Below are 55,743 nucleotides of genomic sequence, written 5' to 3' on the forward strand. Positions count from 1 at the left end.
TAAAATGCAGAAGCATATCGAAAAAGCAGCAACAGAGATTAAAACAGGCCTGTTGTTTTTAATTAGCGATATCGTAAGGATAATTATTCTCATTATGATATCGGGCGTCCCGAAGAAATGCAATGTTTTTTACGCACTTATCCAGCCACATAGCCGTATATCACTATGCATATCGATAAAAAACCAATAAAGAGCCTCCTAATCAAATAACCCTATTTATTCTACCTCCCATCATGTGCAATAAATAATCATGCGCTACCCTTGATTGTCTATTTTTCATCCACAAGGCGTGCAGCAATAACGTTATCAAGGCTTTCACTTCCTTATCATTGAAATTGCCGCCACGCGGTGTCGGCGTATTCCGACATGCCTTTGCGCCAACGCCGCGAATGAAATCAGTCTGACCTCACCGCCTCATAAACCACCTTGCCGTCCACATAGGTGCGATAAATATTGCGATCGTCCCCCAGGGTCATCAGCACGAAGCCTTGTTCCGCCGACGTGGCGCTGTTGGCATGACGCAACTGCTGCAGCGGCGTGACCGCCGGATCGAGCACCACGAAATCCGCCTCTTTACCGACGTTGAAGTTGCCGATTTTGTCGTCCAGCGCCAGCGCGCGGGCGCCGCCCAGGGTGGCGTGGTAGAACGCTTCTACGGCGGAGAGCCGGTAATGCTGCAGCTGGCCGACCTTGTACGCCTCGCCTAACGTGCGCAGCATATTGAAGGTGGTGCCGGCCCCCACGTCGGTGCCGATACCGAGCTTCACCCGCTTGTGCCAGGCCTGCTGCAGGTCAAACAGCCCGCTGCCGAGAAACAGGTTGGAGGTGGGACAAAAGGCGATCGCCGAGCGGGTATCGCACAGGCAGTCCCACTCCTGCTCCTCCAGGTGCAGGCAGTGGGCGAACACGCTTTTATCGCCGGTCATGCCGTAGCGGTGGTAAACATCCAGATAGCTGCGGTGCTGCGGAAACAGCGCTTTTACCCAGGCCACTTCCTGCGGGTTCTCGCTCAGGTGCGTCTGCAGCCAAACGTCGGGATACTCTTCGCGCAGCCGCTGCACCTGCGCCAGCAGCGCCGGCGTACTGGTAGGCGCAAAGCGCGGCGTAATGGCGTAACCGAGGCGGCCTTTGCCGTGCCAGCGTTCAATCAGCTCACGCGTCTGGCGATAACTCTGCGCCGGCGTTTCCAGCAGCGCCTCCGGCGCATGGCGATCCATCATCACCTTGCCGGCGATCAGGCGCATGTTCAGCGCTGCCGCCTGGCTGAACAGCGCATCGACCGACTGTGGATGCACGGTGCCGAACACCAGCGCGGTGGTGGTGCCGTTACTCAGCAACTGCTGCAGAAAGAAGGCCGACATCGCCTCGGTGTGCTGCTCACAGTCATAACGGCTTTCGGTCGGGAAGGTGTAATTGTTTAACCAGTCCAGCAGCTGGTCGCCATAGGCGCCAATCATTTCGGTTTGCGGGTAGTGGATGTGGGTATCGATAAATCCCGGCACGATCAGCTTGTCGCGATATTCCGTGACCGTGAAGCCCGGCGGCAGCAGCGCCTCGCCCTGCTGCCAGCTGCCGAACCAGACGATGACGCCGTCGTTCAGCAGCAGCAAACCGTCGGGAACATGCCGCAGGCGTTCCTCAAGCTGTTGCGGCGCCTCCACACAGGCTGCGATATCAAAAAAATTGCCACGAATAGCCGTGGTGAATTGCAGTGCCATTATTTTCTTCCTTGTGACGACCGGCCAAGCTCACCCGCGAAATAACCTGCGCCGATGAAACAAGGCTTTTTTGCCCAAACGCAAAGACCGGATTAAGCATAGCAAGCCGCATGTCAACAGGCGGAGATAAAATACATTTTCAAATAAAAACAATTAATTAGTAATTAATCTAAAAGCATAGGCCGACGAAAGAGAATAAGACCCACGCTCAGCCTTCGCCGGCAGATTAATAGCAACCGTTTGCCTGCCAAAATAACATCGCGCCGCTGCACCTTGAATGGGCAGGCGAATATCTTCACGGCGCACGGCTTATTTCAACAGCGCGCCTGAGGATTGAATCTCGGCCTAAGGACAACGGTCAAACTTGAAACGATAACCATTCTCAATTATCATCCGCGCATCTTTTTGACCAGCAATGCGAAAACCATGTCCGCCACCGCTTCTGCCCCGCACGCCGCGCTGTCGCGCCTTTACGCCACCCATCATGCCTGGTTGCAGGGATGGCTGCACCGCCGGCTGGGCTGCGCGTTCGATGCGGACGATGTGGCGCAGGACACCTTTATGCGCCTGCTGAGAAGCGACGCCGCGGCGACCCTGCGCGAACCGAAAGACTTTCTGGTCACCGTCGCCAAACGGGTGATGGTCGATCTGTTCCGCCGCAGAACGCTGGAGCGCGCCTATCTGGAGATGCTGGCGCTGATCCCGGAAGGCTACGCCCCGTCGCCGGAGCAGCGCCAGAGCCTGCTGGACAGCCTGCAGCAGATCGACGCGATGCTCGACGGCCTGGGGCCGAAGGTAAAACAGGCCTTTCTGTTGTCGCAGCTCGAAGGTTTGGGCTATGTGGACATCGCCGCGCGCCTCGGCGTCTCGGTCAGCTCGGTTAAAAAATACATGGCCAAAGCCACCGAGCATTGCCTGCTGTTCAGCCTCGAAAACGACGTTTATTCATGAGCAACGCCATCACCCCCGAGCAGCGCCAGGCGCTGAAAATGGCCGCACACTGGTATGCGCTGCTGTGCGACGAGCACGTCACCGAACGCCAGCGCCAACAGTGGCAAGCCTGGCACCAGCAGCATGACGATCACCGCTGGGCCTGGCAGCGCGTCGAAGCGTTGCAGAGCCAGCTGCAGGGCGTGCCGGGCAAATTCAGCTATCGCGCGCTCGATCGCGCCGGCCGTCAATCGGCGATCGATCGCCGCACCCTGCTGAAAAGCCTGCTGTTATTGCTCGGCGTGGGCGGCGGCTTCCTTTACCAGTCGCCGTTCGGCCGGGAGCTACGCGCCGACTACCGCACCGCCACCGGCGAGATCAAACCCATTGTGTTAAGCGACGGCACCCAGCTGGTGCTGAACACCGCCAGCGCGGTGGACGTGCATTACGACGATCGTCAACGGCTGATCCGCTTGCACGCTGGGGAAATCAGCCTGATTACCGGACGCGACCCCCGGCCGCTGTGGGTGCAAAGCCCGCAGGGGGCGATGCGCGCGCTCGGCACCCGCTTTTTGGTGCGCGAGAGCGCTGGCGAGACGCGCCTGACGGTGCTGGAGCATGCGGTTGAAGCGCAGCTGGCGCAGGACGCGCGGCAAACGCGCCGGGTGAACGCCGGCGAACAGATTAGCTTCAGCGCCACGGCCTTCGGCGACAAGCAATCAGCTGCGGCGGAGGACGGCTGGCTGCGCGGCGTGCTGAGCGTCAGCCAGTGGCGGCTGGACCGGGTGATCGCCGAACTGGCGCGCTACCGGCGCGGCCACCTGAGCTGCGATCCGGCCGTCGCCGGCCTGCGCGTCAGCGGCAGTTTCCCGCTCAACGATACCGATCGCGCCCTCGTCCTGCTCAGCCAGACGCTGCCGGTTCGTCTGCAAAGCTTTACCCGCTATTGGCTGCAAATCGTCCCCGCCTGAATTTTTTTAAATAAAAATGATAAAAAATCGCATTCTTGATTGTCCCTTTTGCTTCGCTCATCCGACTCCCAGGAAAACACTGCAGCAATAAATAAAAAATGATTCAGGAGAAGGTATGAACAACGCTTGGGGAAAGGCCGCTCCGGCTTCGCTTTGGGGAAAACGGGCCACGCCGCTGGCCGTGGCCATTGGCCTGGTCTTCGCTGCACCGCAGATGGCGAGCGCCGCCAGCGCCGCTGCCGCCTACCACATTCCGGCCGGTGAGCTGGACGGCGCGCTGAACGCTTTCGCCGCGCGCGCCGGCATCGCGCTCTCGGTGGACGGCACGCTGACCGCCGGCAAACGTTCGCCGGGCCTGAACGGCAGCTACGGTGTCGACGACGGCCTGAACGCCCTGCTGGCGGGCAGCGGCCTGCAGGCTAAAACGCTCGGCAACAACGGTTACACGCTGGCCACACTGCCGCAGCCGCAGAAGGAAGAGGACATCACGGTAGTCGGTGACTGGCTGGCGGAAGGCCGTCAGGCAGACGTGTTCGAACACCCCGGCGCGCGCGACGTGGTGCGCCGCGAAGACTTCGTCAAAACCGGCACCACCACCGTGCGCGAAGCGTTGAACCGCGTGCCGGGCGTGGTGGCGCCGGAAAACAACGGCACCGGTAGCCACGATATGGCGCTGAACTTCGGCATACGCGGCCTCAACCCGCGCCTCGCCAGCCGCTCCACCGTGCTGATGGACGGCATTCCGGTGCCCTTCGCCCCTTACGGCCAGCCGCAGCTATCGCTGGCGCCGGTCTCGCTCGGTAATATGGACGCGATTGACGTGGTGCGCGGCGGCGGCGCGGTGCGCTACGGGCCGCAGAGCGTCGGCGGCGTGGTCAACTTCGTCACCCGCGCCATCCCGAAAACCTTCGGCATGACGGCCGGCATGCAGGGGCAACTCAGCCCGACCTCGCGCCAGGATCACCCGAAAGGCACCGGCAACCTGATGATCGGCGGCACCGCCGACAACGGCTTCGGCGCGGCGCTGCTCTACTCCGGCACCCGCGGCAGCGACTGGCGCGAGCACAGCTCGACCAAAATCGACGACGTGATGCTGAAAAGCCGTTACGCGCCGAACGAGGTGCACACCTTCAACAGCCTGCTGCAATACTACGAAGGCGAAGCTGAAATGCCGGGCGGCCTGAGCCGGGCGGACTACAACGCCAACCCGTTCCAGTCGACGCGCCCGTACGACAAGTTCTGGGGCCGCCGCCAGTTGGCGAACTTCGGCTACCAGTATCAGCCGGATCAGCAGCACAAGTTCGACGTGCAGAGCTTCTACACCTACACCCTGCGCAGCGGCTATCTGGATCAGGGCAAGAACCTGACGCTGTCGCCGCGCGAATACTGGGTGCGCGGCGTAGAACCGCGCTACAGCCAGAGCTTCCGCTGGGGCGACTCGGCGCACGAGGTCGGCGTCGGCTACCGTTACGTCAGCGAATCCACCCACGAGCTGCGCTACTACACTAAAGCCAGCACCGGCAGGCTGCCGTCCACCGCCAGCCCGTACGATCGCGACACCCAGTCAGGCACCGAGGCGCACGCGTTCTATATCGACGATCGCATCGACATCGGCGACTGGACCCTCACGCCGGGCATGCGTTACGAATACATCAAGTCGTATCAGAACAACTACATCAAGAACAACCGCCTCGACGTCAGCTATAACGCGCCGCTGCCGGCGTTGAACGTGATGTATCACCTGAATGAATACTGGAACCTGTACGCCAACACCGAAGGCTCCTTCGGCACCGTGCAGTACAGCCAGATGGGCAAAGCGGTCGACAGCGGCAAGATTGAACCGGAGAAGGCGCGCACCTGGGAGCTGGGCACCCGCTACGCCGGCGATGCGCTGACCGGCGAAATCGGGCTGTTCCTGATCAACTTCAACAACCAGTATGACTCCAACCAGGTGACCGACAGCGTGACCGCGCGCGGCAAAACCCGCCACGCCGGGCTGGAAGGCAGCCTGCGTTACGATCTGTCGCAGCTAACGCCGAAACTGGACGACCTGACTGCCTACGCCAGCTACGCCTACGTCAACGCCACCATCCGCGAAGACGGCGGCTACAAAGGCAACCAGGTGCCTTTCTCGCCGAAGCATAAAGGCACGCTGGGGCTGGACTACACGCCGGGCAACTGGGCGTTTAACCTTAACGGCGAGTTCCAGTCCAGCCAGTTCGCCGACAACGCCAACACCGTGGCGGAAAGCGCCGACGGCAGCACCGGCCGCATTCCCGGCTACATGCTGTGGGGCGTGCGCGCCGCCTATGATTTCGGCCCGGAAATGGCCGGCCTGAATCTGGGCGTCGGCGTGAAAAACCTGTTCAACCACGAGTATTTCACCCGCGCCTATGACGACAACAACAAGGGTCTGTACATCGGCCAGCCGCGCACGATTTATCTGCAAGGTTCGGTGAAGTTCTGATCCTCAACGGCGGGCGCGTTTAACCGTGCCCGCCGTCTTTCTCATCAACGTGACACCGTCACATAAAGCCGTTCCTCCGCGCCGCCGCAGCGGTGAAAAATAAGTCGCTTCTGCCGCCAATGCGCGTAATATCGACGATCCGCCCCGATTTATGGGCGCGGACTTTTTTGCCATTCTGGCCTGAAAAGCGAGGGAATAAGATGAATCATAATGACCTTTCTCAGTGCCGCGTTGACACCGACCGTTTGTTGATTGCCCCCTTTACCGCAGCAGACGCCGACGATGTTTACCAGGCGATCACCCCCACTCTGACGCGCTTTATGACCTTTGAGCCGGAGGCGTCGCCGGAAGATTTCGCCAACGTCTGGCAAGGCTGGCTGCCGTTGATGCGCGAGGGTGAAGAAGTGATCTTCGTCGCCCGCCGGCGCGAAGACCGGCAGTTCGTCGGCGTCGGCGGCGCGCATAATCTGCGCAGCCACACCCCGGAGCTGGGCATCTGGGTTAAAGAGAGCCTGCATGGCCAGGGCTACGGCCGCGAAATCGTGCAGGGCATCGCGCGCTGGGCCAGCGAGCGCTTTCAGCCGCCGCACTTTCTCTACCCGGTGGCCGAGCAGAATACCGCCAGCCGCCGCCTCGTCGAGTCGCTGGGCGGCGTGCTGGCCGGCCGTTGCGAGCGCATCAAGTATGACGCCGTGGTGTATCACCTGCCGCCTCAGCGCTAGTCAGCATCGGGCCGCCGGCCCGGTGTCATCTTTTTTGCTTTCCGCCGTGATAACCGCTGCCACTGCCTGCGGGTTTGTGCTAATGATAGAGGCATGTAGGGTAAAAACAGTTGAGGAACAGCAACATGATTATTTTTGTTACCGGCGCCACCTCCGGTTTCGGCGAGGCCATCGCGCGCCGTTTTATCCGTGAAGGCCACCAGGTGATCGCCGCCGGGCGCCGCCTTGAGCGTCTTGAAGCGCTGCAGGAAGAACTCGGCCAAGCGCTGCACATCGTGCGGCTCGACGTGCGCAATCGCGCCGCCATTCAACAGGCGATCGAAGCACTGCCGGCCGAGCTGCGCCAGATCGACGTGCTGGTGAACAACGCCGGGCTGGCGCTGGGGCTGGAGCCGGCGCACAAGGCCAACGCCGATGACTGGGAAACCATGATCGACACCAACGCCAAGGGGCTGGTGAACATGACGCGCGCGCTGTTGCCGGCCATGGTCGAGCGCAACGTCGGCCACGTGATCAACATCGGATCCACCGCCGCCAACTGGCCTTACGCCGGCGGCAACGTGTACGGCGCCACCAAGGCGTTCGTCAAACAGTTCAGCCTGGGCCTGCGCGCCGATCTGCACGGCACGCGCATTCGCGTAACCGATATCGAGCCGGGCCTGGTGGGCGGCACCGAGTTCTCCAACGTGCGCTTCAAGGGTGATGACGGCAAGGTCAACAAAACCTACGAAGGCGCCGATGCGCTGACGCCGGAAGACATCGCCGAGTCGGTGTTCTGGGTCGCGACGTTGCCGGCGCGCGTCAACATCAACACGCTGGAAATGATGCCGGTCAGCCAGTCCTTCGCCGGGCTGAACATCCACCGCGGCGCCTGAGCCGCGACGGCGGGAGGCGACTCCCGCCGCGTTTCCTCAGGCCGCGCGCCAGCCGGAAACGATAATCAGCATGCCCGCCAGCGCCACGCCGGCGCCGACCCAATCCAGCGCAGACAGCTTCACCCCGTCCACCACCCGCAGCCACAGCAGCGCCGTCGCCACATACACACCGCCGTAGGCCGCATAGACCCTCCCGCTGGCCGCCGGATGCAGCGTCAACAGCCAGACAAACAGCATCAGGCTTAATGCCGCCGGCAGCAGCAGCCAGGCGCTGCCCTGCTTCTTCAGCCATAGGTAAGGCAGGAAACAGCCGATAATTTCAGCCAGGGCGGTGGCGAAAAACAACAGCGTGGTTTTTAACATCGGTCGCAGTTTTCTCTCGGTAAAGTAAACGAATCGGCGCTTGGCTGGTGAATTCCAGGAGCGCGGTGGTATATTTATCACCACGCCTGCGGGCGAGGTAACGCCAGTGTCGCCATCATCAGGCGCACTCACTCATAAGGATGAAACGATGAAAACATTTTCGACCCAACGACTGCTGCGCGGGATGCTGCCGGTCGCCATGCTGGCCGTTATGGGCGCCTGGCAGGCGCCGGCGCTGGCCGCCACCTGCACGCAGGGCAGCACCTGCGTCACCGTCGATGGCAAAGGCAGCGGCGCGATGAGCACCGAAGAAGCGCGCCAGAGCAAAGAGCAGTGGAATGATACCAAATCCCTGCGCCACAAGGTTAACACCCGCGTCGAGAAAGAATTCGACAAGATCGATCGCGCGGCGGATGACGAAGACCGCTGCAACGACAGCAACAACGTCAACGCGTACTGGGAACCGGACACCCGTAAATGTCTGGATCGCCAGACCGGGCGTCGGATTAATCCTTAATCCGCCTGCGGCGGGCGGGCAAGCGTGAAACCCGGCCGCCGTTGCTGCTATCCTGTTACAGGAAGTTCATTGTCTAAAAGGATGACGTGATGAAGAAAACGCTGATATTAACCGCTGTATTGCTGGCCGGCGCCCCATTGGCGGCTCTGGCCTCCTGTGAAAGCGTGAAAGCGGACATTTCGCAAAAAATCGTCAATAACGGCGTTCCGGAGTCCGGCTTCAAACTGGAGATCGTGCCTAACGATCAGGCCGATCAAGCGGGCGGCCAGGTGGTCGGCCACTGCGAAAACGACACCCAGAAGATCGTTTATACCCGCCTGAACAACGGCGACGATAGTGGTGACGCGGCGCAGACCGGCACCAGCCAGGACACCTCCAACGCGCAGTAAGCCGCATCGGCTACCCAGGGCGCGCAACAGCCGCGCCCTTTCCTTTTCCTTTACGTCTGCTCCGCCTCTTCCTCTTCGCCTTGCGGCCGACAACGCGCCGGGATCAGCATCGCCGCCGCCAGCGCCAGCAACGACACCAACGCCGATACCAGGAACACCCAATGCAGCGAAGCCGCCACCTGCTGGATAAGCTGCGCCAGCGCTTCGCTCCCCATGCTGTGCCGCACCGCCGGCTCCATCAGCCGCTGCACCGGATCGTCAATCTCCGGCAAACGCCACTGCAGGTTGAGGTTCAGCGTGGCGCCCAAAATCGCGGTGCCGATGGCCGAGCCCACCATGCGGGTAAACACCGTACAGGCGGTGGCAATGCCGCGAATGCTGTAATGCGCCGCGTTCTGCACCGACACTAAAAACGTCGTGTTGCACAATCCCATGCCGGCGCCGACCATAAACGCCGCCACCCGGCCCCACAGCAGACCGCCGTTCGGCTGCAGCATCAGCAGGATCAGGCCGCCCGCCACCAACAGCAGTGCGCCCAGCAACGCCGTGGCGCGATACGAAGTCATCAGCATCAAACGGCCGCTCAGCGTGCTGGCCAGCGGCCAGCCGATCGACATCAAGGCCAGCGTGGTGCCCGCCTCCAGCGGTGAGCCGCCCATCACGCCCTGAATGAAGGTGGGCAGAAAGGCGCTGATGCCCATCATCGCCGCGCCGATCACCAGCCCGCCGATGTTGCCGGCGACGATCACCCGGCTTTGCCACAGCGCCAGCGGGAACAGCGGCTCAACCGCGCGCCGCTCCTGACGGATCAGCAGCGCCAGCGACGCCGCCGCCAGCGCCAGCAACGGCGCCACCCACCATCCGAAACTTTCCATCTGCAACAGCGCCAGCAGCAGCGCCGAAACGAACAGCGTCAGCCAAGCGGTGCCCGCCAGATCCAGCGCGTGCCGCCGCAGTTGCTGATGCGCCGGCAGATAGCGCCAGAGGAAGAACATCGCCAACAGGCCGATCGGCAGGTTGACCCAGAACACCAGCGCCCACGGCAGGTGTTGCACGATAAACGCGCCCAGCAGCGGGCCGATGATCGCCGATACGCCCCACACGCTCGACAGGTAGCCCATCACCTTCGGCCGCTCGGTGGCGCTGTAGATGTCGCCGATGATGGTGGACGCGATCGGCATGATGGCGCCGGCGCCCAATCCCTGCAATAAGCGGAAGCCGATCAGCCAATACATGTCGGGGGCGTAGCCGCACAGCACCGATCCCAGCAGGAACAGCGTCGCGCCGAAGAAAAACACCCGCTTGCGGCCGTAGAGATCCGCCAGCCGGCCGTAGATGGGAATGGTGATCGCCTGCGCCAGCAAATAGACCGCGAACACCCAGCCCAGCAGCGAGAAGCCGCCGAGATCGCCGATGATGGTCGGCATGGCGGTGGCGACGATGGTGGCTTCGATCGCCGACATGAACATCGCCAGCATGCAGGCGATCAGGATCAGCGGGCGGTGGGCAATGGGTGCGGGTGAAACGTTATTTGTCATGGCGTTATGCAGGTTTCCTGGCGTTTTTATTTTCCCTGAGTATATCAGCAAGCGCCTGTGCCAAGTCTATCCGCCCTCACATCCTGCCTTTGCCGGCGGCGAATCGCACCATTTGGACTAACTGTTACGGCGTAACGTTTTGCCGTGGATTTTTTTCATTTTACCCGCATCCCAGCGCTGACGCGGGCTGCGGCGCCAATACGGGCAAACTCAATCAGCTGATTTTGTTCATAAAACTTGGCACGGTCAACGACAGGGTGCTATACCTTCCCTAGCCGGCGCCTTTGGGCTTCGTGCTTTCTCGGGTTTAAATATCAGTACCTTATGCTGATTTACTCACGTATTGAGCCTACGTTCAGCACGCTGTGCCGAACGCACCCTTCGCTCAATGTCGCTAACCTCATGCGAAACGCCCGTTTTGTACCGCCACGCCCGCCGGGCCGTGGGTAACAATCAGAGCGGAATGCGCCGTCTCGTCGGCCGCTCCGCGCAACGGAGGACGCAACATCATGCACAAGTCAGCGCCATACCGGCGCCTGCTCCTCGGGAGCCTGCTGTTTATCGCCGTCATCGCGCTGCTGGTTTACGGCATCGGTTGGGAAACCCTCAAGTCGCGCCGGGAAGATTTGATTTACCTCGGTCAGCAGCACATGTTCCTGGTGGTGTGTTCGATGCTGCTGTCGCTGCTGGTCGGCATTCCCAGCGGTATCCTGCTGAGCCGCCCTTTCGCCCGCCGCTGGGCGGAGCACGTGATGCAGATCTTTAACGTCGGCAACACCCTGCCGCCGCTGGCAGTGTTGGCATTGGCGATGGTGATCATCGGCATCGGCGACCGGCCGGCGGTGGTGGCGTTGTTCCTCGCCTCGCTGCTGCCTATCGTGCGCAATACCTATGCCGGCCTGCGTTCGGTGCCGCCGGCGCTGGTCGAGGCCGCCAACGGTATTGGCATGACCGCCGGACAGCGGCTGCGCCAGGTCGAACTGCCTAACGCCCTGCCGGTGATCTTCGCCGGGGTGCGCATCGCGATGGCGATTAACGTCGGCACCGCGCCGCTGGCGTTTTTGATCGGCGCCAGCAGCTATGGCGAGCTGATCTTCCCCGGCATCTACCTGAACGACTTCCCGACGCTGATCCTCGGCGCCGCCGCCACCGCGCTGATCGCCCTGCTGCTCGATCTGGCGCTGGCCGGTCTCGGCCGCCGGCTCAGCCCGCACACCGCATCCTGATGGGAGAAACGCGATGACTCGATGGTTACAACGACTCCGCCACGCGCTGCTGTTCTCCTTGCTGATGACCGGCGCGGCCGCCTGGGCCGCCCCGCTGACGCTGGCGAGCAAGAACTTTACCGAACAGCGCATTCTGTCGGCGATCACCGTGCAATACCTGCGGGCCAAAGGTTTTCAGGTCGAACCCAAAACCAATCTGGCTACGGTGATCACCCGCAACGCGATGATCAACAAGCAGATCGACATGACCTGGGAATACACCGGCACCTCGCTGATCATCTTTAACCACATCAATAAGCGCATGTCGCCGCAGGAAACCTACGAAACGGTGAAAAAGCTCGACGCCAAACTCGGCCTGGTGTGGCTGCAGCCGGCGGACATGAACAACACCTACGCCTTCGCCATGCAGCGCCGGCGAGCGGAAAAAGAGCAGATCCGCACGATGTCGCAACTGGTGGCCAAAGTGGAACAGGTGCGTAAAACCGACCCGAAACACAACTGGCTGCTGGGGCTGGATCTGGAGTTCGCCGGCCGCTCGGACGGCCTGAAGCCGATGCAGGCGCTGTACGACATGCCGCTGGATCGCCCGCAAATCCGCCAGATGGATCCCGGCCTGGTCTACAACGCCATCCGCGATGGCTTCGTCGACGCCGGGCTGGTGTACACCACCGACGGCCGGGTGAAAGGCTTCGATCTGCAGGTGCTGGAAGACGACAAAGGCTATTTCCCGAGCTATGCGGTCACGCCGGTGGTGCGCGCCGACGTGTTGCAAAACACGCCGGGGCTGGAAGCGGCGCTGAACACGCTGTCGAAACAGTTCAACAATCAGGTGATCACCGAGCTTAACGCCAAGGTGGATATCGACTACCAGACGCCGCAACAGGTCGCCGACGCGTTCCTCAAGCAGCGCGGCCTGATTTAGGAGGCATGATGAATACCTTACTTTACGCCTGGCAAAACTGGGCCTATATCGCCGGATTGACGCTGGAACACCTGCTGCTGGTCGGCATCGCCGTCGGCCTGGCGATCCTGATCGGCGTGCCGCTCGGCGTGCTGATCGTCCGCCACAAATGGCTGGCGACGCCGGTGCTGAGCCTGGCCACGCTGGTGCTGACCGTGCCCTCCATCGCCCTGTTCGGGCTGATGATCCCGCTGTTTTCCTTAATCGGCCACGGCATCGGCTACGTGCCGGCGATCACCGCGGTGTTCCTCTATTCGCTGCTGCCGATCGTGCGCAACACCCACACCGCGCTCGACAACCTGCCCGGCGGGCTGCGCGAAGCCGGCCGCGGCATCGGCATGACGTTCTGGCAACGCCTGCGCTGGGTGGAGATCCCGGTAGCGCTGCCGGTCATTTTCGGCGGCATTCGCACCGCCGTGGTGATGAATATCGGCGTGATGGCGATCGCCGCGGTGATCGGCGCCGGCGGCCTCGGCCTGCTGCTGCTCAACGGCATCAGCAGCAGCGACATCCGCCAGTTGATTACCGGCGCCGTGATGATCAGCCTGCTGGCGATCGTCCTCGATTGGTTATTGCACCGCTTGCAAATTGCGCTCACGCCCAAGGGGATCCGCTCATGATTAAATTGGAAAATCTGACCAAACAGTTCATGCAAAAGAACGGCACGCCGTTCAACGCCGTCGACAACATCAATCTGGACGTGCCGGAAGGCGAAATTTGCGTGCTGCTCGGCCCATCCGGCTGCGGCAAAACCACCACGCTGAAGATGATCAACCGCTTGATCGAACCCACCGGCGGCACCATTCTGATCAACGGCGAAGACACCAGCGCGCTGGATACCGTCAGCCTGCGCCGCAAAATCGGCTACGTCATCCAGCAGATCGGTCTGTTCCCCAACATGACCATCGAGGAGAACATCACCGTAGTGCCGCGCATGCTGGGCTGGGACAAAAAACGCTGCCACGATCGCGCCGAGGAGCTGATGAGCATGGTGGCGCTGGATCCCAAGCGCTTTTTGCACCGCTACCCGAAAGAGATGTCCGGCGGGCAGCAGCAGCGCATCGGCGTGATCCGCGCGCTGGCGGCCGATCCGCCGGTGCTGCTGATGGATGAACCCTTCGGCGCGGTGGATCCGATCAACCGCGAAACCATCCAAAACGAGTTTCTCGACATGCAGCGTCAGCTGAAGAAGACCGTGATGCTGGTCAGCCACGACATCGACGAAGCGCTGAAGCTCGGCGATCGCATCGCGGTGTTCCGCCAGGGCAAGATCGTGCAGAACGCCAGCGCCGATGAGCTGCTGGCGCGCCCGGCGAACGACTTCGTCGCCTCCTTTGTCGGCCAGGATCGCACGCTGAAGCGCCTGCTGCTGGTGCAGGCCGGCGACGTGGCAGACCAACAAGAGACGGTGACGGTGCGCCGGGAAACGCCGCTGACAGAGGCATTCGGGTTGATGGACGATATCGACGCCCGTTCGGTGACGGTAGTGGACGCCGACGGCAAACCGCTGGGTTACGTCAAACGCCGCGAGGCGCGCGGTGCGCCGGGGGTATGCGCCGACAGCCTGCACCGCTTTCGCGTCACCGCCCGCGCGGAAGAGAACCTGCGCGTGGTGCTGTCGAAGCTGTATGAGCACAATACGTCCTGGATGCCGATCGTCGATGAAGACGGCCGCTACAGCGGCGAAATCTCGCAGGATTATATCGCCGACTACCTCAGCTCCGGCCGCACGCGCCGGGTGCTGACGCCGCAATAACCTCCGCCGGGGCGCCGACCGCCCCGCCCATGCCGCAGTTTGATAAAGATTCACTGGTCATCGGCCGGAGCGCCAAGCACAATGCGCTGATGACCCTTTGATTTTTCTCACGACGCCGCCCACGCATGAAAAGATTGGTCCACCTGCACCACTATCGCGCCCTGCTGCGCAGCCTGTTTATCGCCGTGTTCATCGGCGTCGCCGCCGCCCTGGCGGTGTGGCTGTTCCACCGTTCGATGATTGGCCTCGAGTGGCTGTTGCTCGGCAATGCCGACGGCAGTCTGGTGGCCGCCGCCGCCGCGCTGCCCGGCTGGCGGCGCGCCCTGACGCCTGCGTTGGGCGGGCTGGCGGCAGGCCTGCTGCTGTATGTTCACCAGCGCTACCGCCACCAGCGCCCGGCGGCGCCCACCGACTATATGGAAGCGATCGAGACCGGCAACGGCAAGCTGGATACCGGCGCCAGCCTGGTGAAGTGTCTGGCGTCGCTGCTGGTGGTGTCGAGCGGCAGCGCCATCGGCCGTGAAGGCGCGATGATCCTGCTGGCGGCGCTGGTGGGCTCGCTGTTCGCTCAGCGCTTTACGCACGAGAAAGAATGGAAACTGTGGGTGGCCTGCGCCGCCGCAGCCGGGATGGCCAGCGCCTACCATGCGCCGCTGGCGGGCAGCCTGTTTATCGCCGAGATCCTGTTCGGCACCCTGATGCTGGCCTCGCTCGGCCCGGTGGTGATCGCCGCGGTCAGCGCCCTGCTGATGACCAATCTGCTCAACGGCGGCCAGGCGCCGCTCTACCTGGTGACGCCGCTCGCCGCCCCCTTGCCGACGCAATACCTGCTGATGGCGCTGGTCGGCGTGGTGGCCGGCGCCGGCGGGCCGCTGTTTTTGTGGTTGATGACCGCCACCGGCCGCGCGTTCCGATCGCTGCGCCTGAAGCCGCCGCTGCAGCTGGCGCTGGGCGGCCTGATCGTCGGGCTGCTTTCGCTGTTGTTCCCGCAGGTATGGGGCAATGGCTACAGCGTGGTACAGGCGCTGCTGATCGCGCCGCCGGGAGTGTTGCTGCTGGGGGCGATCCTGGTATGCAAGCTGCTGGCGATCCTCGCCAGCAGCGGGTCGGGCGCGCCCGGCGGGGTCTTCACCCCGACGCTGTTCGTCGGCGCCGCGCTCGGTTCGATGATCGGTCAGCTGTTTGGCCTGTGGCCGGGCATGGATGCGGCGGTGCCGCTGCTGCTGGCGCTGACCGGCATGGCCACCCTGCTGGCCGCCACCACCCATGCGCCGATCATGGCGGCGCTGATGGTGTTTGAAATGACCGGCGAATACGCGCTGCTGCCCGGCATTCTGCTGGCCTGCGTGATCGCCACCACCGTGTCGCGCGGCCTGCGGCCGGTATCGGTCTACCACACCGCGCCGCCGCCCAAACGCGAGGCTTAAAACTCGCCCTGCTGCAGCAACTTCCTGAACTGCGGGCACTGCAGGTGCTCCGGTTCAGGGCAATCGACCATGTGCTGCAAACCGGCGCGCACCTGCCCCAGACGCCGCAGGGTGCGATCCAGTTCTTCAATCCGCGCCGCCAGCAGCCGGCGATCGAGGGCGATGCGCCCCCGCTCGTCAAACAGCGAGGCGATCTCATCCAGCGTAAACCCCGCCAGCCGCCCGAGGGCGATCAGCTTCAGTTGATCCAGCACGCCGGCGGCGTATTGGCGACGTAAACCGTTGCGGCCTATCGAGGCGATTAGCCCTTTTTTCTCGTAATGCCGCAGCGCCGAGGGCGCGATGCCGCTCAAACGCGCCACCTCGCCAATATCCAGTTCTTTTCCCATTGACTTGAAGTCGACTTTAAGTTGCACACTGTGCGCACATTACACCATGAGTGACTTTAAGGGCACGAAAATGACGACAGAAATTTTACTGATGATTATGCTGACCGGGGTGGGCGCCACGCTGTGCACCGATCTGTGGGCCATCGTGCAAAAGCGCGTGCTGGGCATCCCGCCCCTTAACTACGCGCTGGTTGGCCGCTGGTTTATCGGCCTGTTCGACGGCCGGTTTTATCACGCTCCGATCATGGCTGCGCCGGTGCGGCGGGGAGAAAAAGCGATGGGATGGCTGCTGCACTACGCGATCGGCGTCGCCTTCGCCTTTATCCCGCTCGGCCTGGCGGGCATCGCGTGGTACGCCGCGCCGACGCCGCTGGTCGCGCTGTTGAGCGGCTGGCTGAGCCTGGCGGCGCCCTTCTTCGTGATGCAGCCGGCGTTGGGCTTTGGCGTGGCGGCGGCGAATACCCCCAACCCGGCGCGTAGCCGCATCATCAGCCTGCTGGTGCATACGGTGTACGGCCTGGGGCTGTTTGTCTCCGCCCGTTTGTTGGCCCCTTTGCTGGCCTGAGCGCGCTAGCGCAGCAGCGTGGAGATGTCGAGATAGTGCGCCAGTTCGCGCTGCTCCGCGCGCGGCAGATACGGAATTTCACCCAGCAGCGGCGCGGAAATGCGCTGCTGCAGCGCCGCGATGGTTTCGGCATAGTGCGCCAACCCCGGGTTGATGCGGTTGGCGACCCAGCCCAGCAACGGCAGGCCGTCGTTGATAATCGACTGTGCCGTCAGCAACGCGTGGCTGACGCAGCCCAGCTTGATGCCCACCACCAACACCACCGGCAGCTGTTCCTGCACCACCCACTCGGCGTAAGGCCGTAGATCGTTCATCAACACCCGCCAACCGCCGCTGCCTTCCACCACCACCGTATCGGCTTTGGCCGAAAGATCCCGCAGACCGCTGCTCATCACGCCATAGTTGATGTCCTCGGTCGCATGCGCGTGAAACACCTCATCCAGGCAGGTGATGGGATTGATCTCCTCGTAGGACAGCGGCAGGGTTGAAGATGCTTGCAATACCAAAGCGTCTTTATTGCGGATGCCCTCGCTGGTTTCCTGGCAGCGCGCGGCGATCGGCTTGTAGCCGGCCACCGAACGGCCTTCGGCGGCCAGCGCCTGCATCAACCCGCGGGAAACCACGGTTTTACCGACGTCGGTATCCGTGCCTGTCACAAATAAACGCTTCAACATGAATAAAATGCCCCAGAATGCCCCGTTAACAATGTATCGCCGCACCGGCGGCGAAGAAGTCTTTCGGAAAAATTCTAGGGGATGCTGCCGCGTAGGGGCTTGAGGTAGCTCAATCTTTTGCGGGATTAATAAGAGGTTCTGATGTTAGCCTTGCAGCAGCTGCACCAACAATGAACCATTATACAGCGCCTCTTTCACCAGTGCCGCGCCGGGCATGGTGCCCTGATTGAAGAACTGCGTGGATTCGACCTTGACCTGCTCGCTGTAGGCCGGCAGCGCCTGTTGGCGAATGCAGGAGGCGATGGCCGGGTGCAGGATCTCCGCCGCGCGGTTGAGCGGCGAGCCCACCAGGATCTTCTCGGGATTGAACAGGTTGACCATGATAGCCAGAATGCGCCCCACGCTGTGGCCGACACCGAGAATGATGTCTCGCGCCAGTTGATCGCCCGCCAGCGCGGCGTCGCACAGCGATTCGACGGTCAGCGGCGCACCGTGCAGGCTGGAACTCATCGAGCCGCTCAGCCGCTGCTGGGCGATCTCCAGCATGTTCTCAATGCTGGCCACGGTTTCGAGACAGCCGTGGTTGCCGCAGTAGCAGCGTTTGCCGTAGGGATCGACCTGGGTGTGGCCGATCTCCACCACGCTGTGGCTGCCGGCGTGCAACACATGGCCGCCGGTGATCACCCCGGCGCCGACGTTGTGGTCGATCACCACCTGAATCACGTTCTGGCTGCCGCGCGAGGCGCCGTACAGCGCCTCGGCCATGGTCCAGGCGCTGATGTCGTGCTGCAGGTAAACCGGCAGACCGGTGCGGGTTTCCAGCGCCGGGCCGAGCGGCATCTCCAGCACGTCGTAAAACGGCATGCGGTGCACCACGCCGGACTGGACGTCGATCATGCCCGGCAGCGTAATAGCGATCGCCGTCAGCCGTTCCAGCTTGCTTTGGTGGCGGATAAAGAACTGATCGACTTCGGTCAGGATGCGCTTCAGCAACGGTTCGGGATGTTCGGCCGCCAGCGGCAGCTGCTCCTCCACCACCAGCTTGCTGCTGAGATCGCGCAGCGCCAGCGTGATGCTGCCGCGGCTGATGCGGGCGGACAGGTAGTGCCAGGCTTCGGTGTCCAACACCAGCCCCACCGCCGGGCGCCCCCGGCTGCCGATCTCCTGGTACTCGGTTTCCTTGACCAGATGGGCTTCCAGCAGTTCGCGCACGATCTTGGTGATGCTGGCGGGCGCCAGCTGCGCGCGTTTTGACAGTTCGATGCGCGAAATCGGACCCAGTTGATCGATTAGCCGATAAACCGCCCCCGCATTGGTCTGTTTGATTTGATCGATATGCCCAGGCTGCCCAACCGCAATCACAAACCGGCTCCTACTATTTTTCGCGCTTCTAAATAAAGACTAGGGGTTATGGTGGGGCTTTTGTCATACAGCGTCAACTATTTGATTCGTTATGTGATTTGCTGCACAAATTCCTCGCAATTTCAGCGTGAATTGATTTTTATTTGCCCAAGCTCAACGTCATTTCAGCATCAACGCCATCAGCGACTGCGCCGCCGCGGTCAACGGCCGCCGGCGGTGGTGCACCAGCCACACTTCGGTGGTGGCGTCCGGCTCCGCCAGCGGCAAATAGCGCACGCCGTCCACCCGCACCCGGGCGAAAGACGCCGGCAGAATCGAGACTCCCAACCCGGCGGAGACCAGCCCGATGATAGTCATCGCTTCCCCCACTTCCTGGGTGATATACGGGGTGATGCCGGCCTTGCCGAGCAGCAGCAGAATTTCGTCGTACAGCGCGGTGCCCACTTCGCGCGAGAAGAACACGAACGGCTCCCGCGCCAAATGTTGAAACCGCAGCGCGCCGCCGGGCGTTTCCGCCAGCGGATGCCCTTCCGGCACCACCGCCACCAGCGGTTCACGCAGCAGCAGCTGATAGTGCAGCGCCTCCGGCAGCCGCGTATTGCGCATCACCCCCAGATCCAGCTCACCGTTCAGCAGCGGTTCGATCTGCTGTTTGGTGTTGATTTCGCGCATCTTGATGTGCACCTGCGGGGACTGCTGGCGAAAGGCGCGCAGGCTGCGCGCCACCACGCCGATAAAGGGCGCGGAGGAGGTAAACCCGATGGTCATTTCCCCCAGTTCACCGCGATCCAGACGCGCCGCCTTTTCCGCCGCGCGCCCGACCTGATCGAGCACCTGATAGGCTTCTTTAAGAAACATCTCCCCGGCCTGGGTCAAACTGACGTTGCGGTTGTTGCGCGCCAGCAGCCGCGCGCCGACCATCTCTTCCAGCGCCTGAATTTGCTGGCTGAGCGGCGGCTGGGAGATGCGCAACCGCTCGGCGGCGCGGCCAAAATGCAGCTCTTCGGCCACGGCGATAAAGTAACGCAGGTGTCTCAATTCGATATTCATATTTAAAAAGTCTTAATTGTAATTATTAATATATTAGACAAAAAATTCGCCGCTCCCTATCATTTTGTTATCTGCAAAATGTCTGTTTATCTCCCCGAAGTTCGGTAAGGAAACGCTGTGACAACCCCTGTGCGTTCTGCGGCCGTGATGCCGTCGACGCTGGCCGCCAACGATGACGCGGCCGCTGCGCCTAAAGTAAAACGCTCCACCCTCAACAACAAACTCCCCTATATCGAACGCGGCACGCCGCAGTTTATGCGCGTTACGCTGGCGCTGTTTTCCGCCGGGTTGGCGACCTTCGCGCTGCTCTACTGCGTGCAGCCGATCCTGCCGGTGCTGTCGCAAGACTTCGGCGTCTCGCCGGCGGAAAGCAGCCTGTCGCTTTCGGTCTCTACCGGCCTGCTGGCGATCGGCCTGATGTTTACCGGGCCGTTGTCCGACGCCATCGGCCGCAAGTCGGTGATGGTGGTGGCGCTGCTGCTGGCGGCGGTTTGCACGCTGATTTGCGCCTTTATGACCAGCTGGCACGGCATTTTACTGATGCGCGCATTGATCGGCCTGTCGCTGAGCGGCGTCGCAGCGGTCGGCATGACCTACCTCAGCGAAGAGATCCACCCAAGCTTCGTCGCCTTCTCGATGGGGCTGTATATCAGCGGCAACTCGATCGGCGGCATGAGCGGCCGCCTGGTGACCGGGGTGTTGACCGACTTCTTCTCCTGGCGCGTATCGCTTGGCGTCATCGGCCTGTTCGCCCTCGCCGCCGCCTGCATGTTCTGGCGCATCCTGCCCGCCTCGCGGCATTTCCGCGCCAGCTCGCTGCGCCCGCGCACCCTGCTGATCAACTTTAAACTGCATTGGCACGATAAAGGGTTGCCGCTGCTGTTCGCGGAAGGTTTCCTGCTGATGGGCAGCTTCGTCACCCTGTTCAACTACATCGGTTATCGCCTGCTGGCGGATCCTTATCACCTGAGCCAGGCGATCGTCGGCCTGCTGTCGGTGGTGTATCTCACCGGCTCCTACAGTTCGCCCAAGGCCGGTGCGCTCACCTCACGCTTCGGGCGTGGCCCGGTGCTGCTGGCGTCGATCGTGATTATGCTGATCGGGATCCTGATTACCGCGCTGCCGCAGGTGCCGGCGATCTTTATCGGCATGATGCTGTTCACCGCCGGTTTCTTCGCCGCCCACTCGGTGGCCAGCAGCTGGATCGGCCGCCGTGCGCGCCGCGCCAAAGGCCAGGCGTCGTCGCTGTATCTGTTCTGCTATTACGTCGGCTCCAGCGTGGCCGGCACCCTGGGCGGCGTGTTCTGGCACAGCTTCGGCTGGAATGGCGTGGCGGCGTTTATCAGCCTGATGCTATTGCTGGCGCTGCTGGTGGTGCATTACCTGAAACGGCTGCCGGAAGCGGCGCGCCTGTGAATGGAAAAAGCCGCGGTGGTTAGCCGCGGCTCGTCATGCCAGAGCCCGTGATTATTGACCGGGTTTCCAGCGAGTTTGCAGGTACTCCACCGCCTTGTCCGTTTGCGGCTCGGTCAGATAACGTTGCCGGAACAGGATGGTTCCCCCCATCCCCGGCAGGCTCTCGTTGAGATCCAACTGCCTTTTCAGCTCGGGGACGCCGCCGTCGACGGTCCAGGCCGGCTCGCTGGCCGATGGCGTGCCCACTTTATACAGCGCCACCCCGGCATAGAGCCGAACCGGCGTGTCTTTCACCACCTCGGCCCACCAGTTGGCCAGCACGTCGTAGCGAACAATTTCACGATCGAAAGGCCAGTACAGCTGCGGCGCGATATAGTCGAGCAGCCCCAGTTTGACCCACTGGCGCGTATCGGCATAGGCCGTATCGTACGACGGCGCGCCGGCCCGCGTCGCCGAGCCGGCAGGATCGTCCGCTTTGTTTCGCCATACGCCCGCCGGGCTGACGCCAAACGCGACCGCGGGCTTCAGTGCTTTGACGGTGGCGGAAACCTGTTTTATCAATTGCAGCGTGTTGTCTCTTCGCCAGTCGGCCTTGTCTGCAAACCCTTTGCCGTATGCGCGATACGTCTTTTCATCATCCAGCGGCGATTGCGGCGTTTCGTAATAGAAATAATCGTCAAACTGAATGCCGTCGACATCATAGTTTTTGACGACTTCAGCCACCACGCCGGTGATCCAGTTGCGCACCTCGGGCAGGCCGGGGTCGAGCACGAAGCGATCGCTGGCGGTGCGTATCCAGTCGGGATGCAGCGCATAGACGCTGGCCGGCGGCGACTGCAGCGTATGATTGAGTGCATCAATCGTTTGCTGTCGGGTATTCATGGAAACCCGATAAGGGTTCAGCCAGGCATGCACTTTGATGCCGCGTCGGTGCGCTTCTGTCAGCATAAAGGCCAGCGGATCATAACCCGGATCCTGGCCCACGGTGCCGGTCAATACCTCCGACCAGGGCAAGATGTCAGAACGCCACAGGGCCGTGCCGTCCGGTTTAACCTGAAAATACACCGTGTTAATCCCGGTTTTCACCATGTCGTCCAGCGCGTCCGTCAGCCCCTGCTGCTGCAGACGCACCCGCTCTTGCGTGGATTCCGCTTTCAGCGAGGCCGCCGGCGGCCAGTCCAAGCCAATGACCGTAGCCAGCCAGATGCCCCGCATCGGCGTTGCCGGCGGTACAGGCTGCGGAGGCTTTTCCGGCTCAGGGGGTTTGGCGCATCCGCTCACGCCCAGCATGGCGGCCATCAACAGCCATCCGCCTAGTTTTGTTGCGCCTGTCGGCATAAATGTTCTCCTTCCGTGAGTGACGGTTATCCCATCTCGCGGCGTGCGGAGCAAGAAACCGCCCGCTTTATCAACGCCATCCAGCGACCGGCGCCGCCCTTTCTGGCGACGCCGGTACTTATCCCATCACCAGCTCAGCCCAGTCCCGCGAGGGAACGCCACCTTGCCGGTATTGGTTTGCTCATCGTAGTCATGCCAGGTATTAACCGGCAGTTTTCCGTGCGGTTTGATTTTCCCCGTCAGCACCTGCGCCAGCGATATCATCGAAGGGCCACGCCATACGCCGCTGTCATACCCGTAGTAAGAATAGGTGGCGACAGCCGCATCCACGTCTGCGGCATAGTTCACGATATCGTAAGGCGCGCGCAATGAGAGGTGAACGCTTTTTTTCCCCTGCTCGGCGGCGTATTTCAGCCAGCCCGGGTAAGGGCTGCTGTCATTACCCGATCCGGTGGCGGCGGTCACGACGCCATCCTGCTCGGCAGGCGTAAAGCGGGTTGAGAGGGTTCCAAGCAAGAACACGTCGCAGCCGGCAATATGTTCCCTGACCTGGGCGTCGCTCAGTTCCGTTTCCTTCGCGGCCACGACGTTCTGATAGCCCTCCTGCGCCATCACGTTCGCAATGCCTTTGGCCTGCTCGCCCCACGGAGTCAGAATAAAGTAGCGCAGCGCTTTGTCCTTTAACGGCAGCAGGCATTGACGGTTGATAACCACGGTAATGGAACGATCGGCAATCCGTTTCTCCAGCTGATGCGCGGAGGACGAAACGTCGTGGGAACAGGGTTTATCGCTATGGCCCATCAGGTGATGGCGCAATTTGAGGCGCAAAATGCGCTCGACAGAGGCATCAATATCGGCCTCGCTGAGATGCCCGGTTTTCACCCGCTGCGCAATGTAGCGGATAAGCTCGGGCAGCAGGCTCGCCTGCGCCGGCGAAGCGATGCTGACAGGCATCAGAGCAATATCCACCCCGGCGGTAAAGACGTTTTCAGCCGCCGCTTGCTGGCTGAAATGCTCGGCAATCGCGCCCATATCCAGCGCGTCTGAAATCGTTACGCCGGCATAACCCAGCTCATTGCGCAGGATCTGGGTCTGGATTTCGCGCGACATGGTGGCCGGCACCGTGATTTTTTCACCGTTGCGGGTGTCGAGCTGGCTGTTATCCAGTGCAGGGTACTGAATATGCGCAGTCATGACCATGTCCGGCGCCGCGCAGCGATCGATGGCCTGTTTATAAGGGGCGATATCAATGGCAAAAGCTTCTTCCCGCGTACGATCGACGCGCGGCAAACCGGTATGCGAGTCGGTGGAGGTGCTGCCATGGCCGGGAAAGTGTTTGTACGCGGTGATCAGCCCCTGCTGTTTCATGCCCGCCACCATTTTCTCGGCCAGGCGGGAAACGGCGCTCTTATCATCGCTGAAGGCGCGAACGTTAATCACCGGGTTGAACGGGTTGGTGTTGACGTCCACGACCGGGGCAAAGTTGGTATTGATATGCAACGCGCGCATATCCTGGGCCATCAGTTTGCCCTGTTCAACGGCGAGCTGTTTATCCGCAACGCCCTCGATCGCCGCCGCCAGCGCCATATTGCCGGGGAATGAGGCGTAGTCGCCGCGCGGCAGCCGGAAAACGTTACCGCCTTCGTTATCCGTGCCAATAAACAAACGAACGCCCGCGTGGGTTTTCAGCGCGGCATACCAGGCCGTCAACGTTTTGATCTGCTGCTTGTCTTTCAGATTATTGGCAAACAGGATCACCCCACCGATGTGGTTATCGGTGATCAGCTTGCCAATGGCTGCATCGGGAACGGTCATATCCTGATTGCTGCTACCGTTCTGATCCCAGTAGCGAAAATCCAGCATGATTTTTTGCCCGATCTTCTCTTCCAGCGTCATGTTTTTGACTTTCTGTTTAATATCCACAGTAAACCTCCGTTTAAAGCACCCGTTAATGACAGAAGAAAAGATAACCCGAGGGGCTCATAGCGTCCTGCCATTCTGTTTGTTCCAGCAATTGGACAACGGCAAACGGAAAATGGATTAAACAGAAGACAAACGAACAGGAGAAAATCCATCAATGAATCAAAACACTATGTATAGCGGGTGTATTGTGTGCCCTGCTGCCAAAAGCCGTTATGGCGTATTTTCTGCTGGTAAGCCGGGTGGCCAGTGAAGCCGCTCCCTCTTCGTTTGCCGATGTTGCCCCCAGTCGGCCACTCTTCTATAGTATGTTGTAACTAATATGGGAGTGTGCGATGAGCAGATACGATGTGATTGGCCGAATGAACGCCTGCTTTGCCGAGCTGGAGCAGGCGCTCGGCGCATTGCAGCAGCAGATCGCCCCGCTGCGGTTGCTGGCGGCGCGGGTGTTCAGCCTGCCGGAGGTTGAAAAAGGCCAGGAACATCAGGCCATTTCGCATATCGCGGTCGAGCAGCATGTGGGGCAAGCGGCGCGCGATCTGGCGCTGGAGCATTATCAACGGTTGTTCATCCACCATAACCGGGAGAATGTCAGCAGCAAGGCCGCCGTGCGCCTGCCCGGCGTCATCTGTCTGGCAGTGGAGCAACCGGAATATCAGACGTTGCAAATGCAGCTGGCGCTGATCAACCGCCTGAAGGGTGAACTGGAACAGATTATCACCGTCGATTCCGGCCTGGCGCCGGAGCAGCGTTTCGAGTTCGTGCACACCCATCTGCACGGGCTGATTACCCTCAGCGCCTATCGCACCCTCACCGCCCTGACCAATCCCGACTCGGTGCGCTTCGGCTGGGCCAACAAGCACATCATCAAAAACGTCAAGCGGGACGACATTCTGGCGCAGCTGGAGAAAAGCCTGAAAGCCGGCCGCGCGGTGCCGCCGCACAGCCGTGAACAGTGGGCCGCCCTGGTCAGCCGCGAAATAGACGACGTCAGCCGGCTGCCGCAGCAGGCGACGCTGAAGATCAAACGGCCGGTAAAAGTGCAGCCGATCGCCCGGGTGTGGTATCAGCAGCAGCAAAAACAGGTGCAGCACCCCTGCCCGCTGCCGCTGATCGCCCTGTGTCAGGTTGAAAGCGGCGCCGCGGTGCCGAAGATCGGCGAACTGCTCAACTACGACGCCGAGGCGGTGAAACACCGTTACAAACCCGACGCCAGGCCGCTGCGGCTGCTGGTGCCGCGTCTGCACCTGTACACCGACGACGCTACTCGCTGAGAGCATACACCCGCAGGCGATGGCCGTCCGGATCTCGCGCCACGAAGGTGTAACCGAACTCCATCTCGGTCGGCGTTTGCTCGATAGTCAGCCCAAGCTCACGCCACTGGTTATAGCGCGCCTCCACCTCTTGCGGATCCAGGCATAAAAAGCCCAGTTCACCGCCGCCGCCGGTCAGCGTGGCGGCGGGTTTTACCCCCTGTTTGGCCCACATCCCCAGCTTGAAGCCGTTGTTGAGCACGAACAGGGCAAAGCCGGGTGAAAGCTCCACCGGCGCCTGCCCCAGCAGGCGTTGATAAAAGGCGGCGCTGTTGAGCGGGTTGTCGACATAAAGCAGGGTCATGCAGGGAAGAGTCATTGGTCTGTCCTTTGGGTGATGGGAACCGGCCGGTTCCCGATAGGCACAGACTAAGGCGCGCGACTGACAGTTTATGGCAGCAGCGTGCCGCTATTGCTCCGCAATGCCCTCGCTGAGGCGCCACTCTTGCAGCAGCCGCCGCCGGCCACGCGGATAGCGCTGTTCAAGCGGCGTAGCGGCCTGAATGCGATCGAGACGAAAATGGCGAAAGGCCTGACGCAGCTCGCACCAGGCGACCAACATCTGAAACTGATCGAAAAAACCCAGCGCAAAGGGCCACAGCAGGCGTTCGCTGCGCCGCCCCGCCAGATCGAGGTAGTCGATATGCAGTTTGCGCTCGCAGCGGATGGTGTCTCGGATCAGCACCCGCATCTCATCCGCCACCGGCGGCGCCTGAACCGGCGCGATAAGCAGCGTATTGGCCTCCAGCTCCTCCCGCAGCGCCGGCGGCAACACCGCGGCGATCTTGGCCAGCGCCTGACCCGCCGCGCTCGCCAGTTGGCTGTCGCCGCGGCGGCTGACCCAGCGCATCCCCAGCACCAGCGCTTCTGTCTCCGCCGGCGAGAACATCAGCGGCGGCAGCATAAAGCCGGGGCGCAGCACATAGCCGACGCCCGCCTCACCGGCGATTTCCGCCCCCTGCTGCTGCAGCGTGGCGATATCGCGGTACAGGGTGCGCATGCTGATGCCCAGCGTCTGCGCCAGCGCATGGCCCGCCACCGGATAACGGTGGTTGCGCAGCAGCTGCATCAGATCGAGTAAACGTTGTGCGCGCGACATATCACGGCTCCCTGCATAGCGCGGTTTGGACAAAATCGGCAAAGGCCCGCGCCTTGGCCGAAACGAAATGGCCGCCGGGGAACACCGCCCACAGCGCCAGCGGCGGCAGTTGCCAGTCCGCTAATACCGCGATCGCCGCCCCGCTTTGCAGCTCGCTGCGAAACAGGCCTTCGCTGGCGACGGTGGCGCCAAAGCCCGCCAGCACCAGCTCGCGTACGCACTCCGCCGCGTTAACCCGCATGCGCCCCGGCAGCCGCAGCGCGCGCTGTTCCCCTTCGCGGCTGAAGCGCCACAGTTCACAGCCGCCGCCACGGCGATGGTAAATCACCATCTCGTGCTGCAACAGATCTTCCGGCCGCTGCGGCATACCGGCAGCGGCAAAATAGCCGGGCGTGCCGATCACGCATTGCTTTACCTCACCCAGCTTGCGGGCGGTAAAACCGGAATCCTCCAACTCGCCAACACACAGGGCAATATCGATGCCTTCTTCAATCAGCGACAGATTGCCGTCATCCAGCAGCAGATCAACATGCAACCGTGGATTGGCGCGCATAAACGCCGTCAAATCAGGCAAGGGAACGATGCGGGCAAACACCGCCGCCGAAGCGACCCGCAACCGGCCGCTCAGTGTCTCGCCGGCGCTCTGCACCAGCGCTTCCGTCTCCGCCAGCTCGTTCAGGATGCGCCGGGTGCGTTGATACAGCTGCTGTCCCGCATCCGTCGGCTGCAGGCCGTGGGTCGAGCGCAGCATCAGGCGCGTGCCGAGCTGCTGTTCCAGCCGCGCCACCGCTTTTGAGACCGCCGGCTGCCCCACGTGCAGCCGCCGCGCCGCCGCGGTAAAGGAGCCGCTCTCGTAAACGCAGGCATAGGTTTCGTAATCGGCAAATTTACCCATGACATTCCTTACTGGAATAACGGTTAGCATTTATTGCAGTCTACACGCGCTATTTCGGAATGGGCAAGATGAGCGCTCCCCCTCATTCCTGTCAGGAGAACGCATGACACTGCAAGACAAACTCGATGCCTTCAAAGCGGCATTCGAAGCCGACCAACTGCCGTTCAAACTCGCGGCGCAAGATCACGCGCTGATGCGTGAGGCGATCCAGGCGCAGATCGCGTCGGGCATGGCCGAACGCGCCCTGAAGGTCGGCGACGCCGCGCCCGGCTTTACTCTGTCGGACAGCGAAAACCGACCATGCTCTTCCACGGCGCTGTTGGCAAAAGGGCCGCTGGTCGTCAGTTTCTATCGCGGGATCTGGTGCCCTTACTGTACGCTCGATCTGCAGGTGCTGCAGGCCGCACTCCCCGCCATCACGCAGTACGGCGCGCAGCTGTTGGCCGTTTCGCCGCAGAGCGCGGTGCATAACCGCAAGGCCGCGCGCGATCACGATCTCACCTTCCCGTTGCTCAGCGATACAGGCAACCGTCTGGCGGCCCAGTTCGGCCTGCGTTACCGCCTGCCGGACACGCTGATCGCCCTGTATCAACAGCGGCTCGGCCTCGATCTGGCGCAGTTCAACCAGGATGACAGCTGGACGCTGCCGCTGCCGGCGCGATTCGTCATCGCCCGCGATGGCCGTATTGTCTACGCCGAAGCGCACGCCGATTACACCCAGCGGCCGGAGCCGCAGGCGCTGTTATCGGTGCTAGAGATGTTGGCTTGAAAAGACGGGGCGCAACCGCGCCCCATTTAGGCATGACGTCATTATTTCTGCATGCTGCCGACCATCGCTTCCGGCCGCACCCACTCGTCGAACTGCGCTTCGGTCAGGTAGCCGAGCTTCAGCGCCGCGGCTTTCAGCGTCAGCCCTTCCTTGTGCGCTTTCTTGGCGATTTCCGCCGCCTTGTCATAACCGATATGGGTATTGAGCGCCGTCACCAGCATCAGCGATTCGTTCAGCAATTGGGAGATGCGATCGCGGTTCGGTTCAATTCCCACCGCGCAGTGCTCGTTAAAGCCCTGCATGCCGTCGGCCAGCAGGCGAATCGACTGCAGGTAGTTGTGGATCACCATCGGGCGGAACACGTTCAACTCGAAGTTGCCGGAAGCGCCGCCGATGTTCACCGCCACGTCGTTACCCAGCACCTGAGCGCACAGCATGGTCATCGCTTCGCACTGGGTCGGGTTGACCTTGCCCGGCATGATGGAGCTGCCCGGCTCGTTCTCCGGGATCGAAATCTCACCAATGCCGCAGCGCGGGCCGGACGCCAGCCAACGCACGTCGTTGGCGATCTTCATCAGCGAAGCCGCCAGCCCTTTCAGCGCGCCATGCCCTTGCACCAGCGCATCGCAGGTCGCCAGCGCTTCGAACTTGTTCGGCGCCGTGACGAACGGCTGATGGGTCAATTCCGCCAGCGCTTTAGCGACGCGCACCGCGTACTCCGGATGGGTGTTCAGGCCGGTGCCGACCGCCGTGCCGCCCAGCGCCAGCTCGGCAATGTGCGGGATACTGTCCTCGATGTGTTTCAGATTGTGCGCCAGCATCGCCGCCCAACCGGATATCTCCTGCCCCAGGGTCAGCGGCGTGGCGTCCTGCAGATGGGTGCGGCCGATTTTGACGATATCGCGGTAGGCTTCGGCCTTGTCGCTCAGCGTCTTGTGCAGCACTTTCAGCTCGGGGATCAAGTGTTCACGCAGCGCAATCACCGCCGCCACGTGCATCGCGGTGGGAAACACATCGTTGGAGCTCTGGCTTTTATTGACGTCGTCGTTCGGGTGCACCTTGCGCTCTTCACCGCGCACGCCGCCCAGCAGCTCGCTGGCGCGGTTGGCCAACACTTCGTTCATGTTCATGTTGGTCTGGGTGCCGGAGCCGGTTTGCCAGATTGACAACGGGAACTGGTCGGCATGGCTGTCCGCCAGCACTTCGTCGGCGGCATTGATGATAGCGGCGCCCCGCTCGGCCGGCAGCAGCCCCAGATCCACGTTCACCTGCGCGGCGGCGCGCTTGGTCAACGCCAGCGCGTGGATCAGCGCGGTCGGCATTTTTTCGGAGGAAATACGGAAATGCGCCAACGAACGCTGGGTTTGCGCGCCCCACAGCTTGTCGGCCGGTACTTCGATGGGGCCCATAGAGTCTTTTTCGATACGAACGCCTGCCATCACGATCTCCTTAGCATAATTCCTAAAATTGTAGGGTTAGGCCGACGCGCTCCCCCTCGTCGGCATGCACTCCCAGTATAGTGACATAATAACTATTCGCATTAAGAGAGTTATCTCACAGCACGTTTCATCTCTTTTACCCATTAACGACGCGGTTATTTTCCGCCGGTTAACCCGCGGTGAAATAAACGGCCGGGAATGAGCCTGGAGAATAAAAATCTGGATAACCATTAACGCGGATGACGCGCATTAAAATTATTGATGCGCTGCGCCTGTAAATGATTGAGCTCATCGATCCGTTGCTGCTGCAGATGATTGATCTCGTTGTAGGCGTCCTGCCGTTCATGATGCCGATACGCCCCGGTCGCCACCGCACCGGCGGTGAGTGCCAGCGGATGCGCCACAGGCGCGATCGCGGCGGGAACCGCGACCGGCGCGGGTGCAACGACGATCGGCGCCGGCGCGATCACCACGGCGCGCGGCGCCACGTAGGGATAGGCGACAATCACCGCCGCCTGTGCTGCGCCGGTGCAAAACCCCAACAGCAACAACAGTGTTTTCATGCAACAGACCTCTTGTTTCGTTAAATCGACGTGTTAGCCGTTACGGTAAATGGGTCTGACGCCCAGGTTTAAGCTCAGCGTGTGATAGCCCGGTGCAGCGCGAGAATAATAATAAGGGAATGGCTCAGACGGTAAAAAATAAATTCAGCCGACATAGTTTGACATGCTGAAAAAATAAATAATGACGTAGAATGACCAGGCTAACGGCAATAATCCCCGTTGGGCCACATAATAATCGATCGGCGGGTTTTCCGGGCCGCCTTGAGACCTGCGCGCCAATTGAGACCCCGATCGTTATCACGTTATACTTTGGCCCCATTGCCGGGCGCGACGTTATCCGGCGTTTTTTTGATCGCGCCCATGATTTTTCCTGCCGACGCGGGCGTAGGATAGCTGTCGGCACAGATTTAGTTAACCGTATAAAATTAGTAAGTTATTGTCATCCAGTGCGACAATGACGTTAAGGACGTTTATCGACATGCAAAAAATGACCAACGCGGTACAGAATTACGCCTGGGGCAGCCACGATGCGCTGACCCGTCTTTACGGCATCGCCAACCCGGATAATCAGCCGATGGCCGAACTGTGGATGGGCGCCCATCCCAAAAGCCCTTCCCGCGTGCCGGGCGCCGACGGCGAACTGCGTTCGCTGCGCGAGTTGATCGATGAAGACCAGCCAAAACAGCTGGGCGCCAACGTCGCCAGCCGTTTTGGCGAGCTGCCGTTCCTGTTTAAAGTGCTCTGCGCCGATCAGCCACTGTCGATCCAGGTTCACCCAAGTAAAGCGGCTGCCGAGGTCGGCTTCGCGAAAGAAAATGCCGCCGGCATCCCGCTGAGCGCCGCCGAACGCAACTATAAAGATCCCAACCACAAACCCGAGCTGGTGTTCGCCCTGACGCCGTTCCTGGCGATGAACGGCTTCCGCGAACTGGCCGATATCGTTTCCCTGTTGCAACCGATCGCGGGCGCGCACCACGACATCGCCGCCTTCCTGCAACAGCCGGACACCGCGCACCTCGCGACCCTGTTCGCCAGCCTGTTGACGATGAGTGGCGAACAAAAAGCGCTGGCGCTCGGCGTGCTGAAAGCCGCGCTCAACAACCAGCAGGGGGAACCCTGGGATACCGTGCGCTTTATCGCCGGCTTCTATCCGGACGACAGCGGTCTGTTCTCACCGCTGCTGCTGAACGTGGTGCAGCTCGCGCCGGGCGAGGCGATGTTCCTGTATGCCGAAACGCCGCACGCCTACCTGAAAGGCGTAGCGCTGGAGGTGATGGCCAACTCGGATAACGTGCTGCGCGCGGGCCTGACGCCGAAATTCATCGACGTGCCCGAGCTGCTGGCCAACCTGCAGTTCCGCCCGCAACCGGCTTCCGGCCTGCTGACCCAACCGGAGCAACGCGGCAACGAGCTGTTCTTCCCGATCCCGGTGGAGGATTTCGCCTTCTCACTGCACGATTTGACCGCCGCACCACAGGCGCTGGCACAGCGAAGCGCCGCCATCGTGTTCTGCGTCGCCGGCGAAGCGACGCTGGAGAAATCCGGGCAACGCCTGACGCTCAAACCGGGCGAATCCTGCTTTATCGGGGCGTTCGAATCCCCAGTCAACGTCAGCGGCAGCGGCCGCATCGCCCGTGTTTATAACCAGCTGGCCTAACCGTTGATAAATTTCAGCAAATTGCTTGCTGAAAGCGAGAGCTACCCCCACAATTAAACGCCTGCGGGCGTTTTTTATCGGCCCCTATTTGCCCCTCCCATGCAACGGAGGGTGATAAGAAAAAAGGATGAAACAGAGCTATGAAAAAATCGTTAGTCGCTGTCAGCGTCATTGTCGTTCTTGGCGCAGCATGGACCGGGGCATCCTGGTACACCGGGAAACAGATCGAGCAGCACATGGGCGAAGTCGTCGACAACGCCAATGGCCAACTGAAAGCCTACCTGCCGAAAGCCGGCGTCAAGCTGAGCTATGAAAATTACCAGCGCGGCCTGTTCAGCAGTAAAGTGCGTTATGTGCTGCGTTCCGACGGCACGGATACCAGCGAAAACGCGGCGCTGAAAGCCGGTGAAGAAGTGGCGTTCCTGGAAACCATCGATCACGGTCCGTTCCCGTTCGCGCAGCTGAAAAAATTCAACCTGCTGCCGAGCATGGCGTCAGTGCATACCGAGCTGGAAAACACCCCGGCGGTGAAAGGCCTGTTTGAAACCACCAAAGGCAAATCGCTGTTTACCGCCGATTCGCGCATCTCGTACAGCGGCGATACCGCGTCCACCATCGACTTTATCCCACTGGACTACCAGAAGGATAAATCTTCGCTGAAATTCAGCGGCGCCACCATTGACGCCGATGTGTCCCGCGATCTGAAAAAATTCGCGCTGGACGCCAATAGCGACACTATCGTGTTCGCCAGCCCGAACGAATTCGGCCAAAACGAGCAGATCACCTTCCAGGGCTTCAACCTGAAAGGCAACAGCAACGAAAGCAAGTTCGGCGTGAAGCTCGGCGATCAGACGATGACGCTGAAGCAGTTCAAACTGACGATCGACGGTAAAGATACCGTGGCGTTGGACGGTTTCAATCTGGTGAGCAAGTTTGGCGAGCAAGGCAGCAGCAATATCGGCGGCCAGATCGACTACACCATGGACGCGCTCAAGGTGCAGGGCAACGACTTCGGTGCCGGTAAACTGACGCTGAAAATCGACAACGTCGACGGCAAGGCGCTGAAAGACTTCTCCGACAGCTACAACCGCCAAACCATGGCGCTGCTGCAGCAGGGCGAGAACCTGGATCCGGACGTCTACGAACAGCAGACCTCCGAGATGCTGCAAAAGAACCTGCCGATGCTGCTGAAAGGCAACCCGAGCCTCAGCATCGCCCCGCTGAGCTGGAAAAACAGCAAGGGTGAGAGCGTCTTCACGCTGGATCTGGCGATGACCGATCCGAGCAAGGCCGCCTCCCCGGCACAGTCGCCGGATCAGCTGATCGCTCAGGCGGTTAAAAAGCTGGATATCAACCTGACCATTCCGGAAGCGATGGCTACCGAAGTGACCGCGAAGACCGCCTTGTTGCAGGGCTATAATGCGGAAGACGCGCAGAAACTGGCGCAGCAGCAAGTGCAGGGCCTGGCGGCCATGGGTCAGATGTTCAAGCTGACCACCCAGAAAGACGGCGTGATCGCGAGCAAGTTCCACTACGCTGACAATCAGGTTGACCTGAACGGCAACAAGATGTCGCTGCAGGAGTTCATCGGCCAGTTCGCCATGCTGGGCGCCCCGGCGGAAGACGCTGAACCGGCTCAGGAAGCGGAACCCGCTCCGGTACCGGCGCAGTAATCGCCTGAAAACCTAACAAGGGCCCCCTGCGGGGCCCTTTTTATTTACGCCGCATAAACCGCATCGCGGATCTGCTGCGGGTAGCGGCCGCACATGCCCTCAAATGCGGTATTGGTCAAGACAACCACGCTCAGCTGCGCCTGTGGATCAAAGAACCAGCTGTGGCCGTAAACGCCGCCCCAGGTCAGCGTGCCGGCGTGCTGCGGCGTCTGCGCGGCGTCTGGATCCACCAGCAGCGCGCCGCCAAAGCCGAAGCCCCAGCCCGGCCCTTGCGTTTGCGCCTGCGCGCCCACGTGCGGGCTGCGCAGCAACGCCACCGTGTCCGGCTGCAACATGCCCTGCCCGCCGCTGCGCAGCGCTTCCACCAGCTTCAGCACGTCGTCGGCATCGCCGACCATGCCCGCGCCGCCGGAAGGATAAGCCTCCGCGTTAAGCGCCCGCGCGGGTGAAAACAGCACCTCGCCCCCCGCCATCTCCTCCGGCAGCGCCACCCGCAGGTCTTCATACATGCGCAGTGGCCCTTGCGGGGTGTTGTAATACGGCGTCGCCAGGTTCGCGGCGTCCGTCGCATGGAATGCGGTGTTGCCAAGCCCCAGCGGCTGCGCCACCCATTCGACAAACAGTTGCGGCAGCGACATGCCCGTCACCCGCTCCAGCACCGCGCCAAGCACATCGATCGCCAGCGAATAATTGAAGCGCTCCCCCGGCGCCGACAGCAACGGCGCCTGCGCCAACAGCCGCAGGTTTTGCTCCAGCGTCAGCGTCGACAGCTCCACGCCGTCCTGGATCCCCAACTGATGGTAAACGCCCGCCGGCGGTTGGTTCAGCCGATAGTCCAGCCCGGCGGTATGGCTCAGCAAATGACGGATCTTGATCGTCGGGCGCCGGCCGTCCGCCAGTGCCGGGGTAAACCACGGCAGCCAGTCGCTGACCGCATCGTCCAGGCTCAGCTTGCCTTGCTCAATCAAACGCAACGCCGCCAGCGTGGTATAGGGTTTGGAAACCGACGACAGCCGAAACTGCGTTTCCCGCCGCATCGGTTGCCGCGCTTCGCGATCGGCATAGCCGGCCGCATCGGCGTAGCAAATTTCACCCCGCCGCGCCACCAGCACCACGCTGCCCACGATGCGCCCTTCGGCCATCGCCTGTTGATCGATCGCCGCGATCCTTTCTGTTAACGCCTGTTGTATTGCCGACATGATTTTAATCTCTCTGAGGGAAAGTAAAAATCAGTCTAAAACGTTCTTCATAAATTAAAATAAGGCATAATTTAATGAATCATTAAGCACAGGTTATTGATAGATGAGTTCACTCCTGCAACTGCTGCCCTATTTCGAAGCCGTGGCACGCCTGGGCAACTTTACCCGCGCGGCCAGCCAACTGGGCGTCACGCCGCCGGCGGTGTCGCAAAACATTCAGGCGCTGGAGAATCAGCTGGGAGTGCGGTTATTTCACCGCACCAGCCGCTCGGTGCGCCTCAGCGACGAAGGCCGGTTGTTCTATCAGAAGGTATCGCCGGCCATGGGCCAGATCGATGTGGCGGCGGACGATGTGCGCGCCCTGGGCGCACAGCCGGCAGGCCTGCTGCGCATTACGCTGCCGCAGTTGGCCGCTTCGCTGCTGGTGATGCCGCATCTGGCGGCGTTTCAGCGGCGCTATCCCGAGGTGCAGCTGGAGCTGTTTACCGAAGACCGCTTTTCCGATCTGGTGCTGGGCAGTTTCGATGCCGGCATTCGCATGCACGCCATGCTGCAAAAGGACATGATCGCCGTGCCGATCGATAACGGCCAGCGCCGGGTGCTGGTCGCTTCGCCTGACTATCTGGCGCGCTGCGGCGCACCGGCCACGCCGGACGATCTGCTCGCGCACCATTGCCTGCGCTACCGTTTTCCCGGCAGCGGCAAACTGGAACCCTGGTATTTCAGCCTGGGCGACGATGAACGCGCGCTGGACGTCAGCGGCAGTTTGATTTTTAACGAAGACAGGCTGATCAAGGATGCGGCGTTGGCGGGGCTGGGTATCGCACAGCGTTTTCAGGGCACGGTGTTGCAGGAGCTGGCACAGGGGCAACTGGTGGAAGTGCTGCCGGGTTACGCCAGCGAAGCATCGGGATTTTTCATCTACTTCCCCGCCGGCAGACATCTGCCGCTCAAACTGCGCGCCTTTATCGATTTCATGCGCGAGCAACGTGAACGGCAGCATCGGTGGTAGGGGCGCCCCGCCGGCGCCCCTGATTGTCAGCGCTTCTCCAGCGCCTGGATGATGCGATAAGTCGCCTCGACCCGATCGTCGTTCGGGAACCATTTGTTGGCCAGCATCACCACGGCGATATTCTTCGCCGGGATGAACACCGCGTAGGTGGAGAAACCGCCGGTAGAGCCGGTTTTGTTATACCAGCCGGCGCGCAATTCCGGCTGCGGCGGCGTGATGGCGGTAGCCGGCGTGCCGTTCATGATCATCCCGGCGTTGTTGCCCTCGATCAAACGCGACAGTTTCACCGGATACGGGTAGTTCTCCCACATCAGATCCTGCGTGAACGCGCCCGCCTTATAATAGCCGACGTGCGTCCCGGCCAGCGCGTCGCGCCACGGCTGTGCGACCTTCACCTGCTGCAGGTTGGCGTCCAGATAGCGAATCAGATCGCGAGCGTTGGACTTGATGCCGTAAGACTCGGCGTCCAGCGGGCCGGGATTGACCCGCACCGGCTTATCGTCCTTGTTGTAACCCTGCGCATAGTTGGCCATCTGCGCCGCCGGCACCTGAACGTAGGTGTGGCTCATGCCCAGCGCCGGCAACATCCCCTGTTCCATCGCCTGGATAAACGGCTGGTCGAGGCTTTTGGCGGCGATCATGCCCAGCATGCCGATACCGAGATTGGAATAGACCCGGTAGCTGCCCGCCGGATGTTTCGGCTGCCAGGCCCGGTAGTAGGCCATCAATTGCGCGTTGTCGGTGACGTCGTCCGGCACGAACAGCGGCAGGCCGGAGGTATGCGTCGCCAGATTCAGCAGGCTGACGCCGTCGAAGGCGCTGCCGCGCAGCTCGGGCAGGTAGCGGCTGGCCGGATCGTTGAACGACAGCTTGCCCTGCTGCTGCGCATAGACCGCCAGCGTCGCAGTGAAGGTTTTGCTCAGTGAGCCCACTTCGAACAGCGTCTGCTCGGTGATCGGTTTGCCGGTCTGCTTCGAGGCCACGCCATACGGGTAAATCTGCTGTTTGCCGTCGACCGACACGGCGATCGCCATGCCCGGCACGCCATATTTTTTCATCAGCGGCTGAATAACGGCGTCGATATCCTGCTGCTGCGCGGCCTGTGCGGTCGGCAGGATCAGCGCGGCGATCAACGCGGCCGCCAGGCGGTTCATTTTCGTCATGATAGAAGCTCTCAGGTTGCAGGGCATCGGCCGCGGCCAAAAGTTTTTATTGGCGTTATGCACGGCGCTTTCCCTGGTTGATGATGTCATTCCTTTACGGCTGCCGCGACGCTCTCAGCAGCCGCGCCAAATATCGGATTTTGCCGCCGGGTTGACAAGCGATAATAATTTCAGCCAGCATAAAGAAAAACTTATGGCTATCGACAATGCGCAATCGACTTCCCCTCAACGCCCTGCGGGCGTTCGAATCCTCCGCCCGCCACCTGAACTTCACCCGCGCCGGCCTGGAGCTGCGCGTCACCCAGGCCGCCGTCAGCCAGCAGGTGCGCATGCTGGAAGAACAGCTGGGCATTCAGCTGTTCCGCCGCCTGCCGCGCGGGCTGGATCTGACCGAAGAAGGCCAGGCGCTGCTGCCGGTGTTGAACGACGCCTTCGACCGCATCGAGGCGGTGCTGCAACAGTTCGAAGGCGGGCATTTCCACGAGGTGCTGACGGTGGCAGTGGTCGGCACCTTCGCCGTCGGCTGGCTGATGCCGAGGCTGGCGGCGTTCCGCACGGCGCACCCGTTTATCGATCTACGGGTGCTGACCCACAACAACCTGGTCAATCTGTCGGCCGACGGCATGGATTTCGCCATCCGCTTCGGCGAAGGCCTCTGGCCCGCCACCTGCAATATCAAGCTGTTCGACGCGCCGCTGACGGTGCTCTGCCCGCCGGCGGTCGCCGCGCGCCTGCGCACGCCGCAGGATCTGCAGCACGAGCAGCTGATGCGCACCTACCGCAAAGATGAATGGGAGCGCTGGTTCACGGCTGCGCAGGTGACGCCGTGGCGGATCAACGGCCCGGTGTTCGACTCGTCAAGACTGATGGTGGAAGGCGCGATCCAGTGCGACGGTGTGGCGCTGGCGCCGGTCAGCATGTTCCGCCGCGAACTGGCCGCCGGCGTGCTGCAGCGGCCGTTCGCCGCCGAGGCCGCGCTTGGCGCCTATTGGCTGACCCATTTGAAGTCGCGGGACCTGACGCCGGCGATGAAAACCTTTATCGGCTGGATCCGCCGGGAGGCGGAAGAGGAACAGCGGCGGGATTAGGCGGAGCCACGCCGGATCAGCGTCGGCGGCAGAATGACGTTCTGCGCCGGCAGGTCGGCGTCACCGATGCGCTGCAGCAGGCGCGCGGCGGCGCTGCGCCCCACTTCCCGCGCCGAGCTGGAGACGAAGGTCAGCGGCGGCTCGGTCAGCTCGGCCTCCGGCACGTCGCCGAAGCCGATCAGCGCCACCTGCCGGCCGTAGTAGGCGTCGACCCCGTCCGAGCCGATGCTGCGGCCGCTGCGCGTCAGGCCAAAATAGGCGCCAAGCGCCACCGAAGCCTTGTGGCAGACGACAGCGGTAATGTTCGGGTAGTGGCGCAGCAGCTGTTCCGCCGCTTGCGCCGCCTCACGCTGCCGGCAATCGCACTCGACGATCCATTCGCTGCGAAACGGCAGGCCGTACTGCACCAGCGTGGCGCAAAAGCCGCCCAACCGCTCGGCACGCGTCAATGAGTCGCTCTGGCCGCCAAGGTAGGCGATTTGGCTGTGGCCGCGTTTGATCAAAAATTCGGTGGCCAGTTTGGCGGCCTGCATGTTGTCCGGCCGCACCACGTCCACCCCATCGAGACCGCTGGAGCGCGCCACGCACACCAGCGGTACGCCCTGCTCGGCCGCCTTCTCCTTCAACCCAGCCGCCGCGCGAATGCCGCCGGCCAGCACGATACCGTCGACGCCCTGCGCCAGCAGCGCGTCAAACGCCCGCTGCAAGCCCTGGCCGTCGCGCCCGCTCTGGGTTAAAAACAGCAGTTTGTCGTGCGCCTCCAGCGCTTCGCTCAGCCCGGCGGTCATTTCGGCATAGAAGGGTTCGCAAATGTCGCGCAGAACGAGGCCGATCACCCCGGATTCACCGCCGCGCAGCGTCGCCGCCTGACGATTGCGCACGTAGCCCAGCAGCTCTATCGCCTGATTGACCTTCTCGACGGTGGTCGGCGAAATCCGCCCCTTGCCGCTCAACACCAGGGAAACCGTGGTGACCGACACGCCCGCCTGCTGCGCCACATCGGTGATGGTGATTTTTTTGATGCTCATAGTCTCTGCGAACCCGTTCCTGGGCAACCCGCGCCGTAATGATCAAGGGTATACCGAATCCGTTAGCTCAGTAAAACGTTTTACTGCCTGCCGCATTGTCGCCAAAAACCGGGCGGCAGATTTGTGATTGGTGGCGCATTTTTGCTAGGTAAAACGTTTTATCTTCTTTTTACCTAATCAACAGTCCCCTTTTTGCTCGTCTTTTCGCCAGGAGAAGTCGGTTATGTCAGCAGCCAACAAACCCAAAATCACCCTCTGGGAGTTCTTCCAGAGCCTGGGCAAAACGTTCATGTTGCCCGTCGCCTTGCTCTCTTTCTGCGGCATCATGCTGGGGATCGGCAGCTCGCTGAGCAGCCGCGACGTGATCACCCTGATGCCGTTTATCGGCCACCCGATCTTCCAGCTGATCTTCACCTGGATGAGCAAGGTTGGCTCCTTCGCCTTCAGCTTCCTGCCGGTGATGTTCGCCATCGCCATTCCGCTGGGCATGGCGCGCGAAAACAAAGGCGTCGCCGCGTTCTCCGGTTTCGTCGGCTTCGCCGTGCTGAATCTGGGCACCAACTTCTACCTGACCGCCGCCGGCGTGCTGCCCACCAGCGATCCGCTGGTGCTGAAAGCCAACAATATCCAGAACATCCTCGGCATTCAGTCGATCGATACCGGCATCCTCGGCGCGGTGATCGTCGGCATCATCGTCTATCGCCTGCATGAACGCTTCCACACCATCCGCCTGCCGGACGCACTGGCGTTTTTCGGCGGCACGCGCTTCGTGCCAATCGTCACCACCGTAGTGCTGGGCCTTTGCGGCCTGGTGATCCCGCTGATCTGGCCGTGGTTTGCCGCCGGCATCACCGGGCTGGGCTGGGTGATCAACAGCGCCGGCGCCTTTGGCCCGATGCTGTTCGGCACCGGCGAACGCTTGCTGCTGCCGTTCGGCCTGCAGCACATTCTGGTGGCGCTGATCCGCTTTACCGAGGCGGGCGGCACGATGGAGGTGTGCGGCCACAGCGTCAGCGGCGCCCTGACCATCTTCCAGGCGCAGCTCTCCTGCCCGACCACCACCGGCTTCGCCGAGAGCGCCACCCGCTTCCTGTCACAGGGTAAAATGCCGGCATTCCTCGGCGGCCTTCCGGGCGCGGCGCTGGCGATGTACCACTGCGCCAAACCGGAGAACCGCCATAAAATCAAAGGGCTGTTGATTTCCGGCGTGGTAGCCTGCGTGGTCGGCGGCACCACCGAACCGATCGAATTTTTGTTCCTGTTCGTCGCGCCGTTCCTGTATCTGATCCACGCGCTGCTCACCGGGTTGGGCTTTACCGTGATGGCGCTGCTGGGCGTGACCATCGGCAACACCGACGGCAACATCATCGACTTCGTGGTGTTCGGCATTCTGCACGGCACCGCCACCAAGTGGTATCTGGTGCCGGTGGTGGCCGCCGTCTGGTTCGTCGGCTATTACGCCATTTTCCGCTTCGCCATCCAGCGCTTTAACATCAAAACGCCGGGCCGCGAAAGCGACAGCGCCGTCAGCCAAAGCGCGCCGAGCGGCGCGGTGGGCAAATCCGGCTACAACGTGCCGGCGATTCTGGCGGCCCTCGGCGGCCCGGGCAACGTTATCACGCTGGACAACTGCATCACCCGCCTGCGCCTGTCGGTCAACGACATGAGCCGGGTGGACGATGCGGCGCTGAAGGCCAACCGCGCCATCGGCGTAGTGCATCTCAACGACCATAATCTGCAGGTGGTGATCGGCCCGCAGGTGCAATCGGTGAAAGATGAATTAGACTCACTGATAGCCACGGCGCAACCTGCCGCGGCGCTGCAGGGAGCCACCCATGTTTGATTTCTCCACCCCGATCGACCGCCACGGCACCTGGTGCACCCAGTGGGACTATATCGCCGATCGTTTCGGCAGCGACGACCTGCTGCCGTTCACCATCTCCGATATGGATTTCGCCACCGCGCCGTGCATTCTCGAGGCGTTGCAGCAACGCCTGCAGCACGGCGTGCTGGGCTACAGCCGCTGGCAGCACGAAGATTTTCTCGGCGCGCTGCGCCACTGGTATCAGCAACGTTTCAACGTCGCCATCGACACCGCAACGGCGGTGTACGGCCCCTCCGTTATCTACATGGCGGCGCAGCTGATCCGCCAATGGTCCGTACCGGGCGATTATGTGGTGACCCATACCCCGGCCTACGACGCCTTCTACAAGGTGATCCTCGCCAACCAACGCCAGCTGTTGGCCTGCCCGCTGCACAAGGCCGGCGACGACTGGCGCTGCGACATGGCGCACCTTGAGGCGTTGCTGGCGCGGCCGCAAACCAAGATCCTGCTGCTGTGCAGCCCGCATAATCCCACCGGCAAAGTGTGGCGCCGCGACGAGTTGCAGCAGATGGCCGAACTGTGCGAGCGCCACGACGTGCGCGTCATCAGCGATGAGATCCACATGGATATGGCATGGGGTGAACACCGCCATACACCGTGGAGCCAGGTGGCGACCGGCGCCTGGGCCTTGCTGACCTCCGGCTCCAAGAGTTTCAACATTCCGGCACTGACCGGCGCCTACGGCTTTATCAGCGACGACGCCAGCCGCGAAGCCTACTTCCAGCAGCTCAAAGCCCGCGACGGCCTCTCCTCGCCGGCGGTGCTGGCGGTGGCGGCGCATGTGGCTGCCTATCGCCACGGCGAACCCTGGCTGAACGCCCTGCGCGACTATCTGCAGGATAATCTGAGCTACGTCGCCGAACGGCTGGAGCAGGCGTTTCCCGCGCTGGGCTGGCGCCCGCCGCAGGCCACCTACCTGGCCTGGATCGATCTGCGGCCGCTGGCCGTAGACGATCGGGCGCTGCAGCAGGTGCTGATTGAGCGCGAAAAGGTGGCGATCATGCCGGGCTTTACCTACGGCGAGGAAGGCCGCGGGTTCCTGCGTCTCAACGTCGGCTGCCCGCGCGGCAAGCTGGAGGCCGGCATGGACAAGCTGATCGCCGGATTAAGGGTGGTGCTGGACGAGCAATAATGCGAGGGGGCGAGCCTCTGCCCGCCCCTCGGTTACGCCTGAACAGACGGAATTTCCTCCAGATGACGATAGACCGTCAATCCCCATTCGTTAGCCAACCGCACGTCGTTATCGGCCCCCGCAGATGCCCCTTCGATGCGATACACCGCCTGACACTGCGCAATCAGCCGATGGGCCACCGGGTAAAGAAACGCCTCGCTCACCGCATCGCCAACCTGAGTGGAGCCTGCCGCCGCCGCCAAAGGCAGCGCCAGCCACTCGCCGATCACCGGCACGTGCCCACGCAGGTAGACCGCCAGCGCCGCCTGTTCCAGGCGCGCCAGATTGGCGGCGATACGCTGCGGATCGCCATCGGTGCCGCTGCGATAGGGGCCGGCGATCAGGATTTGTTGTGCTTTCATCGTTCTTCCTCCAACGTCCGGTTCAAGGCGACAAACTGCAGCAGCATGATGGTCTTGGCGTCAACAATCGCGCCCTGACGAATCGCCTGCAGGGCCTGCGCCAGCGGCAGCTCGATCACCTCCAGATCCTCGCCCTCCGCCGCCACCCCGCCGCCCTCGTTGACGCGATCGCCCGCCTGATATTCACCGACGAAAAAGTGCAGCTTCTCGGTGACCGAACCTGGGCTCATGTAGGCTTCAAACACTTTCTCCACGTTCTGCACGAAATAGCCGGTTTCCTCTTCCGCTTCGGCTCTGATGCGCGCCTCCGGCGACGCGTTGTCCAGCAGCCCGGCGGCGGCCTCAATCAGCATGCCGTCATGACCGTTGACGAACACCGGAAAGCGGAACTGGCGCGTCAGGATCACCGTCTGCGCCTGCCGGTTGAACAGCAAAATCACCGCGCCGTCACCGCGATCGTAAGTCTCACGGCTTTGCCGCTGCCAGACGCCGTCGCGCCGCAGAAAATCAAAGGTGGTTTTTTTCAGCAGGTACCAGTCATCGGACAACACCCGGGTTTCGACAATGCGAACTCGGTCTTTGGTGGCTATCATCGGTTTACTCCGCCAGAGGAAGGAAATTGATACTATCGTGCAGTTTCGTGTATGATCAAGATATTTCGTGCAATGCAAATTTGAGGGAAAAATGGCCATGTTGACCAGCCAGCGCAAGAAAATCATCCTGGAGAAACTGGCTCAGGACGGCCAGGTGTTGGCCAAGCAGCTCAGCGAGCTGTTCGGGCTGTCGGAAGACACTGTCCGGCGCGATCTGCGCGAACTGGACGCCGAGGGGTTGCTGCAGCGGGTGCACGGCGGCGCCCTGCCGGTTTCATCCGCCATCGCCAGCTTCGCCGAACGCAATCAGTTGGAATCCGGCGCCAAACGCGCGATCGCCAAAGCGGCGGCGGCGCTGATCGCCCCCGGCCAGGTGGTGATCATCGACGGCGGCACCACCTCCGCCGAGCTGGTCAGGCAGCTGCCAGCCAACCTCAACGCCACCATCGTCACCCACAGCCCCAGCGTCGCCGTGGGCCTGGCCGATCATCCCACGGTGGAGGTGATCCTGATCGGCGGCCGGTTGTACAAGCATTCGATCGTCAGCGTCGGCGCCGCCGCGGTGGAAGCGATGTCGCATATTCGCGCCGATATCTATTTTATGGGCGTGACCGGCGTGCACCCCACCGCGGGGCTGAGCACCGGCGATCTGGAAGAGGCCTACATCAAGCGGGCGCTGGCGGCCCGCGCGGCGGAAACCGTAGTGCTGGCCTCCGCCGCCAAGCTTAACGCCGCCTCACAGTATGCGATCGGCGATATTACGCTGGCGCACACTGTCATCGTTGAGCGGGCCACCGACGACGCGCTGCTCGCGCCGTTGCAGCAGGCGGGCGTCAGCGTGTTGAAAGCCTGATTCGCGTCGATAATGCGATATATCGCGCATTATTTGTGACTCACATCACTTTTTTATGCAACGAGATGGTAAGTTTCATTCATTTGTTTTTATACTGTTCTGCACTTTACCTACGATAAATTAGCGAGTGCCCAGCATGATCGATCCCCGCCTACCGCTTACCGACATTCACCGCCATCTCGACGGCAACATCCGCGCGCAGACTATTCTCGACCTCGGTCGCCAGTTCAATCTCGCCCTGCCGGCCAACGATTTGGAGAGCCTGCGCCCGCACGTGCAGATCACCCACGCCGAACCGGATCTGGTCAGCTTCCTGCAGAAACTGGACTGGGGCGTAGCGGTGCTGGGCGATCTGGACGCCTGCCGCCGGGTGGCCTACGAAAACGTCGAGGACGCCGCCAACGCCGGCCTGCACTATGCCGAGCTGCGTTTCTCCCCTTACTACATGGCGATGAAGCATCAGCTGCCGGTCGCCGGCGTGGTGGAAGCGGTGATCGACGGGATCCGTTCGGGCTGCCGCGATCGCGACATCGACATTCGCCTGATCGGCATCATGAGCCGCACCTTCGGCGAGGCCGCCTGTCTGCAGGAACTGGAAGGATTGCTGGCGCACCGCGACGGCATTACCGCGCTGGATTTGGCGGGCGATGAGCTGGGCTTCCCCGGCAGCCTGTTCCTCAGCCACTTCAACCGCGCCCGCGACGCCGGCCTGCGCATCACCGTGCACGCGGGCGAAGCCGCCGGCCCGGAAAGCATCTGGCAGGCGATCCGCGAGCTGGGCGCCGAACGTATCGGCCACGGGGTGAAAGCGATCGAAGATCCGGCGCTGATGGACTTCCTGGCGGAACACGGCATCGGCATCGAATCCTGCCTGACCTCCAACATCCAGACCAGCACCGTGCCGTCACTGGCGCAGCATCCGCTGGCCACCTTCCTGCGCCATGGCGTGCTGGCGTCGATCAACACCGACGATCCGGCGGTTCAGGGCATCGAGATCGAGCATGAATACCGCGTCGCCGCGCCGCAGGCCGGGCTGACGCCGGAAGAAATCCGCACCGCGCAGGAAAACGGCCTGAAGCTGGCCTTCCTCAGCGAGCAGGAAAAACAGGCGCTGCGCGCCAAAGTTCAGGGCTAATCTCCCCAGGCGCCAAACGGCGCCTTCTTCTCATCCCCCGTTTTCCTCCGCCTGTTCGTCTTTATCGCTGTTTTCACCCCATCACTCTGTTGCAAGAGAGGAATTCCGCATGTCTGACAAACTACGCCGTATCGTGCTGACCGGCGGCCCGGGTTCGGGCAAAAGCACGCTCATCGACGTTCTTCATCGCCGCGGTTACCCGCATTCCCAGGAGGCGGGCCGGGCGATTATTCAGGATCAGGTGAGTATTGGCGGCAATGCGCTGCCGTGGGGCGATCGCCAGGCTTTCGCCGAGCGGATGCTCGATTGGGAACTGCGTTCATGGCGCGAAGCGACGGGCGCAACATGCTGGTTCTTCGATCGCGGCCTGCCGGATATCGCCGGTTACCTGACGCTGTGCGGATTATCGATCCCCGCCCCTTAACGGCGGCGATCGACGCCTTTCGCTATGCCGATACGGTGTTCATCGCCCCGCCGTGGCGAGCGATTTATGCGCAGGACAGCGAGAGAAAACAGTCTTTCGCCGAAGCCGAGCAAACCTATCGGGCGATGGTGGCCATCTATCGCCGTTATGGCTATCGGCTGCAAGAGCTGCCGCGCGCCTCACCCGATGAGCGCGCCGACTTTCTGCTCGACGCGCTGAGCCACCGTTAGCGGCCTGCGGCCTATTTGGCCGCCAGCGCCTCCGCCTCGGCCCGCTGTTTGGCGGTTTTACGCGCATAGCGCTGCGCCAGCACCGCGCACACCATCAGTTGCACCTGGTGGAAAATCATCAGCGGCAGCACCATGGCGCCCACCGCCGCGGCCGGGAACAGCACGTTGGCCATAGGAATGCCGTTCGCCAGGCTCTTTTTCGAACCGCAGAAGACGATGGTGATTTCATCGGCGGTGTTGAAGCCCAGCCAGCGCGCCGCGTAGGTGTTGATCACCAGCACCACCGTCAGCAGCACCAGCGACATCACCAGGATGGTCAGCAGCGACCAGCCGTCGATACGGTGCCAAATCCCTTCCACCACCGCCGCACTGAACGCGGTATACACCACCAGCAGGATCGACGAACGGTCGGTCAGGTTAATCAGTTTGCGATGGCGGTCGATCCACTTGCCGATCAGCGGCCGCGCCAGATGGCCGATCACGAACGGCACCATCAGTTGCAGAATGATTGAGCCAATGGCGTGCAGCACGTCGGTATTGCCGCCCTGGGTATGCATCAACGCTCCCACCAGCAGCGGCGACAGGAACACGCCAAGAATGCTGGACGCCGAGGCGCTGCAGATCGCCGCCGCCACGTTGCCGCCCGCCGCCGAGGTAAAGGCGATGGCCGACTGCACCGTGGCCGGCAGCGCGCACAGATAGAGGAAGCCGAGATAGACCGTCGGCGTCATGATGCCCGGCACCAGCAGATTCATCGCCAGCCCGAGCAGCGGGAACAGCGCAAAGGTGCTGAGGAACACCAGCAGATGCAGCTTCCAGTGGCTCATGCCGGCGACGATCGCCTCGCGCGACAGCTTGGCGCCGTGCATAAAGAACAGCAGCGCGATGGCGGCGGTGGTCAGGTGTTCAAAGAAGGTTTTCCAGATGCCTTCGCAGGGGAACAGCGAGGCGACGATCACCACCAAAATCAGAACCAGCAAAAATTTATCAATGCGCAAACGCTGCAACCAGGACATGAAACGAATTTCCTTGCACGTAAAGTCGTAAAAAGGCCCGACGCTTCGCCGGGCACAGAGAAATGGGCGGTATCAAACCACCGGCAGCGCCTGCTGCAGCCGGGCCGATTCCAGCCCCAGTTCAATCAATGCCATCACCGCGATGGCGTCGGCGGCCGGCACCGGGTTTTCGCCTATGCCGGTGATCGCGTCGCGCACCGCCGCGTAATAAGCCGGATAATTGCCGGGAATGTTGAGCAGCGGTTGCTCCGCCAGCAGATCGTCACGTGACAGCGTCACCACGCCGTCGCGCATGTCATAGCCCCAATCGGCCTGCGGCAAACGCTCGCCGGCCTTCAGCCGGTCCTCCTGCGGATCGAGGCCGTATTTGACATAGCTGCCGCGGGTGCCGTGCACGACGTAGCGCGGGCTCTCCGCCGCCGCCAGCATGCTGGCGTGCAGCACCACGCGGCGATCGCCATAGCTCAGCAGCGCGTGAAAATAGTCCACCGCCTGCGCCCCCGGCCGCAGCTCACCCAGATCGACGAACAGCCGCTCGGGTTTGCCGAAGAGTTGCAGCGCCTGATCGAGCAGATGCGGCCCCAAATCGAACCAGATGCCGCTGCCGGCGCCGCCCTGTTCGCGCCAGCGCTGGCGCACCTGCGGCCGGTAGCGATCGAAATGCGACTCGAAATACACCACCTCGCCCAACGAACCGTCGTTCAGCAGCGCCTTAAGGGTAAGGAAATCGCTGTCCCAGCGACGGTTGTGGAACACCGACAGCAGTAAACCGCTCTGCTGCGCCTGCTGTTGCAGCGCCTGTGCTTGTGACAGCGTCACGGTAAATGGTTTATCCACCACCACGTGCTTGCCGGCGGCCAGCGCCTGTTGCGCCAGCGGGAAATGGGTATCGTTGGGGGTGGGAATTACGATCAGATCGAGGGCCGGATCGGCGAACAGCGCTTGCGCATCCCCCACGACCGTCATCGACGGCCAGTCGGCGTGCACTTTGCCGGCATCGCTGCTGGAAACGGCGGCCAGTTCCAGCCCCGGCGTACCGGCGATTAGCGGCGCATGAAAGGTTTTACCGGCGTAGCCGTAACCGACCAGCCCGACACGAATTTTTTCAGCCATGGGATTTCCTCTTGCAGGCTCACGACAGACCCTTTCGATTTGACACCATGCGGCCGGATGGAACAAGAAGTAAATGAGATGTTAATTTGAAGCGAGGCCGGAGTAGCCAAACGTGCGGCCTGGCGTCGCGATGCCGAGCTATCCGCTTGATAGAGATGACGAAGCCTATATTACCCGCTAAGCTATGCCGCCTGTGATCCCCGATTCAATCAGGAAGCCGTTTTATGTCTCAAGCTGAATACTCTCGTATCGGCGGTTGGTTGCTGGCCCCGCTGGCCTATCTGATCGTTACCCTGCTCAGCGCCAGCCTGATGCTGCTCCTGTACGCCATGGCGATCTTCATGCCCGAGTCGCGCGACTATCTGTTGACCAACGCCCAGGCGTTTACCCTGCAATGGTACTTTTCGGTGCTGACCACGCTCTTGATGTGGGGCTTTACCCTGTGGCTGGTGTTTCTGTTCTGCCAGCGATCGCAGCGCTTCCCTAAACTGTTCCTGCTGTGGCTGCTGATCACGGTGATCCTGGCGGTGAAAGCCTTCGCCTTCGCGCCGGTGCCGGACGAAGTGGCGGTGCGCAGCCTCGGCTGGCCGCTGCTGATGGCGGCGTTGCTGGTGCCTTACATCAAGCGTTCGCAGCGGGTCAAAGGCACCTTTACCGAACGTTAAAGGCGGTTGCAGCACGTTTTATCGGGTATTTTGTGTAAATTTTCGCCAAAAAAGGCAATACCCCTGCGATTCATATGTTGTCGTCCGGCCGCCGATTCCCGATAATAGGCGGCTTTTATTTTTTTAGGCATCGCAATGACCGAATACCTGCTCCTGTTTGTCGGCACCGTACTGGTGAACAACTTCGTTCTGGTGAAGTTTCTTGGCCTGTGCCCGTTCCTCGGCGTTTCCAAGAAGCTGGAAAGCGCCATCGGCATGGGAATGGCCACCACCTTCGTCATGACGCTGGCCTCCGTCAGCGCCTGGGTGATCAACACCTTTATTCTGGTTCCGCTGGATCTGGTGTATCTGCGCACGCTCTCTTTCATTCTGGTGATCGCCGTCGTCGTGCAGTTCACCGAGATGGTGGTGCGCAAAACCAGCCCGGCGCTCTACCGCCTGCTGGGCATCTTCCTGCCGCTGATCACCACCAACTGTGCGGTGCTGGGCGTGGCGCTGCTTAACGTCAACCTCGGCTACAACTTCCTGCAGTCCGCCGTTTACGGCTTTAGCGCCGCCGCCGGTTTCTCGCTGGTGATGGTGCTGTTCGCCGCCATTCGCGAACGTCTGGCGGTCGCCGACGTGCCGGCGCCGTTCCGCGGCTCCTCGATCGCGCTGATCACCGCCGGGCTGATGTCGCTGGCCTTTATGGGCTTTACCGGGCTGGTGAAATTCTAATGACTGCGTTGTGGATAGCTATCGCGGCTCTAAGCGCGCTCGGGCTGCTGTTCGGACTGGTGCTGGGCTACGCTGCGCGCCGTTTTGAGGTGGAAGAGGATCCGGTCGCCGAGCAGGTCGATGCGATCCTGCCGCAGAGCCAGTGCGGCCAGTGCGGCTACCCCGGCTGTCGCCCCTATGCCGAGGCGGTGGCCAACGGCGAGATGATCAACAAATGCGCGCCGGGCGGCGAACAGGTGATGCTGAAACTGGCGGAGCTGCTCAACGTAGAACCGCAGCCGCTGGGCAGCGAAGCCGCCGCCGAGCCGGAGCGTAAAGTGGCCTATATCGACGAGGCCAACTGCATCGGCTGCACCAAGTGCATTCAGGCCTGCCCGGTGGATGCCATCGTCGGCGCCACCCGCGCCATGCACACCGTCATCACCGACCTCTGTACCGGCTGCGATCTGTGCGTCGCCCCTTGCCCTACCGACTGTATTGAAATGAGACCGGTCGCTACCACCACCGCCAACTGGAAGTGGGACATGAAGACGATCCCGGTGCAAGTGATCCACGTGGAGCAACATGCTTAATCTGTTCGCCGCCTTTAAAAAAGACCGGATCTGGGATTTCGACGGCGGGATCCATCCACCGGAAATGAAAACGCAGTCCAGCGGTGCGCCGCTGCGTGTCGCGCCCCTGCCCAAGACCTTTATCATTCCGCTGCAACAGCATCTGGGGCCGGAAGGCGAGCTGTGCGTCAGCGCCGGCGATCGGGTGTTGAAAGGCCAGCCGCTGACCGTCGGCCGCGGCCGCACCGTGCCGGTGCACGCCCCGACCTCGGGCACCGTCAGCGCCATTACGCCGCACATCACCGCGCACCCGTCCGGGCTGACGGAGCTGTGCGTGATTATCGAGGCAGACGGGGAAGACCGCTGGTGCGAGCGCGATCCGGTGGCGGACTATCGCCAATCGCCCGCCGCGGAACTGATTCAACGTATTCATCAGGCCGGCATCGCCGGCCTGGGCGGCGCAGGTTTCCCGACCGCCAGCAAACTGCAAGGCGGCATGAGCGGCGTGGAAACGCTGATCCTCAACGCCGCCGAGTGTGAGCCTTACATTACCGCCGACGACCGTCTGATGCAGGAACATGCCGCTCAGATCATTGAAGGCACGCAGATCCTGCAACACATTCTGCAACCCAAGCTCACGCTGATCGGCATCGAAGACAATAAACCGGAGGCAATCGCGGCGCTGAAACAGGCGTTGCGCGGCCAGCCCGGCATTGCGCTGCGCGTCATCCCGACCAAATACCCATCCGGCGGCGCCAAGCAGCTGACCAAAATTTTGACCGGCAAGGAAGTGCCGCACGGTAAGCACTCCTCCGCTATCGGCGTATTGATGCAAAACGTCGGCACCGCCTTCGCCATCAAGCGAGCGATCGTCGACGGCGAACCGCTGATTGAGCGCGTAGTGACCCTGACCGGCGAGGCGATCGAGCGCCCCGGCAATCTGTGGGCTCGCATCGGCACGCCGGTGCAGCACCTGCTCGACTTCGTCGGTTTCCGCCCGCAGGCGCAGCAGATGGTGGTCATGGGCGGCCCGCTGATGGGCTTCACCCTGCCCGCGCTGAACGTGCCGATCGTCAAGATCAGCAACTGCATTCTGGCACCGACGGTGGATGAAATGACGCCGCAGGAACCGGAGCAGTCCTGCATCCGCTGCGGCCTGTGCGTAGACGCTTGCCCTGCCGGGCTGCTGCCGCAACAGCTGTACTGGTTCAGCCGCGGGCAGGAGCACGACAAGGCGCGCAACCATAACCTGTTCGACTGCATCGAATGCGGTGCCTGCGCGTTCGTCTGCCCCAGCAATATCCCGCTGGTACAGTACTACCGGCAGGAAAAGGCCGAAATCAAGGCTATCGATCTGGAAGCGGCGCGCACCGCCGAGGCCAAGGCGCGTTACGAGGCCAAGCTGGCGCGTCTGGAGCGTGAAAAACTGGCGCGTGAAGAGCGACATAAAAAGGCCGCCGTCAAACTGACCGACGACGATCAGGGCGCAGTGCAGGCCGCGCTGGCGCGCGTGCGCAGCAAGAATGCCGAAGCGGCGGTTACGCCGGTCAACGGCCAGCAGCCGGATAACAGCGAGATGATCGCTGCCCGCGAAGCACGTAAAGCGCAGGCGCGCGAACGTCGTGCCCAGCTGGCCGCCGAGGTGGAAACGGAAGCGCCACCGGCGACCGCTGGCGACGACGCGCGTAAAGCCGCCGTGGCCGCGGCGCTGGCCCGCGTGAAAGCGCGCAAAGAGGCGCCGGCAGCAGACAGCTCCGCCCCGGCGGCAACAGAGGACGATCCGCGTAAAGCGGCAGTCGCGGCGGCACTGGCGCGCGTAAAAGCCAAGAAAGCGGCGCAGCAGGCGGATGCTCCTGCATCGGCGGAACCGGCGCCGGCTGCAGCCGAAGAAGATCCGCGCAAGGCGGCGGTCGCGGCGGCACTGGCGCGCGTAAAAGCCAAGAAAGCGGCACAGCAGGCGGATGCCCCTGCATCGGCGGAACCGGCGCCAGCTGCAGCCGAAGAAGATCCGCGCAAGGCGGCGGTCGCGGCGGCTATCGCCCGCGCCAAAGCCAAGAAAGCGGCGCAGCAGGCGGATGCCCCTGCGCCGGCGGAACCGGCGCCGGCTGCAGCCGAAGAAGATCCGCGCAAGGCGGCGGTCGCGGCGGCTATCGCCCGCGCCAAGGCAAAAAAAGCCGCCAGAGAATCGCTGGCGGCGGAAACGGAAGACAAATAATGATAGCGGCGCCTGGCTGACGCCTGGCGCCATTTAATCGATAGAAATCAGGTAGGTGTAATCCACTTCAATCTGACGCAGTTTGGATTCAGGATTCCACTCTTTGGTTTGAATGATCTCCATTTCCATACTGCCACGCACTTTATCCTTCAACCCCGGCATCACATGCGACATCAGGTAGCCGAAAAACTGCAAACACTCTTTCGCCGACCCCTTATGGTTGATAGAGATAAACTCGCGGCTCGGCAAATGGAAGGTGTCTATCTGATGGTTGGAAAGAATATCCTTTCTGTGTTCAGGATCGACCGCCATCACCAGCGTGGATGAGAGCTCGTCGCCCTTCCCGGCATGAGGGGAGTAGATGCTGTAAATCCGCCGACAGTCGACGTGCAGCCCCTTGAAGAAGTCGTTGAAAATCTCATCCTTCATCGCCATGCAGGAAGAGTACTCCAGCTCCTGTTCGGAGGCGAAATCCAGCCGGCGCGTGAAGCCGACCAGCTGCATGTCGGGCAGCGTCAGCCGCTTCACTTCCGGGTAATAACCGGCGCCGTAGCTGGCTTCGAAGTTAAAGCGCGGCATCAGGTTTTTCACGTCCCAGTGCTCCATCGAGCGGTAGCGATTGGGGGTGGTGCCGAAGCGCTGCTTGAACATGCGGGTAAAGGTCTGCTGAGAGTCGAAGCCCAGCTCATCGGAGATGTCGATGATCGAGCGACGAGTAATGCGCAACGCCACCGCGGCGCGCGTCAGGATGCGCGAACGGATATAGGTGGCGAGTTGAATGCCGGTAATACGCTTGAATTTACGCTGCAGATGCCACTTGGAATAGCCCGAAATACGCGCGACTTCATCCAGGTTTGGCCGTTTCTCCAGATGTATCTCCACCCACTCAATTAGCTCTTCAATAAAAAAAATGTCTTCATTTGTCATTATTATGGATTCACTGACTCAATAATGTTCGCGATAGTAACCTACACGGATTATGTGAAAGTTGTTATTTTGTGCGGAAATCTGGAGAAAAATGATATCTCATTCAGACATTTACCCCATTTCCCGCGGTCGATGGCGGCACAAGTTCCACTGACAATTCCTCACGTTAGCCCATTTCCCGGCCAAAAAAAAATCAAATCGCGCCACCCCGATCGCCAGATGTGCGGAAAGCCGAATACCCCTATCAATAAGGCGTATTACCCTCGCATCGAATCAGGTAGAATGCTCGGCTATCATTTTTGCCGCGCCCGCAGTATGGCGCATCGAAACTGCCGCAGGCGCGGCGCAGAAGGTATCGTTACTCTATGAAGTTCAGGCCGGTATCACCCACAGCCGCCAAAGGCTTACACATCGCCAGCTCGCCTTTCACCCACAACCAGCAAAGCACCAGCCGCATTATGCTATGGGTCATGTTGGCGTGCATTCCCGGCATTGCGGCGCAGATTTGGTTTTTCGGCTACGGCGTGCTGATTCAGGTGGCGCTGGCGGCGATCGTCGCGCTGGCCGCAGAAGGCGCGATCCTCAGGCTGCGCAAGCTGCCGGTGCGCAGCCGGCTGGCGGATAACTCCGCCCTGCTGACCGCGCTGCTGCTTGGCATCAGCCTGCCGCCGCTGGCGCCGTGGTGGATGATCGTCATCGGCACCTTCTTCGCCATCGTTATCGCCAAACAGCTGTATGGCGGCCTCGGGCAGAACCCGTTCAACCCGGCGATGGTCGGTTACGTAGTGCTGCTGATCTCCTTCCCGGTGCAGATGACCAGCTGGCTGCCGCCGGATGAACTGCGCGCCACCGCGCTGTCGCTCCACGACACGCTGCTGGCGATTTTCAGCGGCCATACCGCACAGGGCGCGACGCTGCACGAACTGCAGATGGGCGTGGACGGCATCAGCCAGGCCACGCCGCTCGACGGCTTCAAAACCGGCCTGCGCAGCGGCCACAGCGTGGAACAGGTGTTGCAGCAGCCGCTGTTCGGCGGCGCGCTGGCCGGTATCGGCTGGCAGTGGGTCAACCTCGGTTTCCTGGCCGGCGGCCTGTTTATGCTGGCGCGCCGCCTGATCCATTGGCAAATCCCTTTCAGCATGTTGGCCGCCATCGCCTTCTGTTCCGGTCTGGCCTGGTGGATCGATCCGGCGCATCAGGCTTCACCGCTGATCCACCTATTCTCCGGCGCCAGCATGCTGGGTGCGTTCTTTATCGCCACCGATCCGGTCAGCGCCTCCACCACGCCGAAGGGCCGCTTAATCTACGGCGCGCTGATCGGCGTGCTGGTCTGGCTGATCCGCGTCTATGGCGGCTACCCTGATGGTGTGGCCTTCGCCGTGCTGCTCGCCAACATCACCGTCCCGTTAATCGACCACTACACGCAGCCGCGCGTGTACGGCCATCGCTAAGGAGCCGCCATGCTGAATTCCATGAGAAAGCACGGCACCACGCTGGCGGTGTTTGCGGCGGTCACCACCGGCCTGACCGCCGTAGTTTACGCCCTGACGAAAACCACCATCGCCCATCAGGCGGCGCTGCAGCAAAAAGCGCTGCTCGATCAGGTGGTACCGCCGGAAAACTACGACAACATCATGCAGAACGAATGCCTGCTGGTCAGCGATCCGGCGTTGGGCGACGGCGCGCCGCACCGCTTGTACCTGGCGCGCAAAAACGGGCAACCGACCGCCGCCGCGCTGGAAGCCACCGCGCCGGACGGCTACTCCGGCGCCATCAAGTTGCTGGTCGGCGCCGATTTCAACGGCACGGTACTCGGCACCCGGGTGATTGAACACCATGAAACCCCGGGGCTGGGCGACAAGATCGAACTGCGCATTTCCGACTGGATTTCCTTCTTCAGCGGCAAGAAAATCGACGGCCCGGACGACAAACGCTGGGCGGTGAAGAAAGACGGCGGCATGTTCGACCAATTCACCGGCGCCACCATCACCCCGCGTGCGGTGGTCAATGCGGTGCGCCGCACGGCGTTGTATATGGAAACGCTGCCGCCTAAACTTGAAAGCTTACCTGCGTGTGGAGCCAGCGAATGAGTGAAGCCAAAGAATTAATCGTCCAGGGGTTGTGGAAGAACAACTCCGCCCTGGTGCAGCTGCTGGGCATGTGCCCGCTGCTGGCGGTGACCTCCACCGTCACCAACGCGCTGGGCCTGGGGCTGGCCACCACGCTGGTGCTGACGCTGACCAACGCCTCCATCTCAGCGGTGCGCCGCTGGGTGCCAAGCGAAGTGCGTATTCCGATCTACGTGATGATCATCGCCGCGGTGGTGAGCATCGTGCAGATGCTGATCAACGCCTATGCCTTCGGCCTGTATCAGTCGCTCGGCATCTTTATTCCATTGATCGTGACCAACTGCA

Annotated in this window: 53 protein-coding genes and 1 pseudogene (1 of these 54 cut by a window edge); 32 read left to right on the forward strand and 22 right to left on the reverse strand. The window is 61.7% G+C overall.

Going from position 1 to position 55,743, the window contains the following annotated elements; all coding sequences use genetic code 11:
* Positions 1 to 395 precede the first annotated feature (395 nt).
* Positions 396 to 1,718, reverse strand: coding sequence for a guanine deaminase (gene guaD / locus JL05_RS17095; protein ID WP_033633130.1), 1,323 nt, complete (start codon positions 1,716 to 1,718; stop codon positions 396 to 398).
* A 426-nt stretch (positions 1,719 to 2,144) separates the two neighbouring features.
* Here guaD and fecI point away from each other — a divergent pair, with 426 nt between their 5' ends.
* The 5 genes from fecI (at position 2,145) to ydfG (ending at position 7,683) form a co-directional block, all read left to right on the forward strand.
* Positions 2,145 to 2,669, forward strand: a complete 525-nt coding sequence (gene fecI / locus JL05_RS17100) for a ferric citrate uptake sigma factor FecI (protein WP_033633131.1) — start codon at positions 2,145 to 2,147, stop codon at positions 2,667 to 2,669.
* Entirely contained in the window at positions 2,666 to 3,619 is a 954-nt protein-coding gene (gene fecR, locus JL05_RS17105) for a ferric citrate uptake sigma factor regulator FecR (protein ID WP_033633132.1), read from the forward strand. The genes fecI and fecR overlap by 4 nt, the downstream gene beginning before the upstream one ends.
* A 115-nt stretch (positions 3,620 to 3,734) precedes the next feature.
* Entirely contained in the window at positions 3,735 to 6,086 is a 2,352-nt protein-coding gene (fecA, locus tag JL05_RS17110) for a TonB-dependent Fe(3+) dicitrate receptor FecA (protein ID WP_033633133.1), read from the forward strand.
* Positions 6,087 to 6,286: 200 nt separating this feature from the next.
* Positions 6,287 to 6,808 carry a GNAT family N-acetyltransferase gene (locus JL05_RS17115; protein ID WP_004938571.1) on the forward strand — a complete coding sequence of 174 codons (522 nt, stop codon included), beginning with the start codon at positions 6,287 to 6,289 and terminating at the stop codon, positions 6,806 to 6,808.
* 125 nt (positions 6,809 to 6,933) lie between these two features.
* A complete protein-coding gene (ydfG, locus tag JL05_RS17120) occupies positions 6,934 to 7,683 on the forward strand; it encodes a bifunctional NADP-dependent 3-hydroxy acid dehydrogenase/3-hydroxypropionate dehydrogenase YdfG (protein ID WP_033633134.1) in 750 nt (249 codons plus the stop codon).
* Between the two features lie 36 nt (positions 7,684 to 7,719).
* Here ydfG and JL05_RS17125 read toward each other — a convergent pair whose 3' ends face one another.
* Positions 7,720 to 8,046: a YnfA family protein gene (locus JL05_RS17125; protein ID WP_004938563.1), complete on the reverse strand. Its 327-nt coding sequence runs from the start codon at positions 8,044 to 8,046 to the stop codon at positions 7,720 to 7,722.
* Positions 8,047 to 8,194: 148 nt separating this feature from the next.
* On the opposite strand from JL05_RS17125, the gene JL05_RS17130 reads away from it, so the two are divergent.
* Complete coding sequence (locus JL05_RS17130; protein WP_033633135.1) at positions 8,195 to 8,563, forward strand: DUF1283 family protein; 369 nt, start codon at positions 8,195 to 8,197, stop codon at positions 8,561 to 8,563.
* Positions 8,564 to 8,652: 89 nt separating this feature from the next.
* Entirely contained in the window at positions 8,653 to 8,952 is a 300-nt protein-coding gene (locus JL05_RS17135) for a DUF1161 domain-containing protein (protein ID WP_004938557.1), read from the forward strand.
* A gap of 50 nt (positions 8,953 to 9,002) precedes the next feature.
* Here JL05_RS17135 and JL05_RS17140 read toward each other — a convergent pair whose 3' ends face one another.
* On the reverse strand, positions 9,003 to 10,490 hold the full coding sequence (locus JL05_RS17140) for an MDR family MFS transporter (protein ID WP_033633136.1): 1,488 nt from the start codon (positions 10,488 to 10,490) through the stop codon (positions 9,003 to 9,005).
* Positions 10,491 to 10,999: 509 nt separating this feature from the next.
* On the opposite strand from JL05_RS17140, the gene JL05_RS17145 reads away from it, so the two are divergent.
* The 5 genes from JL05_RS17145 to clcB all read left to right on the forward strand — a co-directional run bounded on the left by JL05_RS17145 (position 11,000) and on the right by clcB (position 15,860).
* The gene (locus JL05_RS17145) at positions 11,000 to 11,716 is read left to right on the forward strand and encodes an ABC transporter permease (protein ID WP_004938551.1); all 717 of its coding nucleotides are present in this window, start codon (positions 11,000 to 11,002) and stop codon (positions 11,714 to 11,716) included.
* A gap of 64 nt (positions 11,717 to 11,780) precedes the next feature.
* Positions 11,781 to 12,638 carry a glycine betaine ABC transporter substrate-binding protein gene (locus JL05_RS17150; RefSeq protein WP_228392589.1) on the forward strand — a complete coding sequence of 286 codons (858 nt, stop codon included), beginning with the start codon at positions 11,781 to 11,783 and terminating at the stop codon, positions 12,636 to 12,638.
* Positions 12,639 to 12,646: 8 nt separating this feature from the next.
* Positions 12,647 to 13,297: an osmoprotectant ABC transporter permease OsmW gene (gene osmW, locus JL05_RS17155; protein ID WP_004938544.1), complete on the forward strand. Its 651-nt coding sequence runs from the start codon at positions 12,647 to 12,649 to the stop codon at positions 13,295 to 13,297.
* Positions 13,294 to 14,433, forward strand: a complete 1,140-nt coding sequence (gene osmV, locus JL05_RS17160; protein ID WP_021505258.1) for an osmoprotectant ABC transporter ATP-binding protein OsmV — start codon at positions 13,294 to 13,296, stop codon at positions 14,431 to 14,433. Before osmW ends, osmV begins: the two co-directional genes overlap by 4 nt.
* Before the next feature lie 125 nt (positions 14,434 to 14,558).
* Positions 14,559 to 15,860, forward strand: a complete 1,302-nt coding sequence (gene clcB / locus JL05_RS17165; RefSeq protein ID WP_033633138.1) for a voltage-gated ClC-type chloride channel ClcB — start codon at positions 14,559 to 14,561, stop codon at positions 15,858 to 15,860.
* Here the strand turns inward: clcB and JL05_RS17170 are convergent.
* Entirely contained in the window at positions 15,857 to 16,249 is a 393-nt protein-coding gene (locus tag JL05_RS17170) for a helix-turn-helix domain-containing protein (RefSeq protein ID WP_033633139.1), read from the reverse strand. The genes clcB and JL05_RS17170 overlap by 4 nt on opposite strands.
* Positions 16,250 to 16,319: 70 nt before the next feature.
* Here JL05_RS17170 and JL05_RS17175 point away from each other — a divergent pair, with 70 nt between their 5' ends.
* The gene (locus JL05_RS17175) at positions 16,320 to 16,814 is read left to right on the forward strand and encodes a DUF2938 family protein (protein ID WP_033633140.1); all 495 of its coding nucleotides are present in this window, start codon (positions 16,320 to 16,322) and stop codon (positions 16,812 to 16,814) included.
* Positions 16,815 to 16,819: 5 nt separating this feature from the next.
* On the opposite strand, the gene bioD is transcribed toward JL05_RS17175, so the two are convergent.
* The 3 genes from bioD to JL05_RS17190 form a co-directional block, all read right to left on the reverse strand.
* Entirely contained in the window at positions 16,820 to 17,488 is a 669-nt protein-coding gene (gene bioD, locus JL05_RS17180) for a dethiobiotin synthase (RefSeq protein WP_004938529.1), read from the reverse strand.
* A gap of 144 nt (positions 17,489 to 17,632) precedes the next feature.
* A complete protein-coding gene (gene mlc / locus JL05_RS17185) occupies positions 17,633 to 18,850 on the reverse strand; it encodes a sugar metabolism global transcriptional regulator Mlc (RefSeq protein ID WP_004938526.1) in 1,218 nt (405 codons plus the stop codon).
* Between the two features lie 159 nt (positions 18,851 to 19,009).
* Positions 19,010 to 19,900 carry a LysR family transcriptional regulator gene (locus tag JL05_RS17190; RefSeq protein ID WP_004938523.1) on the reverse strand — a complete coding sequence of 297 codons (891 nt, stop codon included), beginning with the start codon at positions 19,898 to 19,900 and terminating at the stop codon, positions 19,010 to 19,012.
* Between the two features lie 147 nt (positions 19,901 to 20,047).
* Between JL05_RS17190 and JL05_RS17195 the strand changes: the two genes are divergently transcribed.
* Positions 20,048 to 21,316, forward strand: coding sequence for an MFS transporter (locus tag JL05_RS17195; RefSeq protein WP_031300458.1), 1,269 nt, complete (start codon positions 20,048 to 20,050; stop codon positions 21,314 to 21,316).
* A gap of 51 nt (positions 21,317 to 21,367) precedes the next feature.
* On the opposite strand, the gene JL05_RS17200 is transcribed toward JL05_RS17195, so the two are convergent.
* Together JL05_RS17200 and JL05_RS17205 are read right to left on the reverse strand one after the other, a co-directional pair.
* Positions 21,368 to 22,654: a glycoside hydrolase family 10-like protein gene (locus tag JL05_RS17200; protein WP_033633141.1), complete on the reverse strand. Its 1,287-nt coding sequence runs from the start codon at positions 22,652 to 22,654 to the stop codon at positions 21,368 to 21,370.
* Between the two features lie 126 nt (positions 22,655 to 22,780).
* Complete coding sequence (locus JL05_RS17205) at positions 22,781 to 24,577, reverse strand: glycoside hydrolase family 3 protein (protein WP_033633143.1); 1,797 nt, start codon at positions 24,575 to 24,577, stop codon at positions 22,781 to 22,783.
* 332 nt (positions 24,578 to 24,909) lie between these two features.
* Between JL05_RS17205 and tus the strand changes: the two genes are divergently transcribed.
* Positions 24,910 to 25,848 (forward strand): DNA replication terminus site-binding protein, encoded by a 939-nt coding sequence (tus, locus tag JL05_RS17210; protein ID WP_033633145.1) that lies wholly within the window; start codon positions 24,910 to 24,912, stop codon positions 25,846 to 25,848.
* Here tus and JL05_RS17215 read toward each other — a convergent pair.
* From JL05_RS17215 to JL05_RS17225, 3 genes are all read right to left on the reverse strand, one after another.
* The gene (locus JL05_RS17215; RefSeq protein ID WP_033633146.1) at positions 25,838 to 26,206 is read right to left on the reverse strand and encodes a VOC family protein; all 369 of its coding nucleotides are present in this window, start codon (positions 26,204 to 26,206) and stop codon (positions 25,838 to 25,840) included. The genes tus and JL05_RS17215 overlap by 11 nt on opposite strands.
* A 90-nt stretch (positions 26,207 to 26,296) precedes the next feature.
* On the reverse strand, positions 26,297 to 26,986 hold the full coding sequence (locus tag JL05_RS17220) for a helix-turn-helix transcriptional regulator (protein WP_033633148.1): 690 nt from the start codon (positions 26,984 to 26,986) through the stop codon (positions 26,297 to 26,299).
* A gap of 1 nt (position 26,987) precedes the next feature.
* Positions 26,988 to 27,881 (reverse strand): LysR family transcriptional regulator, encoded by an 894-nt coding sequence (locus JL05_RS17225; RefSeq protein ID WP_033633149.1) that lies wholly within the window; start codon positions 27,879 to 27,881, stop codon positions 26,988 to 26,990.
* Positions 27,882 to 27,984: 103 nt separating this feature from the next.
* Between JL05_RS17225 and JL05_RS17230 the strand changes: the two genes are divergently transcribed.
* Positions 27,985 to 28,650 (forward strand): peroxiredoxin-like family protein, encoded by a 666-nt coding sequence (locus tag JL05_RS17230; protein ID WP_033633150.1) that lies wholly within the window; start codon positions 27,985 to 27,987, stop codon positions 28,648 to 28,650.
* Positions 28,651 to 28,691: 41 nt separating this feature from the next.
* Here JL05_RS17230 and fumC read toward each other — a convergent pair whose 3' ends face one another.
* Together fumC and JL05_RS17240 are read right to left on the reverse strand one after the other, a co-directional pair.
* Positions 28,692 to 30,089 (reverse strand): class II fumarate hydratase, encoded by a 1,398-nt coding sequence (fumC, locus tag JL05_RS17235; RefSeq protein WP_004938497.1) that lies wholly within the window; start codon positions 30,087 to 30,089, stop codon positions 28,692 to 28,694.
* Between the two features lie 230 nt (positions 30,090 to 30,319).
* Positions 30,320 to 30,652, reverse strand: coding sequence for a hypothetical protein (locus JL05_RS17240; protein ID WP_033633151.1), 333 nt, complete (start codon positions 30,650 to 30,652; stop codon positions 30,320 to 30,322).
* 478 nt (positions 30,653 to 31,130) lie between these two features.
* On the opposite strand from JL05_RS17240, the gene manA reads away from it, so the two are divergent.
* Together manA and JL05_RS17250 are read left to right on the forward strand one after the other, a co-directional pair.
* Positions 31,131 to 32,309, forward strand: a complete 1,179-nt coding sequence (gene manA, locus JL05_RS17245; RefSeq protein WP_033633152.1) for a mannose-6-phosphate isomerase — start codon at positions 31,131 to 31,133, stop codon at positions 32,307 to 32,309.
* Between the two features lie 140 nt (positions 32,310 to 32,449).
* Positions 32,450 to 33,982, forward strand: coding sequence for a YdgA family protein (locus JL05_RS17250; protein ID WP_033633153.1), 1,533 nt, complete (start codon positions 32,450 to 32,452; stop codon positions 33,980 to 33,982).
* Between the two features lie 44 nt (positions 33,983 to 34,026).
* Here the strand turns inward: JL05_RS17250 and JL05_RS17255 are convergent, their stop codons facing one another.
* Positions 34,027 to 35,181 (reverse strand): serine hydrolase domain-containing protein, encoded by a 1,155-nt coding sequence (locus JL05_RS17255; protein WP_033633154.1) that lies wholly within the window; start codon positions 35,179 to 35,181, stop codon positions 34,027 to 34,029.
* A 103-nt stretch (positions 35,182 to 35,284) separates the two neighbouring features.
* Between JL05_RS17255 and JL05_RS17260 the strand changes: the two genes are divergently transcribed.
* Positions 35,285 to 36,193 carry a LysR family transcriptional regulator gene (locus JL05_RS17260; protein ID WP_021505436.1) on the forward strand — a complete coding sequence of 303 codons (909 nt, stop codon included), beginning with the start codon at positions 35,285 to 35,287 and terminating at the stop codon, positions 36,191 to 36,193.
* Between the two features lie 26 nt (positions 36,194 to 36,219).
* Here JL05_RS17260 and blaSRT read toward each other — a convergent pair whose 3' ends face one another.
* A complete protein-coding gene (gene blaSRT / locus JL05_RS17265; RefSeq protein WP_031300463.1) occupies positions 36,220 to 37,356 on the reverse strand; it encodes an SRT/SST family class C beta-lactamase in 1,137 nt (378 codons plus the stop codon).
* A 206-nt stretch (positions 37,357 to 37,562) separates the two neighbouring features.
* Here blaSRT and JL05_RS17270 point away from each other — a divergent pair, with 206 nt between their 5' ends.
* A complete protein-coding gene (locus JL05_RS17270) occupies positions 37,563 to 38,444 on the forward strand; it encodes a LysR family transcriptional regulator (protein ID WP_033633155.1) in 882 nt (293 codons plus the stop codon).
* Here JL05_RS17270 and JL05_RS17275 read toward each other — a convergent pair.
* The gene (locus tag JL05_RS17275) at positions 38,441 to 39,472 is read right to left on the reverse strand and encodes a Mal regulon transcriptional regulator MalI (protein WP_033633156.1); all 1,032 of its coding nucleotides are present in this window, start codon (positions 39,470 to 39,472) and stop codon (positions 38,441 to 38,443) included. The genes JL05_RS17270 and JL05_RS17275 overlap by 4 nt on opposite strands.
* Positions 39,473 to 39,695: 223 nt before the next feature.
* Between JL05_RS17275 and malX the strand changes: the two genes are divergently transcribed.
* Positions 39,696 to 41,315, forward strand: coding sequence for a maltose/glucose-specific PTS transporter subunit IIBC (gene malX, locus JL05_RS17280; protein ID WP_015377762.1), 1,620 nt, complete (start codon positions 39,696 to 39,698; stop codon positions 41,313 to 41,315).
* Positions 41,308 to 42,489: a MalY/PatB family protein gene (locus JL05_RS17285; protein WP_033633157.1), complete on the forward strand. Its 1,182-nt coding sequence runs from the start codon at positions 41,308 to 41,310 to the stop codon at positions 42,487 to 42,489. The genes malX and JL05_RS17285 overlap by 8 nt, the downstream gene beginning before the upstream one ends.
* 32 nt (positions 42,490 to 42,521) lie before the next feature.
* Here JL05_RS17285 and JL05_RS17290 read toward each other — a convergent pair whose 3' ends face one another.
* A complete protein-coding gene (locus tag JL05_RS17290) occupies positions 42,522 to 42,890 on the reverse strand; it encodes a hypothetical protein (RefSeq protein WP_015377760.1) in 369 nt (122 codons plus the stop codon).
* Positions 42,887 to 43,483, reverse strand: a complete 597-nt coding sequence (locus JL05_RS17295; protein WP_015377759.1) for an NUDIX hydrolase — start codon at positions 43,481 to 43,483, stop codon at positions 42,887 to 42,889. Before JL05_RS17295 ends, JL05_RS17290 begins: the two co-directional genes overlap by 4 nt.
* A gap of 97 nt (positions 43,484 to 43,580) precedes the next feature.
* Here JL05_RS17295 and JL05_RS17300 point away from each other — a divergent pair, with 97 nt between their 5' ends.
* The 3 genes and pseudogenes from JL05_RS17300 (at position 43,581) to JL05_RS17310 (ending at position 46,125) form a co-directional block, all read left to right on the forward strand.
* Positions 43,581 to 44,336 carry a DeoR/GlpR family DNA-binding transcription regulator gene (locus tag JL05_RS17300; RefSeq protein WP_033633158.1) on the forward strand — a complete coding sequence of 252 codons (756 nt, stop codon included), beginning with the start codon at positions 43,581 to 43,583 and terminating at the stop codon, positions 44,334 to 44,336.
* Positions 44,337 to 44,472: 136 nt separating this feature from the next.
* Entirely contained in the window at positions 44,473 to 45,471 is a 999-nt protein-coding gene (add, locus tag JL05_RS17305) for an adenosine deaminase (RefSeq protein ID WP_033633159.1), read from the forward strand.
* 109 nt (positions 45,472 to 45,580) lie between these two features.
* Positions 45,581 to 46,125, forward strand: a pseudogene (locus JL05_RS17310) (AAA family ATPase).
* Positions 46,126 to 46,136: 11 nt separating this feature from the next.
* Here the strand turns inward: JL05_RS17310 and JL05_RS17315 are convergent.
* Both JL05_RS17315 and JL05_RS17320 read right to left on the reverse strand, forming a co-directional pair.
* Positions 46,137 to 47,141, reverse strand: a complete 1,005-nt coding sequence (locus JL05_RS17315; RefSeq protein ID WP_004938453.1) for a bile acid:sodium symporter family protein — start codon at positions 47,139 to 47,141, stop codon at positions 46,137 to 46,139.
* Between the two features lie 72 nt (positions 47,142 to 47,213).
* Positions 47,214 to 48,254 carry an oxidoreductase gene (locus JL05_RS17320; protein WP_004938449.1) on the reverse strand — a complete coding sequence of 347 codons (1,041 nt, stop codon included), beginning with the start codon at positions 48,252 to 48,254 and terminating at the stop codon, positions 47,214 to 47,216.
* Positions 48,255 to 48,478: 224 nt separating this feature from the next.
* On the opposite strand from JL05_RS17320, the gene JL05_RS17325 reads away from it, so the two are divergent.
* The 4 genes from JL05_RS17325 to rsxC all read left to right on the forward strand — a co-directional run bounded on the left by JL05_RS17325 (position 48,479) and on the right by rsxC (position 52,402).
* The gene (locus JL05_RS17325) at positions 48,479 to 48,919 is read left to right on the forward strand and encodes a DUF2569 domain-containing protein (RefSeq protein WP_004938446.1); all 441 of its coding nucleotides are present in this window, start codon (positions 48,479 to 48,481) and stop codon (positions 48,917 to 48,919) included.
* A 135-nt stretch (positions 48,920 to 49,054) separates the two neighbouring features.
* Positions 49,055 to 49,636: an electron transport complex subunit RsxA gene (rsxA, locus tag JL05_RS17330; RefSeq protein WP_004938443.1), complete on the forward strand. Its 582-nt coding sequence runs from the start codon at positions 49,055 to 49,057 to the stop codon at positions 49,634 to 49,636.
* Positions 49,636 to 50,208 (forward strand): electron transport complex subunit RsxB, encoded by a 573-nt coding sequence (rsxB, locus tag JL05_RS17335; RefSeq protein WP_004938428.1) that lies wholly within the window; start codon positions 49,636 to 49,638, stop codon positions 50,206 to 50,208. The genes rsxA and rsxB overlap by 1 nt, the downstream gene beginning before the upstream one ends.
* Positions 50,201 to 52,402: an electron transport complex subunit RsxC gene (rsxC, locus tag JL05_RS17340; protein WP_033633160.1), complete on the forward strand. Its 2,202-nt coding sequence runs from the start codon at positions 50,201 to 50,203 to the stop codon at positions 52,400 to 52,402. Before rsxB ends, rsxC begins: the two co-directional genes overlap by 8 nt.
* Positions 52,403 to 52,435: 33 nt before the next feature.
* On the opposite strand, the gene JL05_RS17345 is transcribed toward rsxC, so the two are convergent.
* A complete protein-coding gene (locus JL05_RS17345; RefSeq protein WP_033633161.1) occupies positions 52,436 to 53,329 on the reverse strand; it encodes a helix-turn-helix domain-containing protein in 894 nt (297 codons plus the stop codon).
* A gap of 365 nt (positions 53,330 to 53,694) precedes the next feature.
* Between JL05_RS17345 and rsxD the strand changes: the two genes are divergently transcribed.
* The 3 genes in view from rsxD to JL05_RS17360 are tightly spaced (at most 9 nt apart) and all read left to right on the forward strand, a layout consistent with a single transcriptional unit that may run on beyond the window.
* Entirely contained in the window at positions 53,695 to 54,780 is a 1,086-nt protein-coding gene (gene rsxD, locus JL05_RS17350; protein ID WP_004938416.1) for an electron transport complex subunit RsxD, read from the forward strand.
* A gap of 9 nt (positions 54,781 to 54,789) precedes the next feature.
* Positions 54,790 to 55,419 (forward strand): electron transport complex subunit RsxG, encoded by a 630-nt coding sequence (gene rsxG, locus JL05_RS17355; protein WP_033633162.1) that lies wholly within the window; start codon positions 54,790 to 54,792, stop codon positions 55,417 to 55,419.
* Positions 55,416 to 55,743, forward strand: partial view of an electron transport complex subunit E gene (locus JL05_RS17360; protein WP_004938409.1) — the beginning only. The gene runs 371 nt beyond the window's last position; the window shows 328 of its 699 coding nt (coding positions 1-328); it begins with the start codon at positions 55,416 to 55,418; the stop codon falls past the right edge of the window. The genes rsxG and JL05_RS17360 overlap by 4 nt, the downstream gene beginning before the upstream one ends.

The organism is Serratia nematodiphila DZ0503SBS1, from assembly GCF_000738675.1.
Classification (GTDB): Bacteria; Pseudomonadota; Gammaproteobacteria; order Enterobacterales; family Enterobacteriaceae; genus Serratia; species Serratia nematodiphila.

What these genes read in the sequence shown, in the direction of transcription:
- ydfG (WP_033633134.1), top strand. Translation starts at nt 6,934, where the DNA reads ATGATTATTTTTGTTACCGGCGCCACCTCCGGTTTCGGCGAGGCCATC.
- blaSRT (WP_031300463.1), bottom strand. Translation starts at nt 37,356, where the DNA reads ATGACGAAAATGAACCGCCTGGCGGCCGCGTTGATCGCCGCGCTGATC.
- osmW (WP_004938544.1), top strand. Translation starts at nt 12,647, where the DNA reads ATGAATACCTTACTTTACGCCTGGCAAAACTGGGCCTATATCGCCGGA.
- fecI (WP_033633131.1), top strand. Translation starts at nt 2,145, where the DNA reads ATGTCCGCCACCGCTTCTGCCCCGCACGCCGCGCTGTCGCGCCTTTAC.
- rsxB (WP_004938428.1), top strand. Translation starts at nt 49,636, where the DNA reads ATGACTGCGTTGTGGATAGCTATCGCGGCTCTAAGCGCGCTCGGGCTG.
- JL05_RS17325 (WP_004938446.1), top strand. Translation starts at nt 48,479, where the DNA reads ATGTCTCAAGCTGAATACTCTCGTATCGGCGGTTGGTTGCTGGCCCCG.
- rsxD (WP_004938416.1), top strand. Translation starts at nt 53,695, where the DNA reads ATGAAGTTCAGGCCGGTATCACCCACAGCCGCCAAAGGCTTACACATC.
- JL05_RS17295 (WP_015377759.1), bottom strand. Translation starts at nt 43,483, where the DNA reads ATGATAGCCACCAAAGACCGAGTTCGCATTGTCGAAACCCGGGTGTTG.
- JL05_RS17190 (WP_004938523.1), bottom strand. Translation starts at nt 19,900, where the DNA reads ATGAATATCGAATTGAGACACCTGCGTTACTTTATCGCCGTGGCCGAA.
- fecR (WP_033633132.1), top strand. Translation starts at nt 2,666, where the DNA reads ATGAGCAACGCCATCACCCCCGAGCAGCGCCAGGCGCTGAAAATGGCC.
- JL05_RS17230 (WP_033633150.1), top strand. Translation starts at nt 27,985, where the DNA reads ATGACACTGCAAGACAAACTCGATGCCTTCAAAGCGGCATTCGAAGCC.
- JL05_RS17275 (WP_033633156.1), bottom strand. Translation starts at nt 39,472, where the DNA reads ATGAGCATCAAAAAAATCACCATCACCGATGTGGCGCAGCAGGCGGGC.
- JL05_RS17135 (WP_004938557.1), top strand. Translation starts at nt 8,653, where the DNA reads ATGAAGAAAACGCTGATATTAACCGCTGTATTGCTGGCCGGCGCCCCA.
- JL05_RS17260 (WP_021505436.1), top strand. Translation starts at nt 35,285, where the DNA reads ATGAGTTCACTCCTGCAACTGCTGCCCTATTTCGAAGCCGTGGCACGC.
- rsxG (WP_033633162.1), top strand. Translation starts at nt 54,790, where the DNA reads ATGCTGAATTCCATGAGAAAGCACGGCACCACGCTGGCGGTGTTTGCG.
- rsxC (WP_033633160.1), top strand. Translation starts at nt 50,201, where the DNA reads ATGCTTAATCTGTTCGCCGCCTTTAAAAAAGACCGGATCTGGGATTTC.
- JL05_RS17250 (WP_033633153.1), top strand. Translation starts at nt 32,450, where the DNA reads ATGAAAAAATCGTTAGTCGCTGTCAGCGTCATTGTCGTTCTTGGCGCA.
- JL05_RS17125 (WP_004938563.1), bottom strand. Translation starts at nt 8,046, where the DNA reads ATGTTAAAAACCACGCTGTTGTTTTTCGCCACCGCCCTGGCTGAAATT.
- JL05_RS17285 (WP_033633157.1), top strand. Translation starts at nt 41,308, where the DNA reads ATGTTTGATTTCTCCACCCCGATCGACCGCCACGGCACCTGGTGCACC.
- fumC (WP_004938497.1), bottom strand. Translation starts at nt 30,089, where the DNA reads ATGGCAGGCGTTCGTATCGAAAAAGACTCTATGGGCCCCATCGAAGTA.
- malX (WP_015377762.1), top strand. Translation starts at nt 39,696, where the DNA reads ATGTCAGCAGCCAACAAACCCAAAATCACCCTCTGGGAGTTCTTCCAG.
- tus (WP_033633145.1), top strand. Translation starts at nt 24,910, where the DNA reads ATGAGCAGATACGATGTGATTGGCCGAATGAACGCCTGCTTTGCCGAG.
- JL05_RS17175 (WP_033633140.1), top strand. Translation starts at nt 16,320, where the DNA reads ATGACGACAGAAATTTTACTGATGATTATGCTGACCGGGGTGGGCGCC.
- fecA (WP_033633133.1), top strand. Translation starts at nt 3,735, where the DNA reads ATGAACAACGCTTGGGGAAAGGCCGCTCCGGCTTCGCTTTGGGGAAAA.
- JL05_RS17290 (WP_015377760.1), bottom strand. Translation starts at nt 42,890, where the DNA reads ATGAAAGCACAACAAATCCTGATCGCCGGCCCCTATCGCAGCGGCACC.
- JL05_RS17240 (WP_033633151.1), bottom strand. Translation starts at nt 30,652, where the DNA reads ATGAAAACACTGTTGTTGCTGTTGGGGTTTTGCACCGGCGCAGCACAG.
- JL05_RS17255 (WP_033633154.1), bottom strand. Translation starts at nt 35,181, where the DNA reads ATGTCGGCAATACAACAGGCGTTAACAGAAAGGATCGCGGCGATCGAT.
- bioD (WP_004938529.1), bottom strand. Translation starts at nt 17,488, where the DNA reads ATGTTGAAGCGTTTATTTGTGACAGGCACGGATACCGACGTCGGTAAA.
- JL05_RS17200 (WP_033633141.1), bottom strand. Translation starts at nt 22,654, where the DNA reads ATGCCGACAGGCGCAACAAAACTAGGCGGATGGCTGTTGATGGCCGCC.
- JL05_RS17315 (WP_004938453.1), bottom strand. Translation starts at nt 47,141, where the DNA reads ATGTCCTGGTTGCAGCGTTTGCGCATTGATAAATTTTTGCTGGTTCTG.
- JL05_RS17270 (WP_033633155.1), top strand. Translation starts at nt 37,563, where the DNA reads ATGCGCAATCGACTTCCCCTCAACGCCCTGCGGGCGTTCGAATCCTCC.
- JL05_RS17115 (WP_004938571.1), top strand. Translation starts at nt 6,287, where the DNA reads ATGAATCATAATGACCTTTCTCAGTGCCGCGTTGACACCGACCGTTTG.
- clcB (WP_033633138.1), top strand. Translation starts at nt 14,559, where the DNA reads ATGAAAAGATTGGTCCACCTGCACCACTATCGCGCCCTGCTGCGCAGC.
- osmV (WP_021505258.1), top strand. Translation starts at nt 13,294, where the DNA reads ATGATTAAATTGGAAAATCTGACCAAACAGTTCATGCAAAAGAACGGC.
- add (WP_033633159.1), top strand. Translation starts at nt 44,473, where the DNA reads ATGATCGATCCCCGCCTACCGCTTACCGACATTCACCGCCATCTCGAC.
- JL05_RS17195 (WP_031300458.1), top strand. Translation starts at nt 20,048, where the DNA reads ATGCCGTCGACGCTGGCCGCCAACGATGACGCGGCCGCTGCGCCTAAA.
- JL05_RS17225 (WP_033633149.1), bottom strand. Translation starts at nt 27,881, where the DNA reads ATGGGTAAATTTGCCGATTACGAAACCTATGCCTGCGTTTACGAGAGC.
- JL05_RS17220 (WP_033633148.1), bottom strand. Translation starts at nt 26,986, where the DNA reads ATGTCGCGCGCACAACGTTTACTCGATCTGATGCAGCTGCTGCGCAAC.
- manA (WP_033633152.1), top strand. Translation starts at nt 31,131, where the DNA reads ATGCAAAAAATGACCAACGCGGTACAGAATTACGCCTGGGGCAGCCAC.
- JL05_RS17170 (WP_033633139.1), bottom strand. Translation starts at nt 16,249, where the DNA reads ATGGGAAAAGAACTGGATATTGGCGAGGTGGCGCGTTTGAGCGGCATC.
- JL05_RS17300 (WP_033633158.1), top strand. Translation starts at nt 43,581, where the DNA reads ATGTTGACCAGCCAGCGCAAGAAAATCATCCTGGAGAAACTGGCTCAG.
- JL05_RS17140 (WP_033633136.1), bottom strand. Translation starts at nt 10,490, where the DNA reads ATGACAAATAACGTTTCACCCGCACCCATTGCCCACCGCCCGCTGATC.
- JL05_RS17130 (WP_033633135.1), top strand. Translation starts at nt 8,195, where the DNA reads ATGAAAACATTTTCGACCCAACGACTGCTGCGCGGGATGCTGCCGGTC.
- JL05_RS17150 (WP_228392589.1), top strand. Translation starts at nt 11,781, where the DNA reads ATGACCGGCGCGGCCGCCTGGGCCGCCCCGCTGACGCTGGCGAGCAAG.
- rsxA (WP_004938443.1), top strand. Translation starts at nt 49,055, where the DNA reads ATGACCGAATACCTGCTCCTGTTTGTCGGCACCGTACTGGTGAACAAC.
- JL05_RS17320 (WP_004938449.1), bottom strand. Translation starts at nt 48,254, where the DNA reads ATGGCTGAAAAAATTCGTGTCGGGCTGGTCGGTTACGGCTACGCCGGT.
- JL05_RS17215 (WP_033633146.1), bottom strand. Translation starts at nt 26,206, where the DNA reads ATGACTCTTCCCTGCATGACCCTGCTTTATGTCGACAACCCGCTCAAC.
- JL05_RS17145 (WP_004938551.1), top strand. Translation starts at nt 11,000, where the DNA reads ATGCACAAGTCAGCGCCATACCGGCGCCTGCTCCTCGGGAGCCTGCTG.
- JL05_RS17345 (WP_033633161.1), bottom strand. Translation starts at nt 53,329, where the DNA reads ATGACAAATGAAGACATTTTTTTTATTGAAGAGCTAATTGAGTGGGTG.
- guaD (WP_033633130.1), bottom strand. Translation starts at nt 1,718, where the DNA reads ATGGCACTGCAATTCACCACGGCTATTCGTGGCAATTTTTTTGATATC.